The 57671-nt window shown below is 70.7% G+C and carries 45 protein-coding genes and 5 pseudogenes (1 of these 50 running past the window's edge); 20 read left to right on the top strand and 30 right to left on the bottom strand.

What is annotated here, in order from left to right:
* From ACFZBT_RS36905 to ACFZBT_RS36875, 7 genes are all read right to left on the bottom strand, one after another.
* Positions 1-462, bottom strand: partial view of an acyl-CoA dehydrogenase family protein gene (locus tag ACFZBT_RS36905; protein ID WP_391113575.1) — the 5' portion only. The gene continues 741 nt to the left of window position 1, outside the view; the window shows 462 of its 1203 coding nt (coding positions 1-462); the start codon lies at positions 460-462; its stop codon lies off the left edge, out of view.
* A 1-nt stretch (position 463) separates the two neighbouring features.
* Positions 464-1408, bottom strand: a complete 945-nt coding sequence (locus ACFZBT_RS36900; RefSeq protein WP_391113572.1) for a 3-hydroxyacyl-CoA dehydrogenase NAD-binding domain-containing protein — start codon at positions 1406-1408, stop codon at positions 464-466.
* Complete coding sequence (locus ACFZBT_RS36895) at positions 1405-2151, bottom strand: acetoacetate decarboxylase (protein WP_391113569.1); 747 nt, start codon at positions 2149-2151, stop codon at positions 1405-1407. The genes ACFZBT_RS36900 and ACFZBT_RS36895 overlap by 4 nt, the downstream gene beginning before the upstream one ends.
* Positions 2152-2157: 6 nt before the next feature.
* Positions 2158-2934: a crotonase/enoyl-CoA hydratase family protein gene (locus tag ACFZBT_RS36890; RefSeq protein WP_391113567.1), complete on the bottom strand. Its 777-nt coding sequence runs from the start codon at positions 2932-2934 to the stop codon at positions 2158-2160.
* An 85-nt stretch (positions 2935-3019) separates the two neighbouring features.
* Positions 3020-4186 carry a CoA transferase gene (locus tag ACFZBT_RS36885; RefSeq protein ID WP_391113564.1) on the bottom strand — a complete coding sequence of 389 codons (1167 nt, stop codon included), beginning with the start codon at positions 4184-4186 and terminating at the stop codon, positions 3020-3022.
* A gap of 142 nt (positions 4187-4328) precedes the next feature.
* The gene (locus ACFZBT_RS36880) at positions 4329-5240 is read right to left on the bottom strand and encodes a LysR family transcriptional regulator (RefSeq protein ID WP_391113592.1); all 912 of its coding nucleotides are present in this window, start codon (positions 5238-5240) and stop codon (positions 4329-4331) included.
* 40 nt (positions 5241-5280) lie between these two features.
* The gene (locus tag ACFZBT_RS36875; protein WP_391113561.1) at positions 5281-5958 is read right to left on the bottom strand and encodes an ABATE domain-containing protein; all 678 of its coding nucleotides are present in this window, start codon (positions 5956-5958) and stop codon (positions 5281-5283) included.
* An 80-nt stretch (positions 5959-6038) separates the two neighbouring features.
* Between ACFZBT_RS36875 and ACFZBT_RS36870 the strand changes: the two genes are divergently transcribed.
* A complete protein-coding gene (locus ACFZBT_RS36870) occupies positions 6039-6830 on the top strand; it encodes an MBL fold metallo-hydrolase (protein ID WP_391113559.1) in 792 nt (263 codons plus the stop codon).
* 110 nt (positions 6831-6940) lie between these two features.
* Positions 6941-7582 carry a DNA alkylation repair protein gene (locus ACFZBT_RS36865; protein WP_391113590.1) on the top strand — a complete coding sequence of 214 codons (642 nt, stop codon included), beginning with the start codon at positions 6941-6943 and terminating at the stop codon, positions 7580-7582.
* 30 nt (positions 7583-7612) lie between these two features.
* Here ACFZBT_RS36865 and ACFZBT_RS36860 read toward each other — a convergent pair.
* Positions 7613-8682 (bottom strand): annotated as a pseudogene (locus ACFZBT_RS36860) (IS630 family transposase).
* A gap of 462 nt (positions 8683-9144) precedes the next feature.
* Between ACFZBT_RS36860 and ACFZBT_RS36855 the strand changes: the two are divergent.
* Genes ACFZBT_RS36855 through ACFZBT_RS36845 form a run of 3 tightly spaced genes read left to right on the top strand, consistent with a single transcriptional unit; the run spans position 9145 to position 11238 of the window.
* On the top strand, positions 9145-9375 hold the full coding sequence (locus ACFZBT_RS36855; protein ID WP_391113556.1) for a hypothetical protein: 231 nt from the start codon (positions 9145-9147) through the stop codon (positions 9373-9375).
* Positions 9372-10265, top strand: coding sequence for an XRE family transcriptional regulator (locus ACFZBT_RS36850; protein WP_391113554.1), 894 nt, complete (start codon positions 9372-9374; stop codon positions 10263-10265). Before ACFZBT_RS36855 ends, ACFZBT_RS36850 begins: the two co-directional genes overlap by 4 nt.
* Positions 10249-11238 (top strand): DUF6207 family protein, encoded by a 990-nt coding sequence (locus ACFZBT_RS36845; RefSeq protein ID WP_391113551.1) that lies wholly within the window; start codon positions 10249-10251, stop codon positions 11236-11238. Before ACFZBT_RS36850 ends, ACFZBT_RS36845 begins: the two co-directional genes overlap by 17 nt.
* Here the strand turns inward: ACFZBT_RS36845 and ACFZBT_RS36840 are convergent.
* Both ACFZBT_RS36840 and ACFZBT_RS36835 read right to left on the bottom strand, forming a co-directional pair.
* Positions 11222-11908 carry a DUF4397 domain-containing protein gene (locus ACFZBT_RS36840; RefSeq protein WP_391113548.1) on the bottom strand — a complete coding sequence of 229 codons (687 nt, stop codon included), beginning with the start codon at positions 11906-11908 and terminating at the stop codon, positions 11222-11224. The genes ACFZBT_RS36845 and ACFZBT_RS36840 overlap by 17 nt on opposite strands.
* Positions 11909-12044: 136 nt before the next feature.
* Positions 12045-12626 (bottom strand): sigma-70 family RNA polymerase sigma factor, encoded by a 582-nt coding sequence (locus ACFZBT_RS36835; RefSeq protein WP_391113546.1) that lies wholly within the window; start codon positions 12624-12626, stop codon positions 12045-12047.
* Positions 12627-12718: 92 nt separating this feature from the next.
* Here ACFZBT_RS36835 and ACFZBT_RS36830 point away from each other — a divergent pair, with 92 nt between their 5' ends.
* The gene (locus ACFZBT_RS36830) at positions 12719-13741 is read left to right on the top strand and encodes a MerR family transcriptional regulator (RefSeq protein ID WP_391113543.1); all 1023 of its coding nucleotides are present in this window, start codon (positions 12719-12721) and stop codon (positions 13739-13741) included.
* Here the strand turns inward: ACFZBT_RS36830 and ACFZBT_RS36825 are convergent.
* From ACFZBT_RS36825 to ACFZBT_RS36810, 4 genes are all read right to left on the bottom strand, one after another.
* On the bottom strand, positions 13730-15229 hold the full coding sequence (locus tag ACFZBT_RS36825) for a cryptochrome/photolyase family protein (protein WP_391113540.1): 1500 nt from the start codon (positions 15227-15229) through the stop codon (positions 13730-13732). The genes ACFZBT_RS36830 and ACFZBT_RS36825 overlap by 12 nt on opposite strands.
* A gap of 16 nt (positions 15230-15245) precedes the next feature.
* Complete coding sequence (locus ACFZBT_RS36820; protein ID WP_391113536.1) at positions 15246-16619, bottom strand: FAD-binding domain-containing protein; 1374 nt, start codon at positions 16617-16619, stop codon at positions 15246-15248.
* Between the two features lie 36 nt (positions 16620-16655).
* Entirely contained in the window at positions 16656-18227 is a 1572-nt protein-coding gene (locus tag ACFZBT_RS36815) for an SDR family NAD(P)-dependent oxidoreductase (protein WP_391113587.1), read from the bottom strand.
* A 188-nt stretch (positions 18228-18415) separates the two neighbouring features.
* The gene (locus tag ACFZBT_RS36810) at positions 18416-19309 is read right to left on the bottom strand and encodes a short-chain dehydrogenase/reductase (protein ID WP_391113534.1); all 894 of its coding nucleotides are present in this window, start codon (positions 19307-19309) and stop codon (positions 18416-18418) included.
* A gap of 143 nt (positions 19310-19452) precedes the next feature.
* On the opposite strand from ACFZBT_RS36810, the gene ACFZBT_RS36805 reads away from it, so the two are divergent.
* Both ACFZBT_RS36805 and ACFZBT_RS36800 read left to right on the top strand, forming a co-directional pair.
* Positions 19453-20079 (top strand): glyoxalase, encoded by a 627-nt coding sequence (locus ACFZBT_RS36805; RefSeq protein ID WP_391113532.1) that lies wholly within the window; start codon positions 19453-19455, stop codon positions 20077-20079.
* 335 nt (positions 20080-20414) lie between these two features.
* Entirely contained in the window at positions 20415-20921 is a 507-nt protein-coding gene (locus ACFZBT_RS36800) for a TetR/AcrR family transcriptional regulator C-terminal domain-containing protein (RefSeq protein ID WP_391113529.1), read from the top strand.
* A gap of 22 nt (positions 20922-20943) precedes the next feature.
* On the opposite strand, the gene ACFZBT_RS36795 is transcribed toward ACFZBT_RS36800, so the two are convergent.
* The 6 genes from ACFZBT_RS36795 to ACFZBT_RS36770 all read right to left on the bottom strand — a co-directional run bounded on the left by ACFZBT_RS36795 (position 20944) and on the right by ACFZBT_RS36770 (position 27715).
* On the bottom strand, positions 20944-22161 hold the full coding sequence (locus ACFZBT_RS36795; protein WP_391113525.1) for an FAD-dependent oxidoreductase: 1218 nt from the start codon (positions 22159-22161) through the stop codon (positions 20944-20946).
* 102 nt (positions 22162-22263) lie between these two features.
* Positions 22264-23208, bottom strand: a complete 945-nt coding sequence (gene sigJ / locus ACFZBT_RS36790) for an RNA polymerase sigma factor SigJ (RefSeq protein ID WP_391113522.1) — start codon at positions 23206-23208, stop codon at positions 22264-22266.
* A gap of 55 nt (positions 23209-23263) precedes the next feature.
* On the bottom strand, positions 23264-24268 hold the full coding sequence (locus tag ACFZBT_RS36785) for a TAXI family TRAP transporter solute-binding subunit (RefSeq protein ID WP_391113519.1): 1005 nt from the start codon (positions 24266-24268) through the stop codon (positions 23264-23266).
* A complete protein-coding gene (locus tag ACFZBT_RS36780; RefSeq protein WP_391113516.1) occupies positions 24265-25656 on the bottom strand; it encodes an ATP-binding protein in 1392 nt (463 codons plus the stop codon). Before ACFZBT_RS36780 ends, ACFZBT_RS36785 begins: the two co-directional genes overlap by 4 nt.
* 27 nt (positions 25657-25683) lie before the next feature.
* On the bottom strand, positions 25684-26343 hold the full coding sequence (locus ACFZBT_RS36775; RefSeq protein WP_391113513.1) for a response regulator: 660 nt from the start codon (positions 26341-26343) through the stop codon (positions 25684-25686).
* A 22-nt stretch (positions 26344-26365) separates the two neighbouring features.
* Entirely contained in the window at positions 26366-27715 is a 1350-nt protein-coding gene (locus tag ACFZBT_RS36770; RefSeq protein ID WP_391113511.1) for an MFS transporter, read from the bottom strand.
* 245 nt (positions 27716-27960) lie between these two features.
* Here ACFZBT_RS36770 and ACFZBT_RS36765 point away from each other — a divergent pair, with 245 nt between their 5' ends.
* Positions 27961-30423, top strand: coding sequence for a SpoIIE family protein phosphatase (locus ACFZBT_RS36765; protein ID WP_391113508.1), 2463 nt, complete (start codon positions 27961-27963; stop codon positions 30421-30423).
* 40 nt (positions 30424-30463) lie between these two features.
* Here ACFZBT_RS36765 and ACFZBT_RS36760 read toward each other — a convergent pair whose 3' ends face one another.
* Positions 30464-31651 carry an extracellular solute-binding protein gene (locus tag ACFZBT_RS36760; protein ID WP_391113505.1) on the bottom strand — a complete coding sequence of 396 codons (1188 nt, stop codon included), beginning with the start codon at positions 31649-31651 and terminating at the stop codon, positions 30464-30466.
* 209 nt (positions 31652-31860) lie between these two features.
* On the opposite strand from ACFZBT_RS36760, the gene ACFZBT_RS36755 reads away from it, so the two are divergent.
* From ACFZBT_RS36755 to ACFZBT_RS36735, 5 genes are all read left to right on the top strand, one after another.
* A complete protein-coding gene (locus ACFZBT_RS36755) occupies positions 31861-32271 on the top strand; it encodes an MmpS family transport accessory protein (RefSeq protein ID WP_391113502.1) in 411 nt (136 codons plus the stop codon).
* A gap of 277 nt (positions 32272-32548) precedes the next feature.
* Positions 32549-34135 (top strand): protein kinase, encoded by a 1587-nt coding sequence (locus tag ACFZBT_RS36750; RefSeq protein WP_391113500.1) that lies wholly within the window; start codon positions 32549-32551, stop codon positions 34133-34135.
* A gap of 4 nt (positions 34136-34139) precedes the next feature.
* Positions 34140-35435: a hypothetical protein gene (locus ACFZBT_RS36745; RefSeq protein ID WP_391113498.1), complete on the top strand. Its 1296-nt coding sequence runs from the start codon at positions 34140-34142 to the stop codon at positions 35433-35435.
* Complete coding sequence (locus ACFZBT_RS36740; RefSeq protein ID WP_391113495.1) at positions 35432-36556, top strand: hypothetical protein; 1125 nt, start codon at positions 35432-35434, stop codon at positions 36554-36556. The genes ACFZBT_RS36745 and ACFZBT_RS36740 overlap by 4 nt, the downstream gene beginning before the upstream one ends.
* Before the next feature lie 420 nt (positions 36557-36976).
* A complete protein-coding gene (locus ACFZBT_RS36735) occupies positions 36977-42205 on the top strand; it encodes a family 43 glycosylhydrolase (RefSeq protein ID WP_391113493.1) in 5229 nt (1742 codons plus the stop codon).
* A 56-nt stretch (positions 42206-42261) separates the two neighbouring features.
* Here ACFZBT_RS36735 and ACFZBT_RS36730 read toward each other — a convergent pair whose 3' ends face one another.
* The 4 genes from ACFZBT_RS36730 to ACFZBT_RS36715 all read right to left on the bottom strand — a co-directional run bounded on the left by ACFZBT_RS36730 (position 42262) and on the right by ACFZBT_RS36715 (position 46320).
* Entirely contained in the window at positions 42262-43509 is a 1248-nt protein-coding gene (locus tag ACFZBT_RS36730; RefSeq protein WP_391113489.1) for an MFS transporter, read from the bottom strand.
* Positions 43510-43595: 86 nt separating this feature from the next.
* Positions 43596-44723, bottom strand: a complete 1128-nt coding sequence (locus tag ACFZBT_RS36725) for a CocE/NonD family hydrolase (protein ID WP_391113486.1) — start codon at positions 44721-44723, stop codon at positions 43596-43598.
* Positions 44724-44833: 110 nt separating this feature from the next.
* On the bottom strand, positions 44834-46075 hold the full coding sequence (locus ACFZBT_RS36720; RefSeq protein ID WP_391113483.1) for a metallophosphoesterase: 1242 nt from the start codon (positions 46073-46075) through the stop codon (positions 44834-44836).
* A 122-nt stretch (positions 46076-46197) separates the two neighbouring features.
* Positions 46198-46320: a hypothetical protein gene (locus tag ACFZBT_RS36715; protein WP_391113480.1), complete on the bottom strand. Its 123-nt coding sequence runs from the start codon at positions 46318-46320 to the stop codon at positions 46198-46200.
* 3 nt (positions 46321-46323) lie between these two features.
* Between ACFZBT_RS36715 and ACFZBT_RS36710 the strand changes: the two are divergent.
* A pseudogene (locus tag ACFZBT_RS36710) lies at positions 46324-46467 on the top strand (alcohol dehydrogenase); the annotation flags it as partial.
* Positions 46468-47037: 570 nt separating this feature from the next.
* On the opposite strand, the gene ACFZBT_RS36705 reads toward ACFZBT_RS36710, so the two are convergent.
* Positions 47038-48177 carry a helix-turn-helix domain-containing protein gene (locus tag ACFZBT_RS36705; RefSeq protein ID WP_391113477.1) on the bottom strand — a complete coding sequence of 380 codons (1140 nt, stop codon included), beginning with the start codon at positions 48175-48177 and terminating at the stop codon, positions 47038-47040.
* 86 nt (positions 48178-48263) lie between these two features.
* Here ACFZBT_RS36705 and ACFZBT_RS36700 point away from each other — a divergent pair, with 86 nt between their 5' ends.
* The 3 genes from ACFZBT_RS36700 (at position 48264) to ACFZBT_RS36690 (ending at position 52141) form a co-directional block, all read left to right on the top strand.
* Positions 48264-49319: an FAD-binding oxidoreductase gene (locus ACFZBT_RS36700; protein WP_391113474.1), complete on the top strand. Its 1056-nt coding sequence runs from the start codon at positions 48264-48266 to the stop codon at positions 49317-49319.
* 7 nt (positions 49320-49326) lie between these two features.
* Positions 49327-50445, top strand: coding sequence for a fatty acid desaturase (locus ACFZBT_RS36695; RefSeq protein ID WP_391113471.1), 1119 nt, complete (start codon positions 49327-49329; stop codon positions 50443-50445).
* 316 nt (positions 50446-50761) lie between these two features.
* Positions 50762-52141, top strand: a complete 1380-nt coding sequence (locus ACFZBT_RS36690) for a DEAD/DEAH box helicase (RefSeq protein WP_391113468.1) — start codon at positions 50762-50764, stop codon at positions 52139-52141.
* A 197-nt stretch (positions 52142-52338) separates the two neighbouring features.
* On the opposite strand, the gene ACFZBT_RS36685 is transcribed toward ACFZBT_RS36690, so the two are convergent.
* Positions 52339-54024, bottom strand: a complete 1686-nt coding sequence (locus tag ACFZBT_RS36685; RefSeq protein WP_391113465.1) for an RNase J family beta-CASP ribonuclease — start codon at positions 54022-54024, stop codon at positions 52339-52341.
* A gap of 226 nt (positions 54025-54250) precedes the next feature.
* Here ACFZBT_RS36685 and ACFZBT_RS36680 point away from each other — a divergent pair, with 226 nt between their 5' ends.
* Both ACFZBT_RS36680 and ACFZBT_RS36675 read left to right on the top strand, forming a co-directional pair.
* Positions 54251-54739 (top strand): GNAT family N-acetyltransferase, encoded by a 489-nt coding sequence (locus ACFZBT_RS36680; protein ID WP_391113462.1) that lies wholly within the window; start codon positions 54251-54253, stop codon positions 54737-54739.
* Positions 54740-55291: 552 nt separating this feature from the next.
* Positions 55292-55875, top strand: a pseudogene (locus ACFZBT_RS36675) (aldo/keto reductase); the annotation flags it as partial.
* 70 nt (positions 55876-55945) lie between these two features.
* On the opposite strand, the gene ACFZBT_RS36670 reads toward ACFZBT_RS36675, so the two are convergent.
* The 3 genes and pseudogenes from ACFZBT_RS36670 to ACFZBT_RS36660 all read right to left on the bottom strand — a co-directional run bounded on the left by ACFZBT_RS36670 (position 55946) and on the right by ACFZBT_RS36660 (position 57522).
* Positions 55946-56284 carry an inner-membrane translocator gene (locus ACFZBT_RS36670; RefSeq protein ID WP_391113460.1) on the bottom strand — a complete coding sequence of 113 codons (339 nt, stop codon included), beginning with the start codon at positions 56282-56284 and terminating at the stop codon, positions 55946-55948.
* Positions 56285-56325: 41 nt separating this feature from the next.
* Positions 56326-56597: pseudogene (locus ACFZBT_RS36665) on the bottom strand (hypothetical protein).
* 72 nt (positions 56598-56669) lie between these two features.
* Positions 56670-57522 (bottom strand): annotated as a pseudogene (locus ACFZBT_RS36660) (IS5 family transposase).
* Positions 57523-57671 lie beyond the last annotated feature (149 nt).

Here is a 57671-nt window from a genome sequence, read left to right as displayed (position 1 = left end):
CGCTACGTCGGAGCCGCCGAGCGGTTCCGTCATGGCGAACGCGCCGATCTTGTCCATCGCGGCCATCTCCGGGAGCCAGCGGTCCCGCTGCTCCTGGTCGCCGCCCGAGTGGACGGAGTACATCGCCAGGCCGTTGTGGACGCCGAAGAAGGTGGACACCGAGGCGTCGGTGCGGGTCATCTCCAGGGCGAGCATGCCGCTCAGGAGGTTGCTCACGGCCGGGCGGTGTTCGCCGTAGCCCTCGTAGGGGAGTCCGGCCAGGCCGCTGTCACGGAACAGGGAGATGAGCTCCGTGGGGAACTCGCCCCGGGCCCAGTTCTCGTTCACCAGCGGCTTGACCTCGTCCCGCATGAGGGCGCGGGCCTTGCGGAGGATCTTGCGCTCCTCGTCCGGCAGCAGGGCCTCGTAGCCGTAGAAGTCGGCGGTCAGCTGGTCGTCGAGCGGTTCCATGAAGGTGGTCATCTCAGTTCTCCTCCTTGTCGGCGCCGTCCAGGGCGGACAGCACGGCGAGTTGCCTGCGGTCGCGCGTCTCGGTGAGTTCCGGGTACGTGGAGGAGCCGTAGGCCTTTTCCACGGCTTCGATGAGCCGTTCCTGTTCTTCCTTGTTCTGCGACGGGGTGCCGAGCTCCATCTGCCGCATCGACGCGCCGATGTGCTCGACGAGGTGCCGGTAGCCGCCGGGGCCGCCGCCCAGGTGCGAGCCGAGGAACGGCCCGACCGTGGCCCAGCGCAGGCCCAGCGAGTTCGTCATCACCTTGTCGAGGTCCTCGGGGGTCACCACGCCCTGCTCGACGAGGTACACCGCCTCGCGGCTGAGGGCGTTCTGCAGCCGGTTCCCGACGAAGCCGGGGACCTCCTTGCGCTCGACGACCGGGGCGCGGCCGACCGAGGTGTAGAAGTCCACCGCGTCCTGCACGGCGTCCTCGCCGGTGCGTTCCCCGGGCACGACCTCGACGAGCGGGACCAGGTGCGGCGGGTTGAAGGGGTGGCCGATCAGGACCCGGGCGGCGGCCTCGTCCGGCAGTTCGCGTGTGAACGCGCTGGACGGGATCGCCGACGAGGAGCTGAGCAGCAGCGCGTGGTCGGGGGCCTCGCGGACCAGCGTGGCGAACAGGTCCCGCTTGAACTCGACCCGCTCGGGGCCGTTCTCCTGGACGACGTCCGCGTCCCGGACCGCCTCGGCGACGTCGGCCGCGAGGTGCACCCGGTCGGCGAGGCCCGTCACGTCCAGGCCGCGGGCGGCCAGCTGCGGGGCGTTGCGGTCCAGGGCCTCGGCGACGGCCTCGGCGAGGTCGGGCCGCGGGTCGGTCACCTCGACGGTCAGGCCGTGCGCGGCGAACAGCGTCGCCCAGGACAGTCCGATGGTCCCGGCGCCGATCACGGCGGCCGTGCGGAAGGCGCGGGTCATGACAGGGCTCCCTTCAGGTAGTCGTGCACCGGCTCGACGCCCGCGAGCGTCAGGTCGGTGAGGATGTGGCCGGCGGAGACGACCTCCAGCACCGGCAGGTCGGCCAGCGGGGCCAGCACGTGCTGGAAGAGCTGGAGCCGGGCGGGGCCGGTCCAGGCCTCCTTGACGGTGAGGTCGGTGATGCGGGTGCGGACGAGTTCCTGCACACGCGGCAGACCGTCGTAGCCGGGAACGGTCTTGAGCATGAAGGTCGGCACGCTGATCTGTGCCGCCGCCTCGTCCCGGTCCAGCTCGTGGTGCTTGTAGCCCATGGTCGCGGTGGCGACCCGCTGCCCGCCGTGGTCGAGGGTGCCGACGAGCGCGCCGGTGTCGACGTGGAGCGCCGGGGAGCCCATGACCTTCGGGTAGGCGGAGACCTCGCGGCCGGACGCGGTCGCCGGGAAGTTGTCGAGGTACATGGCGTGCAGGTATTCGCCCCGCTCGCCCTCGAAAGTGACGGGGATCGCCTGGCCGGCCTCCGTGTAGGGGCCGTAGCCGCTGACGTCGCCCATCTTCATGACCTCGAACCGGACCAGCGGATCGTCGATCCGCAGCGGCTCCGGGACGACCGCCCGCAGCGCCTCGGGGTCGGTGCGGTAGACGACGTTGAGGTACTCCCGGTCGGTGAACCGCGGCACCGTCGGCGCGTACGCCGGGCTGGTGAGGGGGGTGGTGACGTGCTGCCGTACGTCCTCGGCGCGCATGGTGCCTCACCGTCCCGTCCACCGCGCGGGGCGGCGCTCGGCGAAGGCCGTCATGCCCTCGCGGACGTCGGCCGAGGCCATCAGGGTCTTCATCTGCTCGCGCTGGAAGGCGAAGGCCTCGGCATCGGGCGCCCCGTCGGCGGCGCGGACGACGCGCTTGACGGTGGCCAGTGCGAGCGGGGCGTTCTCCGCGAGCCGCTCGGCCAGCCGCAGCGCCTCGGCGACGGCCTGGCCGTTGCCGGTGACCCGGCCCGCCAGGCCCAGTTCGCCCGCGCGGCGGCCGTCGACGGGCTCGCCGGTCAGCAGCAGTTCCATGGCCAGGTGGTGCGGGATGCGCTTGGGCAGCCGGATCACACCGCCGCCCGCCGCGATCAGCCCGCGCTTGACCTCGGGCAGACCGAACCGGGCGTCCTCGGCCGCGACGATCAGGTCGCAGGCCAGGGCCAGTTCGAAGCCGCCGCCCATGGCGAAGCCCTCCACGGCGGCGATCAGCGGCTTGGCCGGCTCGGACTCGGTGAGGCCGCCGAACCCGCGGCCCTCGACCTCGGGCGACTCGCCGCGCAGCGCCGCCTTGAGGTCCATGCCGGCGCTGAAGGTCCCGCCCTCACCGGTCAGGACACCGGCCCGCAGCGCGGGGTCGGCATCCAACTCGTCCAGTGCTGCGGCCAGTTGCGCGGCCACCGCCGCGTTCACGGCGTTGCGGGCCTCGGGCCGGTCGAGGGTGATCAGCAGGGCGGAGCCGATGCGTTCGGTCCGTACGACAAGGGTTTCGGGGGTGCTCATGGCTGTCCTTCTGTCTTTCTGTGACGGCCGTGGGGGAGCGCGGGCCGTTCCCCGACGGCGAGTTGGGGGGAGCGGGTGGTGGCGCTCAGCGGGCGGTGTCGAGTTCGGCGAGGACGTCCTCGGTGTCCTGGCCCGCGACCGGTGCCAGCCGGCGGATCGAGCCGGGGGTCGCGGAGAAGCGCACGGGGATGCCGATGGTGCGGACGGTGCCCTCGGTCGGGTGCTCCGCCGTGTCGAGCAGGTGGCCGTCACGGACGTAGGGGTCCTCGTGGGCGTTCTCCAGCTCCAGTACCGGGGCCATCGGGATGCTGTGCTTGGCGCAGACCTCCGCCCACTCCTCGGTGGTCAGCGCCGGGGCGCACACGCCGATCAGCTCGGCCAGGTCCTCGTGGTCGGCGCTGTCGATGGCGTCCCCGCCGACCCGCGGGTCCTCGGCGAGGTCCGGGCGCCCGGCGGCCGAGAAGAAGTCACGGTAATTGCGCGGGTTGTACGGGATGACACACGCCAGGCCGTCCTTGGTGCGCACCGCCTTGTGGCCCTTGAGCATCGACAGCGGGAAGCCGGTGGGGCCGCTCTCGGGCACGTGGGTGTGGCCCGCCAGGTGCTCGACCAGGTTGAAGGCGATCAGCGTGTCCGTCATCGGGATCTCGACCTGCTGGCCCCGGCCGGTCCGGTCGCGGTGCAGCAGGGCCGCGAGCACGCTGTAGGCGATGGTCAGGGAGGAGACCTTGTCGCCGATGATGGTCGGCAGGTAGACGGGCTCGCCCAGTGCGCGGTCGGCGATGTCGACCAGGCCGGACGCGGCCTGCACGGTCTCGTCGTAGGCGGCGTGACCGGCGCGGTCCGAGTCGCCCCGGAAGCCCTGCGCGTGCGCGTAGACGAGCCGCGGGTTGCGGGCGGCGATGTCGTCGTACGACAGACCCAGACGGTGCAGCGCGCCGGGCCGCATGTTCGTGATCAGCACGTCCGCGGTGTCGACCAGTTCGAGCGCGCGCTCCCGGTCGGTCTCGTCCTTGAGGTTGAGGGCCACGCTCCGCTTGTTGCGGTTGACGTTGAGGTTCAGCGGGGTCATGCCCGGCGTGGTGCGGTAGTGGCCCACGCGGACGGTGTCGGCGGGCGACTCGATCTTGATCACGTCGGCGCCCAGGTCACCGAGGATCTGGGCGGCGTACGGGCCCATCACCACGGTCGAGAGGTCGATCACGCGCACGCCGTCCAGAGGGCCGGCGGTGGTGTCCGTGATTTCCGTCATCGTTACCTTCACTCCTAGCTTCGCCGCATGTGTGTATCTGGAAACTAAGTTAGCAAGGGTGGATCTCGAACGGAATGACCAAATAGCGAAAAGCGGTATGACCGCAGTGGTCATACCGCTTTGTGTCGGGTTTTCTGGGAATTCAGGCGCGAAGTCGATCGGAGAATACTTCGCGCGCTGCTGTCACTACTTCATCCAGGTCACCGCCGTCGGCGCGGTCCTTGCGCCAGAACAGACCGGTCTCCAGTGTCGGATTGAAATCCGAAAAGGGGAGAACTGTCACATTGTCCAGACGGTAATTCTGGACGGGGCTTCTTGCGTCCAGCATCGAAATGGAGAATGCCAGTCCACTGGCCACTATCTCGGAAACTCCGTCGAAAGTGACGCTGCTGAGTTCGATCCGCTTCTTGATGCCGAGATCGGACAGCTGCTGGTCGAGTCCGCGGAAATACGCGTTGGTCACGGCCGTGGGGGAGCCCGCGTAGGCGAGCTCGGCCAGCTCGGCCAGCGCCACCGACTCCCGCCCCGGGAAGCGGTCTCTGGGCACGACCGCGCCGAGCCGCTCCGACATCACCGGCAACTGTTCCAGGGCGGGGTCGCCGCCGACCGGCAGCCGGGCCAGTGTCAGCGCGAGCCGTCCGTCGCACACCGCGTCGACCAGCCGGTCGGTGCCGCCCGGCCAGCGTTTGATCTCGAACCGGTCGCCGACCCGCTCGGCGAGGGCGTCCATCCGCTCGCGCAGGTCCGGATGGATGCCGCTGGGGACACCGAGCAGCAGCGTGGTCCGCTGCGGCCGGGCCGTCTCGTCGAGACGCCACCGGATGGAGTCGACCTGTTCCAGGACACCGCGCGCGATCGGCAGCAGTGCCGAGCCGGCCGGAGTGAGCCTCACTCGATGCGTGTCGCGGTCGAACAGCCGGTGCCCGAGTTCGCCCTCGAGGTCCTTGATCCGCCGGCTCAGCGGGGACGCCGCCATGTGCAGTTTGCGGGCCGCGGTGGAGAAGTTCAGTTCTTGGGCGACGGCGACGAAGTAGCGCAGGTGTAGGAGCTCCACGCGGCCCACCCTAGCGACCGCGTATCCGGATGACGGGACCTCACCCGCCCTGCGGGTGCGTCCCGGGCGCGGAATCCTCGGCCCCGGACCCGCCCCCGCCCCCGGCCCGGGTCCGGCGTGCGTAGGCGCGGGCCGCGCGTGCGCGGTCGCCGCAGCGTGTCGAGCACCAGTGGCGGCGGCCGTGCCGCAGCAGGTAGCGGCCGCAGGGCGGGGAGCCGCAAGCGGTGAGCCGCTCGGCGTCGGGCCCGGTGAGCAGGTCGGCGGCGTCGGCGGCGAGGGTCGCGAGGGCGTGGTCGACGATCTCGGTGGTGGGGTGCGGGGGTGTGCGGTAGGGGCCGTTGTCCTCGTCCCACTGGAGCAGTGAGGCGGTGGGCACCTTGGTCATGGCGTCATTGACGGCGGAGAGGGCGGCGGGCAGGGCCGGCGAGGCCTCGACGCGGGAGGCGAGCAACGACCTGATCTGTTCGCGCAGCGACCGCAGTTGTGCCGTGCACATCTCCCGGAGGCCCGCGTCCACGGGGGCGAGGTCACGGTCCGCCAGCCACTGATTCGCCTGCTCCGGTGTGCCGAGGAAGTCGGTGAACCTGCCGCCGGGCGACGCGATGACGCTGTTGGCGAAGGCGAGGGCCGCGTACTGCTCCTCGCCGGGCGCGGGGGGCACGGCGGGTTCGACGAATCCGGCGGGCGCGGCGGCGACGTTCACATCCATGGCTCTCATGGTACGGCCCGCCCCTATCCGTGAGAAGCGTGCTACCGTCTCTCACGGATAAACCGATCCCATCCGTGAGGTGTTTCCCTGTGGCTTCTTCAGTGACGACCCGTGAGCAGTTCCCTGTCCGCGTCTTCGGCGGCCCGACCGCTCTCTTCGAGTACGGCGGCCTGCGGTTCCTGACCGACCCCACCTTCGACGCCCCCGGCGACTACCCGGAGTCGGACGGCCCGGTCCTGACCAAGACCGCCCCCGCCTCCGGCAGCCCCGCCGAACTCGGCCCCGTCGACGTGGTTCTGCTGTCCCACGACGAGCACGCCGACAACCTCGACCGAGCCGGCCGGGCCCTGCTCGCCGGCATACCGCTGACCCTCACCACCCCCGGTGGCGGCAAGCGCCTCGGCGGCACGGCCAGGGGGCTGGCCGACTGGGAGTCGGTCGAGCTGGACCGCCCCGGCGGCGGCACGGTCACCGTGACCGGCGTTCCCGCCATCCACGGCCCCGGCGCGCGCGAGGAGACCGAGGCGATCACCGGACAGGTCGTCGGATTCGTCCTGACCGGAGACGGACTGCCCACCGTGTACGTCAGCGGTGACAACGCCTCCCTCGACGCGGTCAGGGAGACCGCCGAACGCCTCGGGCCGGTGGACACCGCCGTCCTCTTCGCGGGCGCGCCCCGCTTTGCCGGCCTCTTCGACGGAGGCGCCCTCGTGCTGGACAGCGCCCAGGCCGCCGAAGCCACCCGGATCCTCGGTGCCCGCCGTGTCGTCCCCGTCCACTACGACAGCTGGACCCACTTCACCGAGGGCCGCGACGCACTCCAGGCCGCCTTCATCGCCGCGGGGCTGGCCGACCGCCTGGACTGGGGGCACCCGGGCTGATCGCGGGCATCGCGGCAGCCGGGTTCCGTCGTACCGTGAATGCCGAACGTGAGGGACAGGAGGCCGTGGTGGCCGAGACGACGCAGCCCGGGACGACGGTCGCCGAGGTGATGGCCGAGCTGGCCGCGCTCGAGGACCCGAAGGCACGCGAGGTGAACGAGAGGCACGGCGACGATCACGGTGTCAACCTCGGCAAGCTGCGCGCGCTCGCGAAGCGGCTGAAGACGCAGCAGGAACTCGCGGTCCGGCTCTGGGAGACGGATGACACCGTGGCGAGACTGCTCGCGATCCTGATCTGCCGCCCGAAGGCGTTCGAGCGTGACGCGCTGGACGTCATGCTGCGCGAGGCGCGCACACCCAAGGTGCACGACTGGCTCGTGAACTACGTGGTGAAGAAGAGCCCGCACTCCGAAGAGCTGCGCTCGGCCTGGTCCGCCGATCCGGATCCCGTGGTCGCGAGCGCCGGCTGGGCGCTGACCACCGAACGCGTGGCGAAGAAGCCCGGAAGCCTCGACCTCGCAGGGCTGCTCGACGTCATCGAGGCGGATATGAAGGACGCCCCGGACCGCTTGCAGTGGGCGATGAACCACTGCCTGGCCCAGATCGGGATCGAGCACCCCGAGCACCGCACCCGTGCCATCGGCATCGGCGAACGCCTGGAGGTGCTCAAGGACTATCCGACGTCCCCCGGCTGCACATCCCCGTTCGCGCCCGTCTGGATCGCCGAGATGGTGCGGCGACAGCACGGCTAGTGCTCTGACCGCATAGGTTCGCCGGGTTGCTCAGGCTGCGGCGGCGAGGGGGCGTCCGCCCCAGCGGGTACCTCTCTCGCTGCGGATGCGGGCGCGTTCCTTGCGTTCGGCGGTCAGGACGTCGCGGTGGCGGGCGTTGGCGTTGCGCCGGCGCAGGTGGGCGTGCAGGGCCCGGGTCTGCACCGTGTGGTTGGGATAGTTTGAGTTGGCGATGGTGAACTGCCGAAGCGGTCCGAAGTGCGCCTCGATCGGGTTCGCCCACGAGGCGTAGGTCGGGGTGAAGCACAGGTTGACCTTGTTCTTCTTCGCCCAGCGGCGAATGTCGGCGCCTTTGTGGGCGGACAGGTTGTCCAGGATGACGTAGATCGGGGCGCCGTCGGGGCGGGCGGCCCGGATCGATTTCAGCGCGGCCAGGGTGTTCGCGGCACTCTTCTCGCGGCGGTTGACGCCCCAGAGGGTGTCGTCGCCGATCGAGTGGCAGCCGTGGAAGTAGCGAACCCCGTGGGTGCGGTGGTGGGTCGCGGGATGCCGCTCGGGTCGGCCTTGTTCGGCCCAGCATGACCCGGCGGTGGGCCGGATACCGAGGGGCCCGAACTCGTCGAAGGCGAAGACCCGGTCCGGAAAACGCTCCAGCACCTCCTCGATGCGGTCCAGCTGGGCGCCGCGCTCCGGATCGGGCGATTCCTTCCACGTCTTGGTCCGCTGGAAGGTCACGCCGCGCCGGGCGAGCAGGCACCGTAACGCCTCGCGGCAAATCCGGATGACACGGCCCTGCACTTTCCGCGGGTAGGCGGCGAGTTTGCGGATGGACCAGCGGGTGAAGGGCTGGCTGAGCTTGGTCGGGCGAGTGGTGGCCGTCTGCACGACGAAGCCCTCATCGTCAGGGCTGAGCAGGCGGGGACGGCCTCCCGCCCACTGAGGGTTTAGACAGGCCAGGCCGATCTCGTTGAACCGGTGGATCACATCGCGCGCCGGTAGCGAACCGAACTGGTGCTGCCCCGGCGCACGATCTGCTGCAGCTTCTGCCCCTCCTGGTCGGTCAGTCTGCGCACACGGACAGGGTCAGCCGCCGCACCTCCAGCGGTCGGATCGGACGTCACCCGACATCCAACCGCCACGACGCCAACCCGGCGAACCTATGCGGTCAGAGCACTAGCGAGTAGGCGCTCCCGCCCAGCACGGGGTCTGGGCGGGAGCGGTGCGGTCCCCTCCGGTCGTTCTTCAGCACGAAGGGACCGCTCGTCCTTCCAGACTGGAAGGTCCGACGCCCGGGGAGACGTCCGCGTTCCATGGTGCGCCTCGCTCCCGGTGTCGCGACGAGAAGTACGTTTCCGCCTTCAAAAGCGTTCGATCCGCCATGTTTTGCACGTGCCTGTGACCGACATGGCCCGATGAGGCGCGCTGCGGACACCGGGGCGCCCGGTCGGCATTGTTCCGTAACTCCATGATCACGTTGAGTGTCCGGTGGTCGACGCACCATGCTGACGTCCAACTCCTCCGCAGCGCCTCAGCACCGCCGGGGAAGAGCCTTCCAGACGCCTCGAGTTGAGAGACAAGGTGCGATGTCCAGTAAGCAGGTGTTGACCGTCGTCGTGATGGTGGCGGTCTTCGCGTGGAGCACGGTGATGACCGTGCTGGGGCACCTCGCGGCCGTGGCCGCGCTGCTGCCGTCGCTCGGACTGCTCGTCCAGCAGATCGTCGCGGCCCTCCACGCCACGCAGTCCCCGCGCCACACCCCGGTGGACTCCGCCCCGAAGGCCATAGCGGCCGGGCCCGAGGAGCCGGTGCGATGAGCCCGTTCTCCGCCTACGAGCAGCCCGACGGCGAGCCGCCGAGCAGGCGCGGCCGCAAACCGGAGTCGATCGGGGAGCAGGTGGGCCCCTCCCACCGGGCCTGGCTGGAGCCGGTGCGCACCAGGCTCTTCGCCACCGGGCTCACGCTCGACGACCTCGTCGGGCGCTCCGGCTACTCCAAGGCCCGCATCAGCGAACTGCTGCGCGGCAAGGGCTACTACCCCGGCTGGGAGATCACCTACAGCGTGGTCCGGGCTCTGGACATCCCCGTCTGGCCGCTGCGCCGGCTGTGGACGGCGGCGGCACGTGAGGCGGCCAAGGACCCCGCGTGGATCGAGAGCCGCATACACGCCGTCCAGCCGCTGCCCCCGGAACGGCCCCCGCTCGCGCACCAGGGCTTCACCGAGGCCATGCGCCACCCCTACACCGCCTACGCCCGCGCCTTCCTGCAGAGCGACCGGCGCGCCCACTGGGTCGTCTCGGAGGCCAGCGACATCCTCTGGCTGGGCTGGGACGACGCCGTCGCCGGCCCCAACGTCCCCCGCCACGCATGGCGGCTGCTGCGCTCCCGCGTCTTGTTACGCGCCCACCTTCATCCTGCCGGACACCCCGATCTGCGCCCGGCGGCGTTCCAGACCGTCGACCAGAGCCGGATCGACGACCTGACGGCCCGGTTCGCCCGCATAGGCCGCCTCGCCGACTTCTTCGACGCCGTCGCCCGGCTGCCCCAGAACCAGCTCGACGTCACCGTCCTGCGCTATCTGTGCGGTATCCACCCGGACGCCGTCCCCGGCGTCGTCGGTCTGTCCGCGGCCATCACCCAGTCCATCGACCACCACGCCCGAGGCGCCCTGGAAGGCACCTACCACCGCCATGACCACCGGGAGTGAGCACCCCGCCATGACCGCCATCGACGATCTCCTCTCCCGCTCGCTCCTGCTGCACGACCCCCACGTGCCGTCGGACACCGTCCCGTACGAGGACACCGCCTACCCGGCCTTCGCCCCGGACGGCACCCCGCTGTGGGACGTCGGCGGCGGCGACCTGGCCGACGACAACGCCGCCCGGAGCCTGCGGGCCCTGTGCGAGGCCGTCGTCGTCCACGCCACCCCCGGCCAGCTCGCCGACTTCGTCACCGAACAGCTGCCCTCCCCGCGCGGTGCCTGGATCCTGGGCTGCGTCCTGCAACTGGCCGACGAGCGGGACGGCGCGCGCTTCTGGTGGCAGTACGCCGCCGGGGCCGGTGAACCCGCCGCCTCCTACTGCCTCCACCTGCATCACCTCGCGCTCGGCGACAGGCAGGCGGCCGCTTTGTGGCACAAGCAGGCCGGCGACGACGCACCGGCCGACAGCGGCCTCGGGGTGGACACCAGCATTCCCACGGTCCTGCGCATCCTCAGCCGACTGGCCCCGACCGCCCCCCGCGACCACACCGAGACGTTCACCGCGGTCAAGTCCTACGTCACCAACGCCGTCGCCGCCGGATACGCCCGCAACCCGGGCTACGAGATCCCGCTCCCCGGCCCTCACTTCGCCGAACAGCTCGAGATCATCCTGGCCGCCACGTCAGCGGTCTCCCGGTCCGTGCGACAGGCCGGGCCGCAAGCCGCCGGCCTGCCCAACCGCACCAGGCCGCGAGCCGACGCCGGGGACCGCTCCGGCGAGTCCGCGCACGAGCCGGAACGGGTCCTGGTGGAGACCGCCGCACGCGACGAGTCAGCCTCCAGCTTCTTCCGGGAAGCCCTCGCGGCCTGCTGGGAGACGGCCGTCGCGGACCGTACGGCCAGGGGAGCGGACCGCCGCGACGTGCGGCTGCGCTACCTCCTGGACCGCCGGCCCACCGAACCTACTTCGTGCCGCTGAGCGTCTGGGTCGCCAGAGCCAGGTTCTTGTCCTCGGCGCTGCCCCAGGCGTAGACGACATTGGCCGTCCCGTCCTTGAGGGTCAGGTCGGCCGGGCCGATGGCCACGTCGTCCGTGCCGGCAAGCACGACATCGGCATTCACGGTGCCCGCCGCGACCTCGGCGGTGTCCTCCTTGGGGTTCTCCAGGCCGGTGAAGAGCGGCTGCCCGTTCGCGCGGACGTCGACGGCCGGTGCGGCGGCGACGTGGCGCACCGTGAGGCGTGCCTTGCCTTCGTCGACCTTCGAGACATCGTTGGTGAAGGCCGTCAGCTCCGGTGCGCCGTCGGCGGTGAGGTGGGCCGCGATCGTGGCGTTCCCGCCTTCGGGCACCTTGATCTCCTTCTCGAGGGCGGGCGTGCCGTCCGGGCTCTGGCCCGCTTCGAAGATCTCTATGTCGTAGGTGCCGGCCTTGAGGGCCTGCGGGTCGGTCACCGTGCCGGGCTTGAAGTCGCCGAGCAGCTCGTCACCGTTGGCGTAGACATCGACGGTCATCCCGGGAATGCCGTGGAAGACAGACACCATGGCCTCGTTCTGCGAGGCGGCACCCGCCATGGCGGGCGCGGTGGCGCCCAGGGCCAGGGCACAGGCGGCGGCCGATGCGGCGGCAGCGAGAGAGGTCCGGGAAGTCATGGGGTGATCCCTTCGAACGAGCCTCCGCACCTTGCGGGGTCTCGATGTCGTTTCGTGAAGGGCGACTGCCATGGATGCGCGGAATGCACCTTTCGTATCATTTAGGCAGCCTTCGTGAGTGAGTTCGGCAGTTCGCCTAGACGCCCGTCCAGCGGACCTGGCCCGGTTCGATCGCCCTGCGCAGCCGCTGCAGGCCGCGGCGGGCGTGACTCTTCACCGTGCCGAGGGGCATGCCGGTCCGTTCGGCGATCTGAGCCTGGGTGAGGTCCTCGTAGAAGGCCAGGCACAGCACGTACCGCTGGTGCCACGGCAGACAGGACAACTCGTTCACCAGCAGAACCCGGTCCAGCACGTCCTCCGCCGCCGACTCGCCCGGTCCGGCCGTGTCGTCGGTGTGGGCGAGCGAGTCGGCGAGAGCCAGCCGTCTGGTCCGGGCGGCCAGCGCGTCGACGATCTTGCGCCGGGTGATGCCCACGAGCCAGGCGCCCAGCGGGCCCCGCTCCGGGCGGAAGCCGGCCTGGCCGCGCCAGGCGCCGAGGAACACCTGCTGGGTGACGTCGTCGGCCTCGTGCGTGTCGCCGAGCGACCGGGTGGCCAAGGTGTGGACCAAGGGGGCCCAGCGCCGGTAGACCGCGGCGAAGGCGTCCTCGTCGGCGGCACGGAATCCGTGGGCCAGTTCGTCCTCGTACCTGGTTTCTTCTCGGGTGTCGATGGTCATGGCCTGGTTCCTCCTGCCATGCGCGAGGTGCGGCCTTCCGCACGCGTCCCAGTCTTGTGACGCATAAACGACGCAGGCAACATGCATCGTTTATGCGTCGTAAAGTGGGGTCTGTGAGCAGAGGTGACGGCGACGGCCGACACGACGAGTACCCGGGGAGCGGCGGGCTCACCACCGGAGAAGTGGCGAGGCGCCTCGGGGTGGCGCCCACCACGGTCCGTTCCTGGGACCGCCGCTACGGCATCGGTCCCGACGCGCACACCGACGGCAGGCACCGGCGCTGGACCGCCGCGGACGTGGCCCGTCTGGAGCGGATGTGCGCCCTGACGGCGACCGGTCTGCCCCCCGCCGAGGCCGCGCGCGTGGCACTCGGCGACGCGCCGCCGGACGCGGCCCCGGCCACCCGCGTGCCCCTCCCGCAACCGCCTCCGCCGCCCCGCGGCCGCAGCCGGGCCGGGAGCGGTATGCGACTCGGCGACGTGCGGCATGAGTCGAGGGGGATCGCCCGTGCCGCCCTGCGTCTCGACGCCGCCGCTCTGGACGAACTTCTGCTGGCGGCGATCGCCGACCACGGACTGGTCACCGCCTGGACGGAGGTGATCATGCCGACCCTGCAGGCGGCCGGACGCAAGTGGGAGAGCTCGGGCGAGAAGTACGTCGAGGTGGAGCACTTCCTGTCGTGGCACATCTCCGGGGCGCTGCGGCGCAGCACACCACCCGTGACCGCCGACGGCCCGGGCATCACCACGGTGCTCGCCTGTGTACCGGGGGAGAACCACACCCTGCCGCTGGAGGTGCTGGCCGCCGCACTGGCCGAACGGGGACTGCCGGTACGCATGTTCGGTGCCGCGCTGCCCGTCGAGTCGGTCGTCGCGGCGGTGCGCCGGACCGGACCGGCCGCGGTGGGCCTGTGGGCCCAGTCCCGCACCACGGCCAGCCGGCCCCTGGCTCAGCACGTGGCGGCGATGGAATGGGGGGTGCGCGGTGCCCGCAGGAAGCCGGTCGTCCTGACCCTGGGCCCGGGCTGGGCCGGCCAGACCCTTGCCGGGCTGCCTCATCCCCCCGGACTGGCCGAGGCCCTCGCCGTGCTGGAGTCGGTCGTGTCAGGGCGGTGAGTCACCGCGGGCCCGCTCCTGGCGGCGCACCTCGGCGAGATCGCCGAGCCGGTCCAGGCCGCGGAGCGCCTGTGCCATGCGGTGGTTGCGCCCCAGTCCCGAGCGGTGCCGGTCGAGGAAGGCCCAGTAGCCCGCGGTGTAGGGGCACGCCTGTGCGCCGGTCCGCTCCGAGGGCCGGTAGACGCATGAGCCGCACAGGTCGCTCATCCGGTTCACATACGCACCGCCGGACGTGTACGGCTTGGTGGTCATACGGCCGCCGTCGGCGTACTGGGACATGCCGACGACATTGGGCACCATCACCCAGTCGTAGCCGTCGACGAAACAGCGGTGGAACCAGTCCGTGACCGCGGCCGGATCCCAGCCCCGCTGAAGCGCGTAGCTGCCGAGGATCATCAACCGGGGGATGTGGTGGGTCCATCCCGTGTCGCGTACCTGGGACAGCACCGTGCCCAGACAGCGCGCCTCCACGTCGTCCGCGTCCAGGTCGCTCCACCAGTCCGGCAACGGGGCGGTGTGGCGCAGCGCGTTGGAGTTCCGGTAGTCCTCGCCGAAGTGCCAGTACAGCTGCCACACGTACTCGCGCCAGCCGGCGATCTGCCGGACGAAGCCCTCGACACTGTTCAACGGCGCCCGCCCCTCGCGCCACGCCGTCTCGGCCCGTTCGACGCACTCGGCGGGGTCGAGCAGCCCCAGGTTGAGCGAGGACGACAGCAGGCTGTGGCTCATGACGGGGTCGGCGGCGAGCATGGCGTCCTCGTACGGGCCGAACGCGGTGAGCCGGCGCTCGACGAAGCGACGCAGCGCCGCCCGGGCCTCGGCGCGGGTCGCGGGGAACAGCCGTGGTCCGTCCCGCCCGACGAAGCGCACGTCGCCGGCCTTCTCCCAGCGGTCGAGGTCGTGACGGACCTCCTCGTCGATGTCGTCCTCGCGCGGCCGGTAGGGACGGTCGACCGGCAGGGCGGTCGCGTCACGGGGCGGCGGCTCCCGGTTGTCGTGATCGAGGTTCCAGCGGCCGCCCGCGGGCCGGTCGCCGTCCATCAGCAGGTCGTGTCCGCGCCGGACCCAGCGGTAGAAGTCCTCCTGACGCAAGCTCCTGCCGCCCTGGCCGCCGGCCCAGGCGGTGAAGTCGTCCATGGGCACCAGGAATCCGCGCGCCGGGCCCGTCGTGACCCGCGGCAGCGAGCGCACCAGCCGCAGCGCGGCGTACGAGGTCGGGTGATGAACGGTCAGCGGGCCGCTGCCCGCCGCCCTTTCGAGTCCTTCTCGGTATGTGTCAGCGCGTACGTAGGTGACGCGGTCGCCGAGTTCGGCCGCCCGGTGCCGCATGGCCGACAGCACCAGGTGCGCCTTGGCCCGGTGGAAGCGCCGGCGCCGGAACACCGACCGGGCCTCGATCATCAGCAGCGGCGTGTCACGGGCCAGGCCGCTGTCCTCCGACGGCCGCAGGAAATGCGGACCGAGCTGATCACCGAAGAGCCAGTGCATGCCGCGCCCCCTGCCGTCAGTCCCGGCCGCGCGCGTGCTTGAACCGTGCCAGGCCCTCAGCGAGATCGATCAGCGGCCCCGGGTAATCCACCCGCGCCCGTTCCTCTTCGGGCAGCCGCCAGGGCTCATGGATACGGGCGTCGGGCACGTCCGACAGTTCAGGCACCCACCGCCGTACGTATCCGCCCGTCGGGTCGAAGCGCTTGCCCTGGACGACCGGGTTGAGGACGCGGTGGGGGCGGGTGTCGGTGCCGGTCCCGGCGACCCACTGCCAGTTGAGCTGGTTGTTGACGATGTCGCCGTCCACCAGCAGGTCCAGGAAGTGCCGGGCGCCGATCCGCCAGTCCACGTACAGGGTCTTGACCAGGAAACTCGCCACCAGCAGCCGCGCCCGGTTGTGCATCCAGCCCTCGTGGCGCAGCTGGCGCATGGCCGCGTCGACGACCGGATAGCCGGTGCGGCCCTCCCGCCACGCCGCGATGTCCTCGGCGGCCTCGTCCTCGGACCGCCACCGGTCGTGCCGCGTCCGGTAGTCCTGACCGGAGGCCTCGGGGCGCGCCGCCAGCACCTGGTGGTGGAAGTCGCGCCAGCACAGCTGCCGTACGAACGCCTCCGCCCCCGGCCCGCCGCGCTCGCGGGCCCGCTGGACCAGCTCCACCGGCGACAGGGCACCGAAGTGCAGATACGGCGAGAGCCTGGAGGTCGCGTCGCCCGCGAGGTCGTCGTGCCGGTCCTCGTACTCGGAAAGGCCGCTGCGGGCCCACCGGTCGAACCGGTCGCGCCCAGGTGTCTCGCCCCCGGTGGGCAGGCCCGGCGAGACGCCGGACAGCTCGTCCCGGGAGGGCAGCGGCTCGCCCTGCACGGCGTCGGGGACGCGCACGACGCGCGGCGCGGGGCAGACGTCCCTCAGCCGCTCCCGCGACCACCGGCGGAAGTAGGGGGTGAAGACGGCGAAGTGGTCGTTGCCCGCGGGCGTCACGGCACCGGGCGCCACGGCCGTGATCACGCTGTCGTGCACGTGCAGCGCCACGCCCTGCCCGCGCAGGGCGTCCCGCAACTGCTCCTCCCGCCGGTGGGCGTAGCCGCTGACGCCCGCCGCGATGTGCACCTCCGCCGCCTCGCACTGCGCGGCCACCGCGCAGACCTCCTGGACGACCGGGCCCTTGCGCACGACGAGCCGCCCGCCGCACCGGCGCAGCGAGGCGTCCAGGTCGGCCAGGCAGTCGGCGAGGAATGCGCTGCGGTTGGGCACGTCGAAGCCCGCCGCGTGGACACCGGGGTCGCGGACGAAGAGCGGCACCACCTCGTCCGCCCACGCCAGCGCGGCGCGCAGCGGGGGATGGTCGTGCACCCGCAGATCCGAGGTGAACAAGACGACCGCGACGGTCATGGCGATTCTCCTGAGGGTGCTGTGCGATGTGGATCTCTAGTGCCTGACTCTTCGGTCACGGCGCGCAGTCCGGATGCGGCCGGGTCGCGGGCCGGCCCGGCGCGCGCTCATGCCCTTGGCGGCGGCCTGGGTGATGTTGCGGGCCATGCCGCCGAAGACGACGGCGTGAAACGGGGAGAGGGACCACCAGTAGGCGTGCCCCAGCAGACCCCGGGGATGGAAGAGGGCGCGCTGCCGGTAGCGCGTGCGGCCCGCGTCGTCCGTCTCCGCGTACATCTCCAGCCACGCGAGGCCGGGCAGGCGCATCTCCGCCCGCAGTCGCAGCAGCCGGCCCGGCTCGATCTCCTCGACCCGCCAGAAGTCCAGGGAGTCGCCGGCCCGCAGGCGCTCGGCGTCCCGTCGCCCGCGGCGCAGGCCTACACCGCCGACGAAGCGGTCCAGCCAGCCGCGGACCGTCCAGGCGAGCGGGAAGGAGTACCAGCCGTTGTCGCCGCCGATGCCCTCGATCACCTTCCACAGCGACTCCCGGGACGCGTCCACCGAGAGGTGCCGCTCGTCCCCGTAGAGGCTGCCGCCCGCCCAGTCCGGGTCGGTGGGCAGGGGATCGCTCGGCGCCCCGGGCACGGCGGCGGACGACCAGCGGGTGGCGACCTGCGCCTCCCGCACCTTGCGCAGCGCCAGTGCCAGCGCCGCGTCGAACGGCAGCGGCCGGCCCGGGAGGTCGGGCACGTGCCGGGCGATGTCGTGCTCGCGGCACACGACCTCGTGGCGCAGCGACTCCGTCAGCGGCCGGGCGAGGGCGGCGGGCACCGGCGTGACCAGGCCGACCCAGTGGCTCGACAGCCTCGGGGTGAGCACCGGCACCGGCACGATGAGCCTGCGCCGCAGCCCGGCCACCTCGGCGTAGCGGTCCATCATCTCCCGGTACGTGAGGACATCCGGCCCGCCGATGTCGAACGCACGGTTGACGTCATCCGGCATCGAGGCCGAACCGACCAGGTACCGCAGCACGTCCCGCACGCCGATCGGCTGCGTCCGGGTGTGCACCCAACTGGGTGTGACCATGACCGGAAGCCGCTCGGTCAGATAGCGCAGCATCTCGAAGGACGCCGATCCCGACCCGATGACCACCGCCGCCCGCAACACGGTGGCCGGCACCGGCGCGTCCAGGAAGACGCGTCCCACCTCGGCCCTGGACCGCAGATGCGGGGAGAGGGACTCCTCGGGAACGCCCTGGGGGGTGAGCCCGCCGAGGTACACGATCCGCCGCACACCGGCGGCGCGTGCCTGCTCGGCGAAGACCCGGGCCGCCTTCCGGTCGGTGTCCTCGAAGCCCGCACCGGTGCCCAGGGCGTGCACCAGGTAGTAAGCGACGTCGACACCGCGCATCGCGGCGGCGACCGAATCGGCGTCCGTGACATCGCCCCGGACCGTCTCGGCGTGCCCCGCCCAGGGGTGATCGCGAAGCTTGCCGGGGGAGCGGGCCAGGCACCGGACCCGGTGGCCGGCCTGGAGCAGTTCCGGCACCAGACGCCCGCCGATGTACCCGGACGCCCCGGTCACCAGAGAGTGCGGCGGCTGTGCGTCCCGTTGTCCGTCCGTCTCCACGATCGGCTCCTCCACGCGTGCGCTCCGGCGTCGCGGCCTCGTTCCCTCGATCATGGCCGCAACGGCGGGACCGCGCCTGTCGCGGCGGGGCGAACGGCCGCATTCGCTCTCACACGACCACTTCGGACGCGTCGCGGCCGTCGGATGCATCCCGCCGCCGACGGATGCGCGACGCCGCCGAGCGGGCTTCAGCCGGGCGGAGCGTCGGCGCCGGCCGCCTGATCGGCCCGTCCTCCGGCGCCGAGCAGCCCCGTGGCCGTGAACGGCTCGCGGGCGGCGAGACGCGGCAGTTCACGGCGCGACAGCCGGGTGACGACCGGGGGCATCGCCGCCCGCACCAGCTGGGTGTACCGCAGCCAGCGGGGCATGTAGACCGACGGCCGGCGCCGTTCGACCGCGTTGACCAGCCGGCCCGCGACATACGGGACGGGGTACACCTTGCGCGCCGGCGGCGGCATGTGACCGCGCAGCTCCCGCAGCACCGGGTGCGCGTCGGCGTCCCGGACCATGTCCGTGTCCGTCCAGTTGATGTACGCGATGCCGACGCCCACGTGCTGATGGGCGACCTCGGCCTGCAGCGCGTGCGCGAACGACTCGACCCCGGCCTTCGAGGCGCAGTAGGCGCTCATCATCGGCGCGGCCCCGATGGAAGCGAGAGACGCGACCTGGAGGAAGTAACCCCGCGTCTCCAGGAGGTCCGCCAGGAACGTCCGCGCGGTGACGGCACTGCCGACGAGGTTCACCTCGACGACCCGGCGCCAGACCCCGAGATCGGCCTCGGCGAACGGCCCGCCCTCGGCGACCCCCGCGTTGGCGATCACCACCGAGGGCGGCCCGAGCCGCTCACGGATCCCGTCGGCGGCGCGAGCCATGCCGCGCTCGTCCGTGACGTCGACCTCCCAGCACTCGGACACGCCCCGAAGGCTGTCCCGCACCCGGGCCAGCGTCCGCTCCTCACGGCCGAGCAGCGCCACCCGCGCGCCCCGGCGGCACAGCTCCCGGGCCATCGCCTCCCCGAGGCCCCGCGCGGCACCGGTCACCACGGCGGTCCGGCCGTGCAGGGGGCTCTGAGCGACCGGCATGGGACGTTCCTCTCCGCGGCGGCGCTGGCCAGGCCCACGTTAGGCGCGGACCGGGCCGTCGGCACGCCGGGATCCCGGCCCGGTCGCCGTTCCGGTCAGGATTCGAGAAGCGCGGGTTCCGGAGCCGCTCTAGCGTCGACCTCATGACTTCCATCGCATCCGTCACCCTCGAGGCGTCCGACCCCACCGCCGCCGAACGCTTCTACACCACCGCCTTCGGCCTGGGCGGACAGGTACGCCTGCGGGCCTCGGAGGCACCCACCTCCGGCTTCCGCGGATTCACGCTGTCGCTCGTGATGTCCCAGCCGGCCGATGTCGACGCCCTCGTCGACGCGGCCGTGAACGCCGGTGCCGAGATTCTGAAGCCCGCCGCCAAGTCGCTCTGGGGCTACGGGGGCGTCGTACAGGCACCCGACGGGACGCTCTGGCAGGTGGTCTCGTCGTCGAAGAAGAACACCGGCCCGGCCTCCCGGCAGATCGACGAGATCGTGCTCCTGCTCGGTGTCGAGGACGTGAAGGCCAGCAAGGGCTTCTACGTCGATCACGGCCTCACCGTCGCGAAGAGCTTCGGCGGCAAGTACGTCGAGTTCGCCCCCGGGTCGGATCCGGTCAAGCTGGCGCTCTACAAGCGCCGAGGCCTGGCCAAGCTCGTCGGCGTCTCCCCCGACGGCACCGGATCGCACCGGCTCACGATCGACAGCGACGCCGGGACCTTCACCGACCCGGACGGCTTCGCCTGGGCGACCGCGTCGGAGAACGCCTCGCTGTGAACCCGGTGTCGTCCGGGTACCGGCAGCCCTCGGTCAGCGGGCCGCGGGATCCGTACGGGGAGTGAGCGGGGCGAGGGCCGCCAGTTCCAGCAGCTCGTCGACCGACCACCGGTCGTAGACGTGCTCGCCGTACCCGGCTGCGAGGACGCGCCCGCCGGGTTGCGATGAGGAAGTCGGCGGGCAGGCCGAGCCGACCGCCGTGCGGGCGGGACCGCGCGGACGATCGGTCCCCAGGCTCGCGGGCTGAGCGGGGCGCGGGGCGACCGCTCCACACCGAACTCCGTGTACAGCCTCCTGGCGGGGTCGGCGACGACCGCGAACGGGAGACCGGTCGTGTGGGGCGACAGCTCCTCGGCGGGCGAGTGGAAGACCACGACCGCGAGGAGCTCGAACGGCTCGTCGTCGAACTCGTACTGAACGCCGTGGACTCCGGGCCCCCTGATCCCGACGCGTCATGGCGCGAGCGGATCGAGGTCATGGCGCGGCGTCTGCGCGACACCGTGGGCGCTCATCCGGCGGTCGTTCCCCTGACCATCACCCACCGGCACCACTCCCTCGGAGTGCTGCGCTGGTCGGAGACCGTGACCGCCATCCTCACCGAGGCGGGCGTCGAGGGCGACCGCCGGGTCGTCGCCCCGCGCGGCCTGCTCGGCTACGTCATCGGCGCGATCCAGCTGGAGCACCTCGGGCCCCTGTCCGGCCCGGGGACGACGGCCATCACCGAGCTGCCGCCCGCCGAGTTCCCCCACATGACCGAGACGGCGCGAGACGCGCGGAACGTCAGCGCGGACCAGGAGTTCCTGGGAGGGCTCGCCATGCTGCTCGACGGCCTCGGGGCATGAGGCCGTCGGGCTGCCGTGCGCGTCAGGCCGCTGTCCCGACCGGCGAGTCCGCCCGGGCCGGCTGCCGTACCACGCGGCGGCGACGGCTCGGCAGGCCGAGCATCGGATTGGCGACGCCCCAGGCCGCTCCCTTGCAGACCAGTTCCTTGTAGACGGCGGCGAACCGGCCTGTCAGGGCCGCCCGGACGGCGCGGTCGTCGGCGGTGACGTACTGGATCAGGCCTTCCCTGCGGCCCAGCGAGATGCACTGGTTGAAGTAGCGCAGCGGGACGTTCGGGAGCTTCCCGCCGGTCAGGCGGGCCGCGATGGCGTCGGCGGCCTGCCATGCCATGGGGGTGCCGGAGGCGCACGACATCCGCAGCGGCTTGTCGCCGGGGCCCATGGCCAGAGCCGCGTCGCCGACGGCGTACACGTCCGGGTGCGAGACCGAGCGCATGGTCCCGTCGACCAGGATCTGCCCGGTGTCGTCGACCTCCAGGGTGGTGGCCCGGGCGATCGGGTGGACGGCGAAGCCGGTGGTCCACACAGTGACCACTGCGGGGATCGTCTCGCCCTCGGCGGTGGTGACGCGGTCGGCCTCGACCCCGGTGACGGAGGCGTTCTCGTGGACGGTGATGCCGAGCTTGCCGAAGACCTTCCGCAGATGCCTGCGGCCCTTGGGTGAGAGCCAGTCGCCGAGTTCGCCGCGGACGGCCAGGGCGACGTCGAGGTCCGGGCGGGCCTCGGCGATCTCGGTCGTGGCCTCCAGGCCGGTGAGCCCGCCGCCGACGACGACCACGGACTCTCCGGCGTCCAGGCGGGCCAGGCGCTCGCGCAACCGCAGTGCGCCGGGGCGGCCGGCGACCTGGTGGGCGTGCTCGGCGACGCCGGGGACGCCCTGGTCGTTCCAGCCGCTGCCGAGCGCGTACACGAGGGTGTCGTACTCCAGTTCCTCGGTCTCCGGCTCTCCTGGGCCTTTCGGGCTTGCGACGGTGACGGCGACGGTCCTGCGGTCGACGTCGACGCCGGTGACCTTCGCGAGCTTCAGTTCGACGCCGGTGCCCGCGAACATCTCGCCGAAGGGCCGGGGCCTGAGATCCTGGCCCGCCGCGAGCTGGTGCATCCGGACCCGCTCGACGAAGTCGGGCTCGGCGTTGACGAGGGTGATGGCGACGTCTTCACGGTGCAGCCGCCTGGCGAGGCGGCCGGCGGCGATGGCTCCGGTGTAGCCGGCTCCGAGGACGACGATGCGGTGCTGCATTTCGGGCTCCTGTCGTGAGCGGGATTCGCCCCTTGAACCGGGCGGCCCGCTGTTTCCTGACAGGAGTGTGGTGTGAAGCACGTCACATTATGGGCGGTGGTGTCAGAAGACCGTGAGCAGGGGGTCGCCGTGGTCGGTGGCCGCCCACTGCCTGGTCGCGCGTTCGAGCTTGTCGGGGTTGACCTGGTTGCGGAAGGCGGCGATGCCCTCGGCGGTGATCTCCAGGCACATCACGCCGATGACCCGGCCGTCGAGGACCACCACGAGGGCCGGGTCGCCGTTGGCGGTCGTGGCGAAGACGTCGGGCGATCCGCCGACCAGGTCGCGCTTGGCCTTGCCGGGCTTGAACAGACCCCGCATGAACTTCGCGACCGCGAGAGCGCCCTCGAACGCCTTGGCTCGGGCCGGGACCTTCCCGCCGCCGTCGCCGACCGAGACGGCGTCCTGGGTGAGCAGCCGCACGAGTGGCTCGGTCCGGCCGCTGGTGGCGGCCGCGAGGAACTCGTCGACGATACGCCGGGCAGCGGCCTCGTCGACCTCGGTGCGGGCCCTGCCGTCCGCGACATGCTTCTTGGCGCGGTGGAAGATCTGCTGGGCGGCGGTCTCGGTGATGTCGAGGATCCCGGCGATCTCCCGGTGCGGATAGCCGAACGCCTCCCGCAGGACGTACACCGCCCGCTCGCCCGGGGAGAGGCGCTCCAGCAGGGCGAGGACCGCGTAGGAGACCGACTCGCGCTGTTCGGCGGTGTCGGCAGGCCCGAGCATGGGGTCCCCGGCGAGCACCGGTTCGGGAAGCCACTGGCCCACATAGGTCTCGCGCCGCGCGCGGGCCGAGGTGAGCTGGTTGAGGCACAGGTTGGTGAGCACCTTCGTCAGCCAGGCCTCGGGGACCTCGACGCGACCGATGTCCGCGGCCTGCCAGCGCAGGAAGGTCTCCTGCACGGCGTCCTCGGCCTCGCTCGCGGAACCGAGGAGCCGGTAGGCGATGGCCTCCAGACGGGGCCTGGCTGCCTCGAACCGATCCACGTCGCTCATGGTCAGGGCCATGACCGGGATCTTAGCCCGCGCGTGGCCGCCGAGGGCCGGGACCGGGGCGGCGTCGCTAGCCGTGCAGTTCGCGATACGCGGCGACCGCCCCCGGATGCAGCGGGACGGCGCCCGTGGAGATCAGGCTGCGGGCGTCGAGGAACTGCGTGCCGAGCGCCGGGGCCGGGACGAGGCGGGTGGCCCGGCGGACCAGGACGTGAGTGAGGGCGGCGGCGACGGGGGCCGGGAGGTCGGGACGGCAGAGCAGGAGGTTGGCGACGCCGATGGTGGGCACCTCGGGGGATTTCCGGTACGCCCCGGCCGGCACCGACACCGCCTCCAGACCCGACCCCGCCGGGCCGAGGCCGGCGCGCAGCCGGGGGAGCAGGCCGGTCAGGGGCAGCAGGCGGATGCCGGGGTGCGGGTCGAGCCAGGAGAGCACGGGGAGCGGTACGCCCCCGGCGACCAGCAGGGCGTCGATCGTTCCGGCCCGCATCGCACGCGCCGCCTCCGGCATCAGCAGATGCCGTACCCGGACGTCGGTGCCGGGGGTCAGGCCCGCGACGCGCAGCAGCCGGTCACCGAGCATGGCGCCGCCGGACGCGCCCGCCCCCAGCGAGACGGTGCGGCCCTCCAAATCGGCCACCGTGTGGATGGGGGCGTCGGAGCGCACGGCCAATTGCACGTAGTTCTCGTAGACCCGGCCGATCGCCCGCAGCGGGACGCGGCGGTCGAACGGAGCCGTGCCGCCGTACGCCGCCCACGCGATGTCCGACAGGGCCGGCGCCACGTCGGCCCGGCGGGCCTGGAGCAGCCGTACGTTGTCCACGCTGCCCTCGCTGGTGACCACCTCGCACGACAGCCGCGGGTAGACGGCCGTGACCTGGGCGGCGAGCAACCGGCCGAAGGCCGTGTAGAAGCCGTCGGTCTCGCCGGTCGCGATCCGCAGCTCTCCCTCCGGTCCGCGGTCCGAGTGCCGTGCGTCGGCCGCCGCCGAGCCCGCGAGCAGGCCGGTGCCCGCCACGCCGAGCGCGGCGCGCAGGGCGGTACGGCGGCTAATGGACTGGGCGGAGCCGGTCATGCCGTCTGTCCCTTCGGGAGCACGACCCGGACGCGCAGGCCGTGCGGTTCGGCCGCCGTGAACTCGACGTGTCCGCCGTGACCGGCCACCAGCCGCTCGGCGATCGCCAGGCCGAGTCCGCTGCCGCGCACCTCGCGGTGGCGTTCCGAGCGCCAGAAGCGGGTGCCCGCCCGGGGGAGTTCGCCGGTCGCGAGGCCCGGCCCGTCGTCCCGTACCTCGAGCACCGCGTCCGGGCCCTCGACGAGGCAGCGTGCCTCCACGCGGGCGCCGCTCCCGGCGTACTTGATCGCGTTGTCGAGGAGGATGTCGGCCACCTGGGCCAGCTCTCCCTCCGGACAGGCCATGAGAACGGCGGGGCCGGGGACGAACTCCAGCCGGACTCCGGCCTGTTCGGCCACCGGCTGCCACAACCGGGCCTGGGCCGCGGCGACCGCCGCCGCGTCGCAGCACGCCTCCCGCGTGTCCGTGACGGCCAGTTCGCCCGCGCGGTGCTCGGCGTTCGCCAGGGTGAGCAGGTCGTCGAGAAGATGCTCCATGCGTTCGAGTTCGGACGTCACCCCGGTGTAGGTGCGGGTGGCGGAGGTGCGCAGATGCGGCTGGAGCGAGTCGATGCGCAGCCGCAGGGCGGCCAGGGGGTTGCGCAGCTGGTGCGAGGTGTCGGCGACGAGCCGCCGCTGCTGTTCCAGCGCGGTGGTGACCCCGTCGGCCATGCGGTTGAAGCCGGTGGCCAGCTGGCGCAGCTCCGGTGGACCCCCGGCCCGCGCGTGCTCGGGTGGCAGCCCGGCGGCCAGGGTGCCGACCGCGCGGTCGAGACGGTGCAGCGGCCGTACGACCCACCGCGTGGCCCGGCGGGCGAGCAGCACACAGGCCACGGCGAACAGCCCCGCACCGGCCAGGACCAGCGCCCAGCGCAGGGCGATGTCGTCCGCCGCGACCCGCACCGAGGCCCGCAGCACCACGGCGCCGGACACCCTGGTGCCGGTGCCCACGGGACGGGCGAGCAGCCGGTCGGCCCGCGACCAGGGCCGCAGCGTCCCGCCGGGGGAGACGGGCTGGTTGCGCAGCGCCGCGTCCACGAGCCGGGCGACGGCCGGGTCGGCCGCGCGCAGGCCGCCCGTCTGCACCACGGGTGCGCGGCGGGCGTCGACGACCACGACGGCCTCGCCGTACAGCTCGGTGTAGCGGCGCACGTCGGCGGTCAGCGCCCCGGTGTCGTCGCTCTCGGCGGCCTGCTCGGCCAGCGCCGCGAAACGGTCGAGGTCGGCGGTGCGCGCCGCGACGAGTTGCTGGGTGCGCTGCGCCGAGGTGACGGCCAGCAGCGGGACGGCGAAGCCGGCCACGGCGAGCACCACGAAGGCCAGGACCACGGTGAGGACGCGGGTGCGCATGAACAGGGCCTGCCGTGAGAAACCGGCTCAGTCGCCGAAGCGGTAGCCGAAGCCGCGGATGGTGGTCAGCACCTCGGGGCGGCCGAGCTTGGCCCGCACCTGGGTGAGATGCACGTCGAGCGAGCGGGACACGGCGAGGAAGGCGTCGCCCCACACCTCGTCCATCAGCTGCTGGCGGCTGACCGCCGTGCCTGCCCGGGCCGCCAGCGCGGCGAGGACCTCGAACTCCTTGGTGGTCAGCCGCACCTCCGCGCCGCCGACCGTCACGCGGCGCGCGTCGAGGTCGACCTCGACATCGGCGACGCGGACGGTGCGCGCCGCCGGGGCGGCGGGTGTCGTGGCGCGGCGGGTGACGGCCTCGATCCGGGCCAGCAGCTCGGCCAGCCGGACCGGCTTGACCAGGTAGTCGTCGGCGCCCAGCCGCAGGCCGCGCACCACCGACCGTTCGTCGCCCCGGGCGGTCAGCACCACCACCGGCAGTGGGCTGACCGCGCGCAGCTTGCGCAGCACCTCCAGACCGTCCAGGTCGGGCAGGCCGAGGTCGAGCAGCAGGAGGTCCGCCTGCCGGTGGCGGGCGAGGACGTCCTCGCCGCGCCTGACCCTGGCCGGCACGTGGCCGTTGTCGTACAGGGCCTCGGTCAGCGCGCCCGCCACACCGTCGTCGTCCTCGGCCAGCAGCACCCGCACGGTCGCCTCCTCTCCCGCCTCGTCAGTCGCGAGACCGGGACACGTCCTCGTCCAGCGGCGACGCGTCGGAGGTCTCGCGCATCCGAATGTAGACGAGCAGCGAGATCAGGACACAGGCGGTCACGTAGTAGAAGTACCAGTTCTCGTGTCCGGCCTTCTTGAACCACAGGGCGATGTACTCGGCGGTGCCGCCGAACACGGCCACGGTCAGCGCGTACGGCAGGCCGACACCGAGCGCCCGGATCGAGGTCGGGAACAGCTCCGCCTTCACCACCGCGCTGATCGAGGTGTAGAGCGAGCTGACGGCCAGCGGCCCGACCATCAGCAGGAACGCGTACACGGGGTCGCTGGTGTGCGACAGCAGCGTGAGCGAGGGCACCACCACCACGGTGCCCAGCGCCCCGAAGGCGATCAGCAGCGGACGCCGCCCCACCCGGTCGGAGAGCAGCCCCATCACCGGCTGGAGCAGGACGAACACGAGCAGTGCGAAGAAGTTGATCCAGGCGGCCGTGGGCTTCTCGATGCCGCTGGTGTTGACCATGAACTTCTGCAGGTACGTCGTGTACGTGTAGAAGAACAGGGTGCCGCCCATGGTCAGGCCCACCACGACCAGGCACTGGCGCGGGTACGACAGCAGCAGGCGCAGGCTGCCGCGGGCCGGGCCGTCCTGCTCCTTCTCGCCCTCCGACGCGGCGCGCTCGAAGCTCTCGGACTCGTCCATGCCGCGCCGCAGCCACAGCACGATCACCGCCCCCGCGGCACCGACGACGAACGCGATCCGCCAGCCCCAGGAATCCATCTGCCCGGGGCTGAGCACCTGCTGCAGCACGATCTGCAGGCCGAGCGCGGTCAGCTGGCCGGCGATGAGGGTGACGTACTGGAAGCTGGAGTAGAAGCCGCGGCGGCCTGGCGTGGCCACCTCGGACATATAGGTGGCGGAGGTCGAGTACTCACCTCCCACCGAGAGCCCCTGCAACAGCCGCGCGGTGACCAGGAGGACCGGCGCGGCCACCCCGATCGAGCCGTACGACGGGGTCAGCGCGACGATCAGCGAACCGGCCGCCATCAGCGTCACCGACAGCGTCAGCGCCGCTCGGCGGCCACGGCGGTCGGCGTAGCGGCCCAGGACCCACCCGCCGATCGGCCGCATCAGGAAGCCGACGGCGAACACCGCGGCGGTGTTCAGCAGCTGCGCGGTCTGATCGCCGGAGGGGAAGAAGACGGACGCGAAATAGACGCTGAACGCGGTGTACGCGTACCAGTCGTACCACTCGATCAGATTGCCGATCGATCCGCGCATGATGTTGCTGACGACCCTGCGTTCGTCGCGACGCGGCTTGCGCGCACGCTCGGCGGTGGTCTGTGTGGCCATCGGAACTCCCTTGTCTGCGGCCCGGGAGCACACAGCGTCGACGGCCGGAACAGCGCAGCTCAACGCCGGGAGCCAAGTCCTTACAGTCCCTTAGGGCTTCCCCGAGTCACATGATCGGCGCAGTGGCGGTGAGTGCGCGGATCCGCTCAGCTGATGACCACGGATGAATACTCAATTATCCTTGTTTGCACTCAATACCGTGTATAGCGATCAGGGTCCGGTGCTGCTTTGGGCAGGATGGCGCGATGACGCAACCGGGAGCCACCGGGGGCGAGCCGGTCGCGGAGCCGGCGCGGTCCGACGGCGAGGCGGCGACGGCCAGGGCGGTCGTGGACGCCCACGGCAGGCTGACCGGGTGGAGCGAAGGCGCGCGCCGGCTGCTGGGGTATGAGGAGCCGGAGGTCACGGGCCGTTCCGCGACCGTGCTCCTCGCCGGCGAGCCGCCCACCGACACACTGCGTTCCGTCGCGGGACTGCGCCGGTGGAACGGCTCGGTGGACCTCCGCCACAAGGACGGCCGCCCTGTCCGGGTGAGCCTGCTCGCCCACCGCCGCGAGCGGGACCCCTCCGGCGACGGCCGCGGCCCCGAGTGGCTTCTCGTCTCGGCGGTCGCCTGCTCCCGTACGGAACTCGACGAGGACGGTCCGCACGGATGGTCCCTCACCCAGTCCCCGTGCACCACGGCGCTCTATGACACGGAGCTGCGGCTGCGGCGGGCCAACGCGGACATGGAACGCGTGATGGGCCTGACCGAATCCGAGATGCGCGGGCTACGGGTGTCGGAGATCGTCCTCGACGCGGAGAGCGACCGCACCGAACACCTGATGAGGCGGGTCCTGGAGACCGGCGAACGACAGCACCTGCGGGCCGCCCTGCACCTGTCCGGCGACCGGTGGGAGAGCCTGTGGTCGGTGACGCTGGCGCCGGTCCACGACCACGGCGGCACGGTGCAGGGCGTCCTCCTGTCCGCCCACAACATGACCGCGGAGCACCTGGCCCGGCAGCGCCTCGCCCTGGTCGCCGAGGCCGGGGTCCGTATCGGCACCACCCTCGACCTGACCCAGACCGCGCAGGAGATGGCCGACGTCGCCGTCGGACAACTGGCGGACTTCGTCACCGTGGACCTGCTCCCCGACATCGAGGACGACCAGGAATTGCGCGCCATGACCTTGCCCAGTCCGGTCATGCTGCGCCGGGTGGCCAACCAGTCGGTGCTTCCGGGGTGCCCCGAGGCCGTGGTGGAGCTGGGCACGGTCGCCGTCTACCCGGACGTGTCGCCGGCGGCCGAGGTCCTCGCCTCGGGACAGCCCCTGATCCATGAGGTGACGCCGGCCGGGGTGGCCAAGTGGGAGGACCAGGCCCCGGAGCGCGCGGAACGGGTACGGCGCTTCGGCTTCCACTCGGTCCTGGCGGTGCCGATGCGGGCCCGCGGCATCACGCTCGGCGTTGCCACCTTCACCCGGCACCGGAATCCGGAACCCTTCACGGAGGACGACCTGCTCCTGGGACAGGAGATCACCGCCCGGGCCGCCCTGAGCATCGACAACGCCCGCCGCTTCACCCGGGAGCGCGCCACCTCGCTGACCCTGCAGAGCAGCCTGCTGCCGCAGGGGCATCCCCGGCAGCCCGCGGTCGAGACCGCCTCGCGCTATCTTCCGGCCAGCGCGCAGGCCGGTGTGGGCGGCGACTGGTTCGACGTCATCCCGCTCTCCGGCGCCCGGGTGGGCCTCGTCGTCGGCGACGTCGTAGGGCACGGGATCCAGGCCTCGGCCTCCATGGGGCGGCTGCGCGCGACCGTGCGCACCCTCGCGGACGTCGACCTCCCGCCCGACGAGCTCATGACACACCTGGACGATCTGGTGGACCGGCTGTCGGCCGAGGGCGAGGACGCTGACGCGCCCGGCAGCGCCGCCGACATCGGAGCCACCTGTCTCTACGCCGTCTACGACCCGGTCAGCCGGCGCTGCTGCGTGGCTCGCGCTGGCCACCCGGCGCCGGCGTTGCTCATCCCCGGCCGCGAACCGTTCCTGCTCGACCTTCCCGCCGGGCCACCCCTGGGGCTCGGCGGCCTGCCGTTCGAGTCGACCGAGATCGAGCTGCCCGAAGGCAGCCTGCTCGCCCTCTACACCGACGGTCTCGTCGAGGCGCGCGGGCGCGACATCGACCAGGGAATCGACGACCTGCTCAAGACGCTGGCCCGAGCGGGATCCTCGCTGGAGAGCACCTGCGACGACGTGCTGCAGGCCCTGCTCCCGGACCGCGCGGCCGACGACGTGGCACTGCTGCTGGCCCGGACCAAGTCCCTGGATTCGGACCATGTGGCCACCTGGGACGTACCCCCGGAACCGTCCGAGGTCGCCCGGATCCGGCGCAGCGTCACCCGGCAGTTGCAGGAGTGGAACCTGGAGGAGGACGCGTTCGTCACCGAACTCGTCGTCAGCGAACTGATCACCAACGCCATCCGCTACGCCGAGCCGCCCATCGAACTGCGCCTGATCCTGGACCGCAACCTGATCTGCGAGGTGTCCGACACCAGCAGCACAGCACCGCACCTGCGCCGAGCCCTCACCTACGACGAAGGCGGCCGCGGCCTGCTCCTGGTCGCCCAGCTCAGCCGCAGGTGGGGCACCCGCCACGCCCGCCGCGGCAAGACCATCTGGGCCGAACAGGCCCTGTCGGCCGGCGACTCGGGGCCGGCCACGATGTGATCCGGCTGTGGCCTGGGGCCGTGCGGAAAGCCCTACAGTCCTACAGCCCTGCGATCCCGTTCCACCGCTTCCCGAACTCCCCCCGCTCCGCCGACGTGATGTCACGCGCGACGGCGAGCCTGCCGCGCAGCTCCGCGTCAGGAAAGATCAGCGGGTTCTCGGCCAGAGCGGCCGTCTCCTCGTCCTTGGCGGAGGCGAGGATCTCCTGGGCGGCCGGGACCGGGCAGACGTAGTTGACCCAGGCGGCGAGTTCGGCGGCGACCTCGGGGGCGTAGTAGTAGTCGATCAGCCGCTCGGCATTCGTCTTGTGCCGGGCGAGGTTGGGGATCATCAGCGACTCGGCCCACAGCTCGGCTCCTCCTTCGGGGACGACGAACTCGATGTCCGGGTCGTCCGCCCGGAGCTGGATCACATCACCCGAGTAGGCCTGACAGGCGAGGACGTCCCCGCTCGACAGATCCTTGATGTAGTCGTTGCCGGTGAAGCGGCGGATCTGTCCCCGGCTCACCTGCTTCTCCACCTGATCGCAGACCGTGTGGAAGTCGTCGGCCGTCCACCGGGTGATGTCGACGCCGTTGTCCTGCATCAGCAGCGCGAACGCCTCGTCCAGACCGGACAGCAGCGTGACCCGGCCCTTCAGGTCGCTCGCCCACAGATCGGAGACCTGCCGTATCTCCCGGCCGGTCCTGCGCCGGTTGTACGCGATCCCGGTGATCCCGGACTGCCACGGCACCGTGAACCTGCGTCCGGGATCGAAGGCCGGCGAACGCAACTGCGGGTCCAGGTACCTGGTCACGTTGGGCTGCCGCGCCCGGTCCATCTCCTGCACCCAGCCCAGCCGTACGAACCGCGCGCACATCCAGTCACTGATGACGATCAGATCGCGGCCGGTGGACTGATGGTTCATCAGCGCGGGGCTGATCTTGCCGAAGAACTCGTCGTTGTCGTTGATCTCCTCGACGTAGTCCACCGACACCCCCGTGCGCCTCTCGAAGCCCTCCAGGGTCGGTCGCCGCGCCTGGCTCTCGTCGTCCGTGTCGATGTACAGCGGCCAGTTCGCCCAGATCAGCCGCCGATCGGAGGCGGACAGATCGGCAGCGGCCCGGTCACCCGGCGGCACATAAGCGGCCGGCACACCGCACCCGGCCAGTCCGCCGAGCACCGCACCGGAACCGAGCGCACGCAGCAGGCCGCGCCGGGAGAGCGGAGGGATCGTCTTCAGGGGCATTCGGGCAGCATGCCGCGCCTTTGGAGACCGAACAATTGACACCGCGTTCGGAAGCCCCGCCCGCGCCCGGACACCCTGTCGAGCGGTGGGCGCCACCGGAGGTTGTGGCACTCCTTGACCTGCGAATTCATTGGTCCCAGGGCAGTTTGACTTTGCTTTCCCTTTGCGGTTGGCTGCGGACTCGACCATCACGATCCGGGGGGATCCCAATGCACCGCACCATCCGCGCTGCCGTCTGTTCCGTCGCCGTCATCGGCCTCGCGCTCGGCGTCAGTTCGTGTTCCGAGGCGGTCGACCAGGTCGACAAGGCCGTGGACGAGACATATGAAGTCACCTACGAGGTGACGGGGAAGAACGTCGACTCGATCGAGTTCCACGGGGGCGGTGGCAAGGCCACGGATCCGAAGATCGAGTCGGTGTCCAAGCCCGAGCTGCCCTGGAAGAAGACGGTCAAGCTGCGCGGCATCATGCCGGCGGCGGTCATGCCGGTCGCGGCTGACCCCGAAGGCGCCCAGGTCGCCTGCAAGATCACCTACAAGGGCAAGGTGCTCGAGAAGCAGAGCGCCAAGGGCCTGGTGACCACGGGCGGTTGCACGGCGGAGTCCCCGGTCACCGGGTGACCGCGGGGAGGCCGGGGGGAGGGACCCCGCTGGGGGTCCCTCTGCGGGAGCCGAGCCCCACCGTCACCGGCGCCCCTGCCGAGTCCTCGGGCGTCAGCCGCATCCCTCCCGTCAGCGGTGTGCTCAGACACACCAGAAGTCGCGCGTTCTCCCACGCGGCCTGATCGCTCTTTCGCGCAATGCGCCTCGACAGACAGTGATGCGCGACTACTCTGTGCCGCATTGAACGGGCAATCTCACAGAGACGGCACGTTCACCAGGGGGGCGGAGGACATGCATGCTGCTGGAGCGATACGAACTCCATGAAGTCTGGGAGGAATACGACAACACCAGGTACTGGCGGGCCTTCGACGAGGAAACCTCCTCCGAGGTGTTTGTGCAGGAGCTGCGGCCTCGTGCCGCCCCGGCGCGGGACCGCCGGCCCGTCAAGGAATCGTTCGGCCTGCCGGGAGAGCTCAAGCGCCAGGTCCGTGTCCTGCCGACGGCCGACCGGCAGCACCTGCTGAACGTTCACGACGTCGTTGAACACGCGGGGTCGCTGTGGATCGTGATGGATCCTGTGCAGCCTCTCTCCTTGCATCATCTCCTACGCCAGCAGGGCAGGCTCGGCCCCGCAGGAGCGGTACACATCTGCGCGGAGCTGGCGGAATCCCTGGCAGAGTTACACAGCTCCGGCCTCGTCCACGGCCAGTTCGACCCGCGTAACGTCTTCTTCCGCCCGGACCAGACCGCGGCACTCGCGGGATACGGTCTGACGACCGATCCGCTCGGCGACGGCGGCCCATGGGTACGCCCCTGGCGCCCAGGATCTCCCTATACGGCGCCCGAGTTCGCCAGGAGTCGCGACATCCCGCCACGACCGACTCAGGCGGGAGACCTCTGGGCTCTGGGGATGACGCTGTACGAGCTCGCACACGGCCCTGCGGTGGGCCGCCGCTTTCTGGCCGCGAGCCCTCTGCGAGCGTTGCCGGACTCCCGGCCGCCCCGCGTCCGCGGCGAACGTGAGCTCACCCTCCTGCTCGGCATGCTGCTGGCACCGCACCCCGGAGCACGTAGCTCTGCCGATCCCGCCGTAGTGTCACTGCGCCGCCTGGCACTGAGCCATGAACCGCCACCCAGCGGACACTGGGCCGTGCCCAGCCGATTCCGCCGCCCGTTCGGTCAGCGCGTGCGGGACGCCCTGCTCAAACTGGGGGCCCGGGTCACCTCGCGGCTGGTGGCGGCCGTTCTCGTCGCTGTACTGGCCACGCTGCTCGGCATCCATCTCGCGGGAAAGTCGAAGGCCCACGGCTGGTGGGGCTTCGTGCTGCAGGGTGTTGTCATCGGCGTCGCCTACGCCATCGTGACGCTCGGGGCACAAGGTGCCATGTACGCCTGGGCCTACTGCGTCGAGCGGCGCCGCCGACGCCGTCGCGCACCAAGTCCGTTGCCCTCAGCCCCTTCCTTGCCGGCACCCCCTGCGGCTCGCACCGGATCGCTGCCGCAGTCTCCGGAATGCACTCCTCGCCTGACGGTTCGCGACCGGCGGGGAGTCACCGTGGGACGGCCCGTGCGGTTGGATTTCACCCTTGACGTGCCCGAGGGCCACCCCTGGCACCTGCCCGTCGGCAGGCCCGCCGAACTCGTGCTCCTCGCTCAGACGCACACCGCGGCAACGGTGACGCCACCCGCCGTCGGATACCGGGTGGCGCCCGTGGAGCGGGCGACCTTCCGCTTCACAGCCCACGAACCGGGGCACCATCACCTGCGCCTGACGGTGTACGACCGGCACCACGGTCTGGTACTGCAAGAGCTGGACGCCACGATGGAGGTCGACGGGCCCGGTGCGTACGGTTCCGTCACCCCTCGCACGCTGGAGCCATGAGTCCGTGGACGACGACCGCATCCCACTGACTGCGAAACGGAACGCGTCCCGGGGCTATCGGCGCCTTCCCGGGCCGCCCGTCAGCGAACACAAGGACCTCGTCGTCGTCTTGCGCTGTCCGCCCGGAGCGCAGCGGTCCACGATCATCATGTGGGGCAAGAAGCTCGAGGAGCCGCGTACCGGAGTGCACACGGTGGAACTGGCCAAGGGACGGGCGGACATCACAGCGCAGTGCGCCCAGCTGATCGCGGAGTGGCAGCGGTTCGTGGACTACGAGTCCGACACTGCGGGACGACGAGTGAAGGAGACGCCCTACACACACCTGGCCGACCTCAGCGGGCGGCCGGAAGGAGAAGTGCACGAAAACGTCGCTGAGTTGGCCTGGCACGGTGCTCGCTTTCTCACCCGGCTCCTCGAAGGTCACGGGCGAGTGGCGTCCTTCCGGGAACAGCTACTGGCTCTGCTCCGACACAAGTATCTCCGCATCCGCTTCGACTCGGACGTAGCCATACCCTGGCAGATGCTCGCCGTGCCCAGCGGTCCCGCGACGGCTGAACCGCCCTGCGAAGACGCGTTCCAAGAATTCTTGGGCCACCGCCATCAGATCGAGACCACATCACCCGACACCTACGACATGGCCTACTGGTATGAGGGAATCCGTTCCGAGCACGTGAGCAGCGTCAACGTGAACAAGAGCCTGATGGCAAAAGTTCCCAAAGCCAAAGACGTCGGGGACCTCCTCGCGAAGCGGACCCGGGTCACAGAGCGCTTCTTTCGCGCACAGCTGTTGAAGGACTTGAAGAATCCGGTCCTCGACGAGGACATCATGTACTTTTTCTGTCACGGAGGTTACGAGTACCAGAGCGGTCATGCCTGGCACAGCCTGCGACTGAGTGACGCCGCACCACTCGATCCCGACCATATCGACGGCCACCGTTCGCAATTCACCGAGAGCGCACAGGAATCCCCGGTGATCTTCCATCCGCTCGTGCTGCTCAACGTCTGCTCGTCCGGTGCGCCGGGCAACGACGGCAGCCTGCGCTTCGCTTCCGTCTTCGTCAAACACGGAGCGGTCGGAGTCCTGGCCCCGCACATCAGCATGCCTCAAATATTCGGTGCCGAATTCGCCCTGAAGTTCCTCGAACATTACGTCGTGGAACGGCAACGGGCCGGTGAAGCGGTGCAGAACTGCGTTCACTGGTTCGCCAAGACGTACCGCAACCCGCTCGCCCTGGCTTACAGCCTGTGCTGCGGACTCGACACCCGGCTGCCCGCCACGACGGAGGAGACCGCCGTATGAACGGAAGAGACCGCCGTATGCGACGACGCCTCGCCCGGCTCGGGCATCCCGCCATGGATGCGAGCTTTGCCACCGTCGACCTCGACAAGGACGGATGGCTTCTTTCCCCTGAGGGCGCCCCCGTCCGGGCCGACGAGCTCCACGATCATTTCGCCGACCGGCTCAGGCCGCCGGATTGGGCAACCGACATCATCGTCCATGCCCACGGCTGGCAGACCAGCCCGCCCAACTCGTTGCGTAGCGCGCAGCGGCTACTGCATCTGATGCACCAACAGCACGCTCTGCGGAAGGGGCTGTATCCCGGACTGGGCGACGACTACGCTCCGTGGACCGTCGTCGTGCGCTGGCCCTCTTCCTCGTCGCTGTCGCGAAGCGGCTACAGCAGGATCCGCGACCGGGCTCATGCGATGAGCGTCGGCGGCGGATACGCCTCCCACGTGCTGGGTCACCTCCTGGGCTATCTGGACAGCCGACGCGGCAATCCGAGGTCCGCCACATTGCAGACCGCAGGCGGCCAGTACCTGCATCTGGTCGGTCACTCCTTCGGAGGCCGCTTTCTGTGTGAGGCGGTCACCTGGGCGGCGGGAAACGCGGACGGCGGAAAGCTGGGATGGAGCGTTCCCACGCACCCCGCCCGTCCGTTCACGGTCGACTCCCTGACCGTCTTCCAGATGGCGGCGCCCGTATCGGCCTTCGACGCGTTGTTCGTGCAGTTGCGACCCGGCCCGCTCGGCCACGTCTCGCCCGTCGGCGGTCCCTTGGTCTTCACCCATTCACGTCATGACAGGGCCACCGGGTACTGGCACCTGCGCAAAGAGGGCGCACCCGGTATCGGCCACTCGGGCATGCGGTTGGCCGGCGATACTCCAGGGATCGCTCCGAGCGACGTGTGGCGGACGCGACTGCTGCCCGCCGACACGCCTTACCCCCGCCTTTCCCTGGACCACGTCTTCGTCAACATCGATGCCAGCTGGCTCTTCCGGAGCAGCCGCATCAATCCTGTGGGCGCGCACTCCAACTACTTCCACGCGGAGTCCGCTCATCTGCTGCTGAGTCTTGCCGACCTGTCCCGCCCGGAACCGGCTGCCGAGCCGGTCGTGCCGCGGAGCGCTCGGTCGTAGGAGCTTCAGCAGGGAGCGGTGACGTTGCCGCAGTAGATCCAGCCGTAGACGGTCAAGTCGGTGGCACGAGCGTGGGGTGGGGCGGCCGGCGGGACAAGGGGTTCGGGTGTCCGGGGGCGTCCGGGACAGCCGGGGCCGCTGACCTGCGGTGTCCGGGCGGTGTCCGGGGCGGTCGGCGATGCGGGATCCGGTCCGGCGGGGAATGGCAGACCATCGCGAGCCCGTCAGATCTGTTCGGCCTGTCGGACATTGTTCGAAACCTATTGACGCTGCCCTGGGCGTCGACTGAGACTCTCGCAACACACGTCACCCGCGTGTAACGGCAGGCCCACGGCAAGAGCTTGCCGTCGCCGCGCCGGCTCCTCGTTTCAGCGTTCCGCCTTGCCCGTCATCAGCCATGCCTCAGCAGGGAACCTCGACATGACGCACGTCGCACGATGCGCACGACTTCGCAGCCGCGCGAGACGTCGGGCGGGCCATCTCGCCGGACTGACCGCCGCGTCGATGCTGTTCACCCTCGCCGGACCCACCGCTTCCGCACAGGCGGCCCCCGCGGCACCGGCGGCCGAGGCCGCGGACATCACCGACGGCCTGGCCCTGTGGTACAAACTCGACGCGGGCGCCGGCGGCACCGTGACCGACGCCTCCGACAACGGCCGGAACGGCACGGTCAGCGGCACAGCCGACTGGTCGGCATCCGGTCAGGGGCTCGCCTTCAACGGGTCCGACACCTACATCAAGGTGCCGGACGACGTCATGAAGGGCATGGACGCGATCACCGTCTCCATGGACGTACTGATCGACTCCGCCCAGAGCACGCCCTACTTCCTCTACGGCTTCGGCAACACCAGCGCGGGCACCGGAAACGGCTACCTGTTCACCACCGGCAACTCCTTCCGCACCTCCGTCGCGACGGGCAACTGGTCGACCGAGCAGACCACCAGGCCGTCCGACTCCCACAACCTGACCCGCGGCGTCTGGAAGCACGTCACCTACGCCCAGACCGGCTCCACGGGCGTGCTCTACGAGGACGGCGTCGAGGTCGGCCGCAACACCTCGGTCACCATCACGCCCGGCGCCATCGGCTCCGGCACCACCAAGGCCAACTACATCGGCAAGTCCGTCTACGACGGCGACAAGCTCTTCAAGGGCCGGATCCGCGACTTCCGCGTGTACGACCGGGCCCTGGACGGCTCAGAGGTCGAGCAGCTCTCCCTCCCCGTCGCCACCCAGGGCGTCGCCGACGACAAGGAAGCCCTCAGCCTCGGCGATACCAGCGGCGTCACCTCCGACCTGGACCTGCCGAAGACCGGCCCGGCCGGCGGCTCCGCCATCAGCTGGGACAGCGACAACCCGTCCGTGGTGTCCGGCACCGGCAAGGTGACACGCCCCGAAGCCGGCTCACCGGACGGCCGTGCCACGCTCACGGCGACTCTGAGGAAGGGCTCCGTCACCGGCACCAAGACCTTCGACGTCAGGGTCCGGCCCGCGCTCGGCGACGGCGCCGCCACCCGGGAGGCTGCCGAGGCCCTCACGGTCCACAACCTCGACGACGTGCGCGGCAACCTCACCCTGCCCAAGAGCGGCAAGTACGCCACGGCCGTCACCTGGTCCTCCGCGAAGCCGGACGTCGTCTCCGCCGGCGGCGAGGTCAACCGTCCCGCGCACGGCGACGGCCCCGCCACCGTCGAACTGACCGCCACCGTCACCAAGGGCGAGGCGAAGGCCACCCGAGTCATGACGGCCAAGGTGCCCGAACTGCCCGCGGACGCGGCCCTCAAGGGCTATATGTTCAGCTACTTCACCGGCGAGGGCACCTCGGACGGCGAACAGCTCTACGCCGCCCTCAGCAAGGGCGACGACCCGCTGCACTGGCGCGAGCTGAACGACGGCAAGCCGGTCCTCACCTCCACGCTCGGCGAGAAGGGCCTGCGCGACCCGTTCATCATCCGCTCCCCGGAGGGCGACAAGTTCTACCAGATCGCCACCGACCTCAGGATCTACGGCAACGGCGACTGGGACGCCTCCCAGCGCACCGGCAGCAAGTCCATCATGGTCTGGGAGTCCACCGACCTGGTGCACTGGACCGACCAGCGCCTGGTCAAGGTGTCACCCGACAGCGCCGGCAACACCTGGGCGCCGGAGGCGTTCTACGACGCCGAGCGCGGTGAGTACGTCGTCTTCTGGGCGTCGAAGCTGTACGACAACGCCGACCACTCCGGCGACACGTACAACCGCATGATGTACGCCACCACCCGCGACTTCCACACCTTCAGCGAGCCCGAGGTCTGGATCGACCGCGGCTACTCGGTCATCGACTCCACGATGATCCGGCACGACGGCACGTACTACCGCCTGTCCAAGGACGAGCGGAACAACAGCTCCTCCACCCCCAACAGCAAGTTCATCTTCCAGGAGAAGAGCGACTCGATCCTGAACCCGTCCTGGACCCCGGTCGCCGAGGGCATCGGCAAGGGCGCGATGAACGCCGCCGAGGGACCACTGGTGTTCAAGTCCAACACCGAGGAGAAGTGGTACGCGTTCCTCGACGAGTTCGGCGGCCGCGGCTACATCCCGTTCGAGACGACCGACCTCGACTCCGGCACCTGGACGCCCTCCACCGGCTACGACCTGCCCGCCAAGCCCCGCCACGGCACGGTGCTGCCGGTCACCCAGGCCGAGTACGACCGGCTGCTGCGTGCCTACCAGCCCGACCAGATCGTGAAGAGCGTCGAGGACGTGTCCGTGAAGACCGGGATCGGCCGGGCACCGGTGTTGCCGGCCACCGTGATCGCCGAGTACGCCGACGGCGCCAAGCGTCCCGTCGCGGTCGCCTGGGAGGACGTACCGGCGTCGAAGTACGCCCAGGCAGGCACTTTCACCGTGACGGGCAGCCTGCCGGACGGGACCGCGATCCCGGTCCGGGCCGAGGTCACCGTGTCCGAGGAGGGACCGGACGTCCCCGCCGACCTGCTCCTGCACTACGCCTTCGACGAGACGAGCGGCAGCATCGCCCGTGACTCCAGCGGGCACGGCTACCACGGCACCTACGTCCGCACGCCCGACTTCGGCACCGGTGTCGAGGGCGGCTCGTTCAAGATGTCCGGCGACTCGTCGAGCTCGCCGTACGTGAAGATCCCGAACGGTGTGCTGAAGAACGCCGACAGCGTGACGGTGTCGACGTACGCCAAGTGGAAGGGCGGCAGCAGCTTCCAGTGGCTGTTCGGACTCGGCCCCGACAGCGACAAGTACCTGTTCGCCACCCCGTCCAACGGCGGCTCCAGCCTCTACTCGGCCATCACCAAGGCGAGTTGGTCGGCGGAGTCGAAGCTGACGGCGGGCTCGCAGCTCACGCCCGGCCAGTGGCGGCACGTCACGGTGACGCTGGACGGCGCCACCGGCACGATGGTCCTCTACGCCGACGGCATCGAGGCGGCCCGTACGACGACCACCATCAAGCCGTCCGAGCTGTACAGCGCGGCCAAGGACTACAGCGGCTACATCGGCCGGTCCCTGTACGCGGCCGACCCCTACTTCGGCGGCGAGGTCGACGACTTCCGCGTCTACGACCGTGCCCTCACCGGCACCGAGGTCATGCGGCTCAGCGGCAACACGGCGGGCATCGCCAAGGTGACGCACCCGGCGCTCAAGGTCGACGCGCTCGTCGACAACGCGAGCGGTTCGATCACCCTGCCGATGAAGGCGGGCACCGATCTCACCGCGCTGGCACCGGAGTTCACGCTCGCCGAGGGCGCGACGATCAGCCCCGCCTCCGGCAGCGTGCGCGACTTCACCAAGCCGGCGACGTACGAAGTGACCGGATCCGACGGCAAGAAGCGCACCTGGAAGGTCTCGGCACTGATCATGAAGACCCCGGTCCTGCCGGGCCTGAACGCCGACCCGAACATCGTGCGCTTCGGAGACACCTTCTACATCTACCCGACGACCGACGGCTTCGAGGGCTGGAGCGGCACACAGTTCAAGGCCTACTCCTCCACGGACCTGGTCCACTGGAAGGACCACGGCGTCATCCTCGACCTGGGGCCGGACGTCAGCTGGGCGGACAGCAGGGCGTGGGCGCCCGCGATGACCGAGAAGGACGGGAAGTACTACTTCTACTTCTGCGCCGACGCCAACATCGGCGTGGCCGTCTCCGACTCGCCCACCGGGCCGTTCAAGGACGCCCTCGGCAAACCCCTGCTGAAGGCCGGAGACTTCCGCGGCCAGATGATCGATCCGGCGGTCTTCACCGACGACGACGGCAAGCAGTACCTCTACTGGGGCAACGGCCGCGCCTACGTCGTCCCGCTCGGCGACGACATGACCTCCATCGACACCGCGAAGGTCACGGACATCACCCCGAGCGGCTACAACGAGGGCACCTTCGTCATCAAGCGCAAGGGCACCTACTACTTCATGTGGTCGGAGAACGACACCCGGGACGAGAACTACCGCGTCGCCTACGCGACCGGCCCCTCGCCCACCGGCCCGTGGACCAAGCAGGGCGTGATCCTGGAGAAGGACCTGTCCCTGGGCATCAAGGGACCCGGACACCACTCCGTCGTGCACGTCCCGAACACCGACGACTGGTACATCGCCTACCACCGCTTCGCCATCCCCGGCGGCGACGGCACCCACCGCGAAACCACCGTCGACAAGCTGGAGTTCGACTCCGACGGCCTGATCGAGAAGGTCGTCCCGACCCTCGGCGGCATCGACCCGGTCACCGTCGTCCACGCCGGGCCGGACGCCACCGGCACCGAGGGCGAGCCGGTCACCCTCACCGGCACGGTCTCCGGGGCGGGCGCCCCCAAGTGGACCGTCCAGGACGGCGCCCCCTGCACCGTCAAGGACCCCGCGGCGGCCCGCACGACCCTCACCTGCACCGATGACGGCACCTTCCAGGTCACCCTGACCGGTGGACGCGGCACCGACACCACGACCGTCAAGGTCGCCAACGCCGCCCCGGCGATCACATCCGCCAAGGGCCCCGGCACGCCCCTCCCGGTGGGCAAGGCCGCCGTCGTCACCGCCTCCTTCGACGACCCGGGCACGGCCGACCGCCACACCTGCACGGTCGACTGGAAGGACGGCAGCCGGCCGACGACCGGCACGGTCACCGACACCGGCTGCCGCGCCGCACACGTCTACGACGACGCGGGCATCCACCGCCCGGTCGTCACGGTCACCGACGACGACAATGGCACGGACACCAGCACGCTCGCGGAGCTGGTCGTCTACGACCGCACGGCCGGGCCCGCCGTAGGCGCCGGCACGATCACCTCACCGGCCGGGGCCTACCCGGCGAAGCCGGGGCTGTCCGGCAAGGCGGCGTTCACCCTGCTCGCCCAGTACCGGAAGGGCGCCGACGCCCCCACCGGCAAAGCCACCTTCGTCTTCGGCCCGGCCCGGCTCACCTTCCGCTCGACCGGCTCCGACTGGCTCGTGGTGAACGGCTCCCAGGCCGTCTACCAGGGCACCGGCACGGTGGGACGCAAGAGCGGCTACGCCTTCAGAATCACCGCCACCGACGGCCCGGACACCTTCCGCATCAAGATCTGGAAGAAGTCCACCGGCGACGTCCTCTACGACAACAAGACCGGGGCCAGGACGAAGGGAGCCGTGTCCATCGGCGACCAGGGTCATTAGGTCGTGTCGTCGACTCCACACCGCCGGGCCGCTTCGATCACATCGGCGAGTCGAGCTCAGCCCGGCACCGGATCTTCGGAGAACGCCGGCGGTGGTGCGGTCTTGGGAACCAGCGCACGGATGGAGGGGGTGGCCACCATGGCGAGGGTGGCGAGGAGGATGAGCGCGGCGGCCGCGTAGAGGGTTGCCCGGAGGCCGAGGAGGAGTACGGCGGGTCCGGCGGCGAACTGGGCGAGTGGGAGGGCGAGGTAGGAGCCGAGGTCGTCGTAGGCGTAGACGCGGGCGAGACGGTCCTCGGGGATCTGCTCGTTGAGGGTCGCGTACCAGGCGACGCCGGCCTGCTCGACGCCCATGCCCGTCACGAAGTTGGCCACGACCAGCAGCCAGGTGTACGGAGCGAGCGCGAGCAGCAGCGGGGTCGTCGCCGTCAGGCCCATCAGCGCGCAGCCGACCAGGATCGCGCGCCGGGGCCGCCATCTCAGCGACAGTACGCCGCCGGCGACCGCGCCGAGCGAGCCCGCGGCGACGGCCAGGCCCCAGCCGGTGCGGCCGATCCCGGTGCTGTCGGCGACGGCCGGGCCGAGGACGGTGAACGAGGCGGTGACACCGGCGTTGAGGAAGCAGAAGGCCACCACGATCACCCACACCCAGCTCCGGGAGGTGAACTCCTCCCAGCCGACGCGCAGTTCATGCACCACGCCGGGGCTGGGCGCGGGCAGCGCGACCTGGACGCGGACCAGCGCGAAGCACACCGCGGCGAGCGCGAAGCTGAGCGCGTCGACCGCCAGCCCCCAGCCGGGGCCGACCACGGCGACCAGCACGCCGCCCAGCGAGGCGCCCACGATCATCGCGCTGCTGCCCGCGATCCGGGAGAGCGCGAGGGCGGCGCGGCGGGACTCGGCCGGCACGGTCTGGGGCAGCAGGGCCTGGGCGGCGGGCTGGTAGCAGGAACCTGCCGCTCCGTTGACCGCGGCGAGCACCATGAGCAGGGGGATGCCGGCGCTGTCGGTGAGGACGAGGGTGGCGACCACCGCCTGGCTCGCGGCGCTGACCACGCTGCTGGCGACGAGCAGCGGACCGCGCGGCAGCCGGTCCGCCAACACCCCGCCGTACAGCAGGAAGAGAATGCCGGTGAGGGAGTGCGCACCGACCACCAACCCGAGCGAGCCGACCGAGCCAGTGGCGTCGAGCACGGCGAAGGCCAGGGCGATCGGCGTCACCGCGTTGCCGAGCAGGCTGGCCGTCGTGCCGATGAAGAGGTGCCGGAAGGAGCGGTGGCGCAAGGGCGCCAGGGCGGCAGACATGCGCCTGATCGTCGGGGCTGGGCAGCGCGCCCGGCAACAGGTTTTCAGCGCACCGGGCCGGGCGTGCGGCTGCCCACGCCTTCCGGTCAGGCGAGGTTCTTGGTGAAGAACTCGTCGAGCCTGTCGAAGGGGATGACGTCCTTGCGGTCGTACAGGTCGACGTGGTCCGCGCCCGGGACGACCACGAGGTCGATGTTGTCGGGGGACTTCGCCCGGACGTCCTCGGAGTAGTAACGGGAGTGTGCCTCGGTGCCGGTCACCATGAGGGCCTTGCGGGGCGCCAGCATGTCGAGGTTCGTCATCTGCTGGAAGGCGAAGAACGACATCGGCGTGGTCGCGGTCCACGCGGTGGTGGAGTTGATCGAGCGCGGGTGGTAGCCGCGCTCGGTGCGGTAGTAGTCGAAGAAGATCCTCGTGACCGGGTCGGCGTCCGCCGGGAGGGTCTTGGGCAGGACGCGGTCCGAGGGGGCGACATCGCCGTTCCCGTCGAAGGGCACCTCGTGGGACCCGCGCGCGAAGGCGCCCTGCTCGGCGTCGGTCCAGCGCTGCCGGCTGAGGTGGTCCACGACCTTCTGGCGCTGCTCACGCGTGTAGAAGTCCTCGTGACCGCGGGACATGCTGCGCGACATGTCGTACATCGCGGACGTGGCGACCGCCTTGATACGGCTGTCCGCGGCCGCCGCGGTGAGCGCCATACCGCTCAGGCCGCAGATGCCCTGCACACCGATCCGCTCACGGTCGACGATCGTCCGCAGGCCGAGGAAGTCGACGGCGGCGCTGAAGTCCTCCGTGTAGATGTCGGGCGAGGCCACGTCGCGCACCGTGCCGCCGCTCTCCCCGGTGAAGGAGGGGTCGAAGGCGAGGGCGACGTAGCCGCGGCGGGCGAACTCGTTGGCGTAGAGCCCGGAGGACTGTTCCTTGACCGCGCCGAACGGGCCGCTGACCACCAGGGCCGGCAGCTTGCCCTTGGCATTCCTCGGCACGTAGAGGTCTCCGGCGACCTCGATGCCGTAGCGGTTGCTGAACCGCACCGAAGTCCGCTTGACGTTCTTGTCCAGCGCGAAGGTGTAGCCGCCCTTGCCCGAGGCCTTGCCCTGTCCCGTGGTACCCGCGGCGGGGCCGGTCTCCGCACCGAAGGAGGGCAGAGCCGTGAAGGAGGCGGCGGTGGCGGTGCCGGTGGCGGCGATCAGTCCGAGCGCTTTGCGACGTTCCATGGAGTGGACCTCATATCCGGTCGATGGAGGAAAAACGCGAAGGTCGGTGGTGTCGTGACCCAGGCGCGATTCCAGAGAACCGCTTCCGCTCCATACGTGGCAGGTCGCGTTTATGGGGGGTACAAGCTCGACCCCCCACCCCGCGGGCTGTGCGGGGAGCGGAGCACGAGCAGGGTGATCTCGCTGGGGGCGAAGAGACGGAACGGCGGGCCCCAGAAGCCGGTGCCGCGGCTGGTGTAGAGGAGGGTGCGAGGGCCGTGGTGGCTGAGGCCGGCGAGGACGGGCTGGTCGAGGCGGACGAGGTGGTGGAAGGGCCAGATCTGGCCGCCGTGGGTGTGGCCGGAGAGCTGGAGGTCGATGCCGGCGGCTGCCGCCCGGTCGACGAACTTGGGCTGGTGCGCCAGGAGCAGGACGGGCAGGTCGGGGTCGGCGCCGCTCAAGGCTCCGGCGAGATGGGCGCGGTGGCCCGCCAGGCCGGAGGACTCGGCGGTCACGTCGTCCACGCCGGCGACCACGAGGGTGTCGCCTCCGCGTTCGAGCAGCAGATGGCGGTTGCGCAGCGGCTCCCAGCCCAGCTCGTCCATCAGGTCGACCCAGCCCTGGGCTTCGCTGTAGTACTCGTGGTTGCCGGTGACGTACACACGGGCGTGGGTGGCCCGTACGGTTCCGAGCGGGACGGCCTGGGCGCGGCGGCGTTCGGCCGTGCCGTCCGCGATGTCGCCGGTGTGGCAGACCAGGTCGGCTTCCAGAGTGTTCACCGTCTCGCACACCCGTTCCGACCAGCGGGCGCGATCGAGCGGGCCGTAGTGGGTGTCGGTGATGAGGGCGACGCGGATGCCGTCCAGCCCGGCACCCAGTCGCGGGAGTTGCACGTCGAGTCGGCGCACCCGTGGCACGCGGCGAGCCTCGCGGTACCCCCAGGCGAGCAGTACGGCGGTGACGCCGAGGACGGCCCAGGTGACGATGCGGGCGCGGTCCTGACTCTCCCCGACGCCGGCCACGGTCAGGGCGAGCCGCAAGAGGACGCCGAGCAGCACGGACCAGGTGAACAGGACCCAGCTGGTGCCCAGCAGGGTGTCACCCAGGATCGCCGCCCTGTCCTGCTGGCGCCGGCCGTGGCCGCGCACCATCGCGAGCGGCATGCATATGAGGCCGAGGGCGAACAGCGCGGTGCCGGCCAGCGCGACGGGCAGCGGCCAGTGCTGGCCGGTGTGCAGGAGCACCCAGCAGGGCACGGCCCACAGCAGGACGGGGGCGATCAGGGGGATGAAGCGCATCAGGCGGTGCAGTCGGCTCTGCCGCGGGGTGCGCGTTTCACCCTCGGCGGACCGGGTGTCGCTCGTGTCGGTCACGCTTGCCCTCTCTGACCAGGCTGCCTTCTCGCGCACTGTATCCGGTCGCCGCTTTGGGCCGGCCGGACCGGTGACAGGGCGCTACTGCCCCGGCCTGCCTCGATTCAGGCTGATGCGGTCTCTCAGGCCTTCGGCTCCGCGAAGGTCGCGCCGTCGATCACGAAGCGGTTGCGGACGTCGCCGGCGAGGACCCGCTCAGGCGGAGTTGACGTCCTGCGCTCGATCAGTTCGATGTCGGCGGTCATACCGTGCTCGACTTCTGTGGCGAGCACGGCCTCGGTGCCGAGGTGGAGGTCATCCCGGCCGAGAAGATCAACGAGGCGTATGAGCGGGTGCTCGGCTCCGACGTGCGGTACCGCTTCGTGATCGACATCTCAACGCTGGTCTCCTGACCCCGGCCGGGCCCGGCCTCCTCGGGGTTCGGTTGTTGGGCCGTGAGTGCGGGCGCACACTGCTCGAATGGAGCCCGCGGGTGGGGACGACAACGGGTCGCTGGTGGAGCAGGCGTTCCGGCAGGCGACCCGCTCGATGTCGATCTTCGGCACCGACCAGCGCTACCTCCGGCTCAACCAGGAGTCCTGCCAGGTCATGGGGGTCGAGGAGGATGTCCTGCGCGGCCGCGTCCATCCCTACGGCGTCCCGCGGACGTGGACCAGCAGGGCATGCCGCAGGCGCCGCGGGACGTGCCCGCGACGGGCAAGCCGGCGCACTACGAGAGCTTCACCCGGGCCCCGTCCGGCATCCGGGAGCACGCCTGGAACGTGATCCTGTGGCCGGTCTTCGGCGACGCGGGCGACGTGTGCGCGGTGGGCATGGCCGCCTTCGACAGCAGTGAGCAGCACTGGGCGCGGCAGCGCCTCGCGGTCCTCGACGAGGCGGCCGTGCGGATCGGCAGGAACCTCGACCTCACGCGCACCGCGCAGGAGCTCGTCGCACCAACGCGTCCTGTGACCCCGGGCGGGTCAGCTGACCGGAAGACCGACCGCCAGAGTCAGTTCAAGGGCCCGGTGTGGCGATGCGAGATCCGGAAACAGCTCCCGCAGCTGCGACATCCGGTACCGGACGGTCTGGGGATGGACGAACAACGCCGCCGCCACCTCCTCCCGCCTGCCCTGGTGCAGCAGCCACGCCCGCAATGTCTCCTCCAGTCGCCGTGCGGTCGCGTCAGGCAGGGTCCGCAACGGTGCGAGGGCTCGGTCGCGCAGGTCCGCGTACGCGTCCGCGTCGGCGCTCAGCACCAGCTCGGGCAGGTGCTCCTCGGTGTCGCGGATGTCGGAGGAGAGGGAGCGCGCGCGTACGGCTCGTTCGTACGAGGCGGACGCACGCGTCCATGGCCGGGCCGGGCCGACCACGGCGGTGCGGTCGGCCAGCTGCCTCAACAGATGTGATCGGTCCGCATCGGGGACGAGCAGCACGCCCAGGGCGTCCGGCAGATCGTCGAGGACGAGGGTGCTCGGGTCGAGCGCGCGGTGGGCGGGCCGGGCCTGAGCGGCGGGCACCAGGACCGCCGTCAGCGAAACCGGAGGCTGCCACCCGGCCCGCTGAACCGAGGCCAGCAGCACGTCCGGGCTCGCGCCGACGAGGAGGTCGCGGGCCAGCTGTTCCAGGTGGCGCTCATGAACCCGGCCCCGGGCGGCCAGTTCGTCGGCGTGGCCCGCGGCGCTCGCGGCGGAGAGCTCGTCGATGTAGGCGAAGGTCAGCTCGGCGAACTTCGCGACCTCGGCGGCGGGCAGACCCGCGGGTACGGCACCGGCGGCCAGGCATCGCCAGGCCACGCGTGCACCGACGCGGTAGGCGCTGAGCAGGGCGTCCATCGAACGGCCGTCACGCACCTCGCCGCGGCCCAGCTCGTAAGCCGCGTCACCGGCGTCGCCGCTCGTGGCGTTCCCGCTCGCCACGTCCAGGTAGTGACCCAGGGCGGTGCGGACGGCTCGGCGGATGGTGGCGCCCATGTGGCCCGAGAGGGCGTTGGCGTAGGGAGGGACCTCGTCGATGATCGCCTGCACGACCTCGTCGGCGGTGGTCTTCAGCGCGGCCCGAAGTGCCGTGACCGTCGTGTCATCCAGGGCCAGCTCGGTGGCCCTCCGGATTACATGGCTCATGTTTTGTTCCCTGTGAACAATTCGGCCGACCAGATTCACATCTTACGGACAGGACTTTACGCCCTGAGGCGCATCAAGCTGGAGTCATGACGAGTGCAGCCCTCCGCAGCAGGGCGTGGAAACTACTGGAGATGGTCACGACGCCGCTGCTGCCGTCGGACTACCTCGACCTGGTCAGCCCGCTGCGCGCGGGCGCGGACCTGCGTGGGCGCATCGAGGCCGTGCACCCCGAGACACGTGACGCCGCGACCATCGTGATCAGGCCGGGACGAGGCTGGCGCGGCCACACAGCCGGTCAGTACGTGCGGATCGGGGTCGACGTCGACGGGGTGCGCCTGTGGCGCGCCTACTCCCTCACCTCGCCGACCAACCGCCCGGACGGCCGCGTCACGATCACCGTGAAGGCGATCCCGGACGGCAAGGTCAGCAACCACCTGGTCCGCAGGGCGAAACCGGGCACGCTGATCCAGCTCGACCAGGCAACCGGTGACTTCGTGCTGCCACAGACCAAGCCCGCCAAGGTGCTCTACCTGACGGCCGGCAGCGGCATCACGCCGGTGATGGGCATGCTGCGCGACACCGAGTTCGACGATGTCGTCATGGTCCACTCCGCGCCACAGCCGCACGACGTGATCTTCCGCGACGATCTGCACAGCCTGGTCGCGGAGAAGAAGCTGCGTCTCACCGAGCTGCACACCGACACCGACGGCATGCTCGACATCGCCCGTCTCGACGAACTCGTCCCCGACTGGGCCGAGCGCGAGACCTGGGCCTGCGGACCCGCGGGCCTCCTCGACGCCGCCGAAAAGCACTGGAGCGAGCACGGCATCCCGGAGCGCCTGCACACCGAGCGCTTCCGCCCCAGCGTCGTCGCCACCGGCGACGGCGGCGAGGTCACGTTCAGCACCACCGGCAAGACCGTCGACGCGGACGGCGCCACGCCGTTGCTGGACGTCGGCGAGGAGGCCGGCGTGCTCATGCCGTCCGGGTGCCGCATGGGCATCTGCTTCGGCTGCGTCACGCCGCTCAAGGCGGGCGCCGTCCGTGACCTGCGCACCGGCGAGATCACCGAGGCCGAGCCGGGCGTCCTCATCCAGACCTGCGTGTCCGCCGCGGCGGGCCCCTGCGACATCGAACGGTAGGAACAGCTTGACCGCCATCGACCCCACCGCCCACCTGACCGCGGAGCAGATCGAGGAGCTCGGCCGCGAGCTGGACGCCATCCGCGACGAGGTGATCGCGGACCGCGGCGAGAAGGACGCCGCCTACATCCGCAAGGTCATCTCCGCGCAGCGCAAGCTCGAGCTGGTCAGCAGGGGCGTGCTGCTGTTCTCGTTCTTCCCGCCCGCGTGGCTGATCGGCACCGCCGGTCTGTCCGTGGCGAAGATCATGGACAACATGGAGATCGGCCACAACATCCTGCACGGCCAGTGGGACTGGATGCGGGACCCGAAGATCCACTCCACCACCTGGGACTGGGATCACGTCTCGCCGGCTGATCAGTGGAAGCACTCGCACAACGAGCTGCACCACACGTACACCAACGTGATCGGCAAGGACAACGACCTCGGCTACGGCATCATGCGCGTCGACGAGGACCAGAAGTGGCACCCGTTCCACCTCGGCCAGCCGCTGTGGAACTTCATCAACGCCTGCTTCTTCGAGTACGGCATCGCGGCGTACGACCTGGAGCTCGGCAAGAACCTGCACAAGCGCCGCCGCAAGAACCCGGAGTTCCGCGCGCGGGCCAAGGACGTGGGCCGCAAGATCCGCAAGCAGGTGCTCAAGGACTACGTGATCCACCCGCTGCTGTCGGGCCCGTCGTTCCTCACCACGCTCGCCGCCACGTTCACCGCGAACCTGGTCCGCAACCTCTGGACCCACTCAGTGATCATGTGCGGTCACTTCCCCGAGGGCGTGCAGGTCTTCGAACGCCGGTCGATCAAGGGCGAGACGCGTGGCCAGTGGTACCTGCGCCAGATGATGGGCTCGGCGAACATCAGCGGCAGCAAGGCCATGCACTTCATGACCGGCAACCTGTCGCACCAGATCGAGCACCACCTGTTCCCGGACCTGCCGAGCAACCGGTACGCCGAGGTCGCGGTGAAGGTGCGCGCGCTGTTCGAGAAGTACGAGCTGGAGTACGTCACCGGGCCGCTGCCCAAGCAGGTCTTCTCCGCGTGGCGCAAGGTCTTCCGGCTCTCACTGCCGAACAAGAAGCCCAAGGTCAAGACCCCGGACCGAGAGCAGGAACTCGTCGCGGCCTGATTCCCGGCATGGGTTCAGATCATTCGGTGTGGGCTGCTCCGGCACGTTCACTGACTCATTCGCGAGCTGGGCGCACAACTGACGGCGGTCCGGGGCGTGGTGAAGCCGACGGCCGGGGAACGGGGGGCCGGACGGGGTCGGCACTGACGGCCACGGTGTGCTAGCGTTCGCCGTTTGCAGGGTCGCTGTGCCGGTGCTCCGTTCGGTGTCCCGGGCTGGTGACCGCGTCCCCGCCGCGCCTTCCTCGGTACGGTCCCTCGGAGGAAGGCTTTCTGTGAGCGAATCAGCACGTGGCGATGGTCGGCGGCAGGGATGTTTGTCCGAGGCGGCGAGCCCCACTTCGGCGCTGCCCACGCTGGCATCCTTCGCGCAGCTGGGGCTGCCGGCCGGGATTCTGCGGACGCTGGACGAGCACGGTGTGACGGTTCCCTTTCCGATCCAGGCGGCGACGCTGCCGGACGCGCTCGCGGGCCGTGACGTCCTGGGCCGCGGCCGCACCGGATCGGGCAAGACGCTCGCGTTCGGCCTGGGGATGCTCGCCCGGACGGCCGGGCGGCGCGCGCAGTCCAAGGAGCCGCTGGCGCTCGTCCTCGTGCCCACCAGGGAGCTGGCGCAGCAGGTCGGTGAGGCGCTCACCCCGTACGCCGAGGCCCTGCGGCTGCGGCTCGCGACCGTGGTGGGCGGCGTGTCCATCGGACGGCAGACCGCCGCGCTGCGGGACGGCGCCGAGATCGTCGTCGCCACCCCCGGCCGCCTGCACGACCTCATCGAGCGCAAGGGCTGCCGACTGGGGCGGGTGCGCATCGCGGTCCTGGACGAGGCCGACCAGATGTGTGACATGGGCTTCCTGCCGCAGGTCACCGAGATCCTGGACCAGGTGCGTCCCGACGGCCAGCGGATGCTGTTCTCGGCAACCCTCGACCGCGACGTCGACCAGCTGGTGCGGAGCTACCTCCGAGACCCCGTCGTGCACTCCGTGGACCCCTCGTCCAGCGCGGTGTCCGCGATCGAGCACCATGTCTTCGTCGTGCACGGCCCGGACCGGTACGCCGTGACCACGGAGATCGCCGCGCGGGACGGCCGCGTCCTGCTGTTCCTGGACACCAAGCACGGCGTCGACCAGCTCACGCGGCATCTGCGGGCCAGCGGAGTGGCCGCCGCCGCCCTGCACAGCGGGAAGTCCCAGCCGCAGCGCACCCGGACCCTGGCCCAGTTCAAGAACGGGCAGGTCACCTCGCTGGTGGCGACGAACGTCGCCGCACGCGGCCTGCACGTCGACGACCTCGACCTCGTGGTCAACGTCGACCCGGCCACCGACCCGAAGGACTATCTGCACCGCGCGGGCCGCACGGCCCGGGCCGGCCGCTTCGGCACCGTCGTGACACTCGTCATGCCGGGACAGCGCCGCGAGACGAGCCAGGTCATGGCAGACGCCGACGTCGCTCCCAAGGTCACCAAAGTGCGGTCCGGCGAGGCGGAGCTGAGCCGGATCACCGGCGCCAAGGCCCCCTCAGGAGAGCCTCTCGACGGCGGGCCTGCCGTAGCGCGCCCCAAGAACCGCAACGCCCCGTTCCGCGGCCTGGGCAGCACCAAGGACGCGAAGAGCGGCTCGGGTGGCAGGTCGCCCCGGAAGAGCAGCGAGGCCCGCAAGCTCGCGGAGGCCCGCAGGGCTGCCCGGGTGCGGCGCGGCGGCTGAGCCGTTCCCATATGGGTGAACGCGTCACGGGCAGCGACGACTTGGCCCACCCAGCCGGAGCGGGCGGCCGACCTCGCCGAACCGATCAAGCCGAGGTTGCAGGACACCGACCTTGCGCGGCAGACGGTCGGTGTCCCGGAAGCGGTCTGCGTCGACTCGATCACGGACCAGCCCGGCTCGTGCTGCCGGGCTGTGGCTCAGGCGTCGATGATGACGGGGATGATGAGGGGCTTGCGGCGGTGGGTGCGGAACGCCCAGTTCGCCACGGCGCGAGCGAGGAGCTGTTCGAGTTGGCGGGCGTCCCCGACGCCTTCCTCGGCGGCGGTCGCCAGGGTCTTCTCGATGACCGGGATGACCGGTTCGAAGGTGGTGTCGTCGTGGACGAAGCCGCGGGCCAGGAAGTCGGGGGCCTCGGCGAGGGCGCCGGTGTCCGCGTCGACGATGGCCACCACTGTGACAACGCCTTCCTCCGCGAGGGTGAGGCGGTCCTTGAGGGACGCTTCGGTGGCGCCCCCGACTTCCATGCCATCCACGTAGACGTTGCCGGCGGGCACCTTGCCGGTGATGGAGGCCCGCCCGGCGACGAGGTCGACGACGACGCCGTCCTCGGCGATCACGACACGCTCGGGATCGACGCCGGTACGGATGGCGAGGTCCCCGTTGGCCCGCAGGTGGCGCCATTCGCCGTGCACGGGCATGACGTTGCGCGGCTTGACGATGTTGTAGCAGTAGACGAGTTCGCCGGCGCTGGCGTGCCCGGAGACGTGCACCTTGGCGTTGCCCTTGTGGACCACGTGGGCGCCCCACCGGGTGAGCCCGTTGATCACCCGGTAGATGGCGTTCTCGTTGCCCGGGATGAGGGAGCTGGCGAGCAGGACGGTGTCGCCCTTGCCGATGCGGATCATGTGGTCGCGGTTCGCCATCCGTGACAGCGCTGCCATCGGTTCGCCTTGGGAGCCGGTGCATACCAGAGTGATCTTGTGGTCCGGGAGCTTCTCCAGCTCCTTCGTGCTCACGACAAGACCGGACGGGACCTTCAGATAGCCCAGGTCACGGGCGATGCCCATGTTGCGGACCATCGACCGGCCGACGAACGCGACCTTGCGGCCATGCTCGTGGGCGGCGTCCAGGACCTGCTGGATGCGGTGCACATGGCTGGCGAAGCTGGAGACGATGACCCGGCGGGGCGCGGTGCGCATCACCTGCTCGATCGCCGGGTTCAGCTCACGCTCGGAGGTGGTGAAGCCGGGCACTTCGGCGTTGGTGGAGTCGGTGAGGAACAAATCAACGCCCTCCTCGCCGAGGCGGGCGAAGGCGCGCAGGTCGGTGATGCGGTCGTCGAGAGGGAACTGGTCCATCTTGAAGTCGCCGGTGTGCAGCACCATGCCGGCGCCGGTGCGGATCGCGACCGCGAGGCTGTCCGGGATGGAATGGTTGACCGCCACGAACTCGAGGTCGAAGGGCCCGAAGCCGCGCCGGTCGCTCTCCCGCACCCGCACCGTGCGCGGCCGGATGCCGTGTTCCTTGAGCTTGGCCTCCAGGAACGCGAGCGTCAGCTTGGAGCCGACGACGGGAATGTCGGACCGCTCGCGCAGCAGGTACGGCATGCCGCCGATGTGGTCCTCGTGGCCGTGGGTGAGGACCACGGCCACGATGTCGTCCAGCCGGTCCCGAATCGAGGTGAAGTCCGGCAGGATCACGTCCACGCCTGGCTGGGTCTCTTCGGGGAACAGCACGCCGCAGTCGACGATGAGCAGCTTGCCGGCGTACTCGAACACGGTCATGTTTCGGCCGATCTCACCCAGGCCGCCCAGGGCGATGACCCGCAGCCCTCCTTCGGGAAGGGGTGGGGCGGCTTTCAGTTCGGGGTGTGGATGGCTCATACCTTGACGGTACCCGGAGAGGGGAACGAGATGATCCATTGCCTGTGTGATCTCTCCGTCCGTCGGAGCGCTGCACCCGCAGCGGCTGCCCCGGGCCGACCGCGTTGCGTCGGCAGCCAGTACAGGGCGTGGTGAAGGCGGGACCGCCTTCCGTCGACAGCGGGTGAGGCGGCGAGGCCCCGCCGAGGAACATCCTGACGGGATCTCGGTGCGACATACTTTCCCGATGAGTTCACGCACGTCCCCGATCAGCGGGCCGATCACGATCCGGAGGGCTGTCGCGCGGGATGCCAAACGGCTCACGCGGCTCGTACGGGGCTCAGGCGCCTACGAGGGTAAGTACGCGGCCGCAGTGGCGGGCTACCGGGTCGGTCCTGATTACATCGAAGCCCACCGCGCCTTCGTAGCCGTCGGTGCCGACGAGCATGGAGGCCGGGTCCTCGGGTTCTACTCGCTCGTCCTTGCTCCACCGGAGCTCGATCTGCTGTTCGTCGCCGACGAAGCGCAAGGGCGTGGTATCGGACGGCTGCTCGTCGCGCACATGCAGTCCGAGGCCCGCGCCGCCGGGATCGACCGTGTCAAGGTCGTGTCGCATCGTCCCGCCGAGGACTTCTACCACAGCGTCGGTGCAGTGCGGACCGGGACCGCGCTCGCGAACCCGCCCGCCGTGCCGTGGGACCGTCCCGAATTCGAGTTTCGCATTGCTTCGGCATGACGGTGGTGTGCTGGTTCGCAGTCGACGCTGACCAGGTAAAACGGTAGTTGGCGCAGCCTTCTGTCGGGGGCTGGTCCGGAAGTGGTCCGGATCTTGGTCTGGCGGCGCCGGTTCGCACCATGCTGGGGCTGCAGTGCGAGCGATTGGGAGGGGGCGGGATCGTACGGGGCAGATGGTTGGCGCGGACGCCGGCTGTCTGGGATCGAGGGTGTGGTGGTGGACCCGCGGCCTGCTCTCGTGCGGAGTCGGAAGTCGCGCCCCGGCGTCGGCCGAGCCGCAGCAGGCGAATGGCTCGGCAGATGACCGTCGACCTGGCCTCCGTGCTCGCCGGGGCGCGGATCCTGGGTGGGCTGACCGTGCCCGACTCGGGCATGGCGGGGTCCACCGGCCATCGCCCTGGCCGAGGGCGGCGCCCGGTGCGCCGAGGCCACCTTCCGCACACCCGACGCCGAGCGGGTGGCGTCACCGTCTCGTAGCCCTGGGTCTGGCGGGTAGCCACCCGGAGCCACCACGCGCTTCACTGCGGACGAGGTGGCGGACGCCCTCGCCTGCCTTCATGCCCCCGACGACCATTGGCGACAGGCCTCCGACGAGGCTCTGCCCGCGCTCGCGGACCTGCGCGGCCAGGGAGTGATCGGCGCGATCGGTGCCGGGATGAACCAGTCCGCCGTGCTCGCCCGCTTCCTGTGCGATACCGCCGCCGACGTCGTGATGGTGGCCGGGCGCTACACCCTGCTCGACCAGTCGGCGCTCGACGATGTCCTGCCCGCAGCTCGGGAGCACGGCAAGAGCGTCGTCGCGGCCGGCGTGTTCAACTCCGGGCTCCCTCCCGCGACCGGCCCACTGCCGATATGACGTACGACTACGAGACAGCCCCACCGAACCTCGTCCACCGGGCGCTGGCCATCGCCGAAGTGTTCGAGCGGCACGGCACCACACTGCCCGCCGCAGCCATCGCCTTCCCGCACACCCACACCAGCGTTGTCAACGTCACCTTGGGCATGCGCACGTCCGACTAGGTCGGACGGAACACGGACCTCCACCGTCAGGGCGTCCCCGAGGCCCAGTGGGACGACCTGCGCGACCAGGGCCTGCTCAGGCCCGACGTACCACGGACAGCGCCCGCGGCTCCCTGACACGGGCTGACACCAGGTCCCCCGGCATCGTCGGGATCGCCCCTGGCAGACTCTTCGGTCCACATCTGGGTCAGGGCCAGAACCTCAGCGCGTGGACTACCAGGAAAACGCAGAGCGTCAGCTGCACCGCCCCGATGACTCGGGGCCCGATCCGCAGCAGCACGACAGCCGTTACGCCGACCGCCAGGGCAAGACCGCCGAAACCCAGGACGGGCCCCCAGTCCAGGGGCGGCGCGCTGGTCGCTGTCTGTCCGGAACCGGCGTCCATCCGGCCCAGCCTCCGGACGGTAAGAACGATGACGACCAACAGCGCGGCCGCCACGTCCGCCATCAGTACGAGAAGCAGGAGACAACCCGAGGTGACGGCACTCACTCCGCGGGAGGGCTCGTTGTCGGCGAGTTCGGGCATGACTCAACGATCGCGCGGAATGCACTCTTCCGGACGGTCCGTCACCGACCTGCAACCCTGGTCTCGGTGACGACGTCATGCTCACGGCGGGTGGTGTCGCGCGGGACGACCTCCCCGGACAGAACACCTGGCCGCCTTCGTCCAGGACCGCGACGGAGGTGAATCAGGCCGGGTCGTCGTCATCGGGCTGGATGACGACGAACGTGTTGTCCGAGTCGTTGAGGTCCTCGATCAGCATGAACAGCGCGTCCTCGGACGGGTCATCGGCGTGGTCGCCGCTCTCACTCTCGGCCCGGTAACACGCAGCCCCCATCGGCCCTGTCTCCCCTCAACCCGCTGACTGACCGCGGCAAGAATGACATGTGGGACCGACACTTCCGGCAGGTCACAGCCATTCGTTGATCGCCGCGACGAGCACAGTGGCCTCAAAGCGGACCGCGAGTTTGCCGAACCGGGTCGCCACCGCCCGGTTCCGCTTCAGCCGGTTGATGCCGCACTCGACCGCATGCCGAGCCTTGTAGTCCTCACGGTCGAAGGCCCAGGCCGCCCGCCAGACATCCCCGACGCTTGCGGTGGCCTGCCTGATCGGCAGGTTCTGGGATCGTGGAGCGGATCCCGCGTCGCCGCAGACACGCGCGGTTCGCGCGCGACGAGTACGCCTTGTCGCACCGCACCCGCAACGGACGGACCCGTGGCCGGCCCAGTCCAAGACGAGGAACCCGGATGGCTTCCAGCACGGCCGTGAACTGCGGGCTGTCTCCCCGATGCCCGGCTGTGACCAGCAGCGACAACGGTCTCTGTCCCTGTTTCGCAGGCCAGGTGAATCTTCGTGGTCCAGCCTCCGTGGGACCGGCCCAGCTCGGCCTGGTTGCCGCCCGGCGGTTCTTTCTGGGCTTGGTCGTCCCGCCGAGCACCGGCCGCATGCTGGTGGGCCCGGCAGATCGTGGAGTCGACGTTCACGTCCCAGGTAATCAGACCCACGGCGTCCGCCCGGGCCTGCAGCCCGGTCAGCACCGATGACCAGACACCACTTCGCTGCCGGCGACGAAAGAGCCCATAGACCGTCTGCCAGGACCGTACTCCGTCGGCAAATCCCGCCACGGAGCAGCGGTCCGAACCCGCCGGCGGATCCCGTCGGCCAATCGCCGCCGGCGCATCGACGGTCTGCCCAAGACCGCAACCGGCAACAACGGCTCCAGCACCGCCCACTGGTCATCTGAAAGATCCCCTCGCCCCACACCGAGATCATCACGGCACGAGGCGAGACACGGACCCCAGTTCTAAAACACGGTCTAAAGGGTGTTGCAGAAGGCTTGGTGGCGGGCATCTTGCCTGTATGGGTGGGGTGTTGAGGGCTGAGCCGGTGTGGGTGGAGACGTTCACCGGG

It is taken from the genome of Streptomyces sp. NPDC008137 (assembly GCF_042957035.1).
GTDB lineage: Bacteria > Actinomycetota > Actinomycetes > Streptomycetales > Streptomycetaceae > Streptomyces.
The sequence above is the reverse complement of the archived record's forward strand: the minus strand, read 5'-3'. Positions and strand labels throughout refer to the sequence as shown.

Bases quoted from the DNA above. Each gene is read 5' to 3' on its own strand.
- ACFZBT_RS36765 (WP_391113508.1), top strand. From the start codon at position 27,961: ATGACGCAACCGGGAGCCACCGGGGGCGAGCCGGTCGCGGAGCCGGCG.
- ACFZBT_RS36855 (WP_391113556.1), top strand. From the start codon at position 9,145: ATGTCCAGTAAGCAGGTGTTGACCGTCGTCGTGATGGTGGCGGTCTTC.
- ACFZBT_RS36755 (WP_391113502.1), top strand. From the start codon at position 31,861: ATGCACCGCACCATCCGCGCTGCCGTCTGTTCCGTCGCCGTCATCGGC.
- ACFZBT_RS36725 (WP_391113486.1), bottom strand. From the start codon at position 44,723: ATGGAACGTCGCAAAGCGCTCGGACTGATCGCCGCCACCGGCACCGCC.
- ACFZBT_RS36810 (WP_391113534.1), bottom strand. From the start codon at position 19,309: ATGCCGGTCGCTCAGAGCCCCCTGCACGGCCGGACCGCCGTGGTGACC.
- ACFZBT_RS36850 (WP_391113554.1), top strand. From the start codon at position 9,372: ATGAGCCCGTTCTCCGCCTACGAGCAGCCCGACGGCGAGCCGCCGAGC.
- ACFZBT_RS36685 (WP_391113465.1), bottom strand. From the start codon at position 54,024: ATGAGCCATCCACACCCCGAACTGAAAGCCGCCCCACCCCTTCCCGAA.
- ACFZBT_RS36735 (WP_391113493.1), top strand. From the start codon at position 36,977: ATGACGCACGTCGCACGATGCGCACGACTTCGCAGCCGCGCGAGACGT.
- ACFZBT_RS36835 (WP_391113546.1), bottom strand. From the start codon at position 12,626: ATGACCATCGACACCCGAGAAGAAACCAGGTACGAGGACGAACTGGCC.
- ACFZBT_RS36875 (WP_391113561.1), bottom strand. From the start codon at position 5,958: ATGAGAGCCATGGATGTGAACGTCGCCGCCGCGCCCGCCGGATTCGTC.
- ACFZBT_RS36670 (WP_391113460.1), bottom strand. From the start codon at position 56,284: ATGCCCGAACTCGCCGACAACGAGCCCTCCCGCGGAGTGAGTGCCGTC.
- ACFZBT_RS36795 (WP_391113525.1), bottom strand. From the start codon at position 22,161: ATGCAGCACCGCATCGTCGTCCTCGGAGCCGGCTACACCGGAGCCATC.
- ACFZBT_RS36885 (WP_391113564.1), bottom strand. From the start codon at position 4,186: ATGACGGAAATCACGGACACCACCGCCGGCCCTCTGGACGGCGTGCGC.
- ACFZBT_RS36780 (WP_391113516.1), bottom strand. From the start codon at position 25,656: ATGCGCACCCGCGTCCTCACCGTGGTCCTGGCCTTCGTGGTGCTCGCC.
- ACFZBT_RS36895 (WP_391113569.1), bottom strand. From the start codon at position 2,151: ATGCGCGCCGAGGACGTACGGCAGCACGTCACCACCCCCCTCACCAGC.
- ACFZBT_RS36890 (WP_391113567.1), bottom strand. From the start codon at position 2,934: ATGAGCACCCCCGAAACCCTTGTCGTACGGACCGAACGCATCGGCTCC.
- ACFZBT_RS36825 (WP_391113540.1), bottom strand. From the start codon at position 15,229: ATGCACTGGCTCTTCGGTGATCAGCTCGGTCCGCATTTCCTGCGGCCG.
- ACFZBT_RS36770 (WP_391113511.1), bottom strand. From the start codon at position 27,715: ATGGCCACACAGACCACCGCCGAGCGTGCGCGCAAGCCGCGTCGCGAC.
- ACFZBT_RS36740 (WP_391113495.1), top strand. From the start codon at position 35,432: ATGAACGGAAGAGACCGCCGTATGCGACGACGCCTCGCCCGGCTCGGG.
- ACFZBT_RS36830 (WP_391113543.1), top strand. From the start codon at position 12,719: ATGCGTCGTAAAGTGGGGTCTGTGAGCAGAGGTGACGGCGACGGCCGA.
- ACFZBT_RS36750 (WP_391113500.1), top strand. From the start codon at position 32,549: ATGCTGCTGGAGCGATACGAACTCCATGAAGTCTGGGAGGAATACGAC.
- ACFZBT_RS36760 (WP_391113505.1), bottom strand. From the start codon at position 31,651: ATGCCCCTGAAGACGATCCCTCCGCTCTCCCGGCGCGGCCTGCTGCGT.
- ACFZBT_RS36715 (WP_391113480.1), bottom strand. From the start codon at position 46,320: ATGACCGCCGACATCGAACTGATCGAGCGCAGGACGTCAACTCCGCCT.
- ACFZBT_RS36730 (WP_391113489.1), bottom strand. From the start codon at position 43,509: ATGTCTGCCGCCCTGGCGCCCTTGCGCCACCGCTCCTTCCGGCACCTC.
- ACFZBT_RS36700 (WP_391113474.1), top strand. From the start codon at position 48,264: ATGACGAGTGCAGCCCTCCGCAGCAGGGCGTGGAAACTACTGGAGATG.
- ACFZBT_RS36785 (WP_391113519.1), bottom strand. From the start codon at position 24,268: ATGACCGGCTCCGCCCAGTCCATTAGCCGCCGTACCGCCCTGCGCGCC.
- sigJ (WP_391113522.1), bottom strand. From the start codon at position 23,208: ATGGCCCTGACCATGAGCGACGTGGATCGGTTCGAGGCAGCCAGGCCC.
- ACFZBT_RS36840 (WP_391113548.1), bottom strand. From the start codon at position 11,908: ATGACTTCCCGGACCTCTCTCGCTGCCGCCGCATCGGCCGCCGCCTGT.
- ACFZBT_RS36820 (WP_391113536.1), bottom strand. From the start codon at position 16,619: ATGACCGTCGCGGTCGTCTTGTTCACCTCGGATCTGCGGGTGCACGAC.
- ACFZBT_RS36865 (WP_391113590.1), top strand. From the start codon at position 6,941: ATGGCCGAGCTGGCCGCGCTCGAGGACCCGAAGGCACGCGAGGTGAAC.
- ACFZBT_RS36705 (WP_391113477.1), bottom strand. From the start codon at position 48,177: ATGAGCCATGTAATCCGGAGGGCCACCGAGCTGGCCCTGGATGACACG.
- ACFZBT_RS36900 (WP_391113572.1), bottom strand. From the start codon at position 1,408: ATGACCCGCGCCTTCCGCACGGCCGCCGTGATCGGCGCCGGGACCATC.
- ACFZBT_RS36845 (WP_391113551.1), top strand. From the start codon at position 10,249: ATGACCACCGGGAGTGAGCACCCCGCCATGACCGCCATCGACGATCTC.
- ACFZBT_RS36805 (WP_391113532.1), top strand. From the start codon at position 19,453: ATGACTTCCATCGCATCCGTCACCCTCGAGGCGTCCGACCCCACCGCC.
- ACFZBT_RS36680 (WP_391113462.1), top strand. From the start codon at position 54,251: ATGAGTTCACGCACGTCCCCGATCAGCGGGCCGATCACGATCCGGAGG.